Source organism: Streptomyces sparsogenes subsp. cuspidosporus (assembly GCF_039532705.1).
GTDB classification, from domain to species: Bacteria; Actinomycetota; Actinomycetes; order Streptomycetales; family Streptomycetaceae; genus Streptomyces; species Streptomyces sparsogenes.
Genome location: NZ_BAAASD010000053.1, coordinates 1 through 54,183, shown reverse-complemented (window position 1 = coordinate 54,183; position 54,183 = coordinate 1). Strand labels below are relative to the sequence as shown.

General features: G+C 72.5%; 48 protein-coding genes and 2 pseudogenes. 29 read left to right on the top strand and 21 right to left on the bottom strand.

The genetic code is table 11. From position 1 onward, the window contains the following. Positions 1-704: 704 nt before the first annotated feature. The 3 genes from ABFY07_RS37650 to ABFY07_RS37640 all read right to left on the bottom strand — a co-directional run bounded on the left by ABFY07_RS37650 (position 705) and on the right by ABFY07_RS37640 (position 4,039). Positions 705-830, bottom strand: coding sequence for a hypothetical protein (locus ABFY07_RS37650; RefSeq protein ID WP_346178794.1), 126 nt, complete (start codon positions 828-830; stop codon positions 705-707). 306 nt (positions 831-1,136) lie between these two features. Further along, positions 1,137-2,609, bottom strand: a complete 1,473-nt coding sequence (locus tag ABFY07_RS37645) for an LmeA family phospholipid-binding protein (protein ID WP_346178793.1) — start codon at positions 2,607-2,609, stop codon at positions 1,137-1,139. Positions 2,610-2,710: 101 nt separating this feature from the next. Further along, a complete protein-coding gene (locus ABFY07_RS37640; protein WP_346178795.1) occupies positions 2,711-4,039 on the bottom strand; it encodes an aminotransferase-like domain-containing protein in 1,329 nt (442 codons plus the stop codon). Positions 4,040-4,363: 324 nt separating this feature from the next. Between ABFY07_RS37640 and ABFY07_RS37635 the strand changes: the two genes are divergently transcribed. The 3 genes from ABFY07_RS37635 (at position 4,364) to ABFY07_RS37625 (ending at position 6,572) form a co-directional block, all read left to right on the top strand. After that, on the top strand, positions 4,364-5,182 hold the full coding sequence (locus ABFY07_RS37635) for an alpha/beta fold hydrolase (RefSeq protein WP_346178792.1): 819 nt from the start codon (positions 4,364-4,366) through the stop codon (positions 5,180-5,182). Positions 5,183-5,187: 5 nt separating this feature from the next. Continuing rightward, the gene (locus ABFY07_RS37630) at positions 5,188-6,102 is read left to right on the top strand and encodes an SDR family oxidoreductase (protein WP_346178791.1); all 915 of its coding nucleotides are present in this window, start codon (positions 5,188-5,190) and stop codon (positions 6,100-6,102) included. 104 nt (positions 6,103-6,206) lie between these two features. Next, positions 6,207-6,572, top strand: a complete 366-nt coding sequence (locus tag ABFY07_RS37625; protein ID WP_346178790.1) for a hypothetical protein — start codon at positions 6,207-6,209, stop codon at positions 6,570-6,572. Between the two features lie 25 nt (positions 6,573-6,597). Here the strand turns inward: ABFY07_RS37625 and ABFY07_RS37620 are convergent, their stop codons facing one another. Next, positions 6,598-7,662 (bottom strand): helix-turn-helix transcriptional regulator, encoded by a 1,065-nt coding sequence (locus ABFY07_RS37620; RefSeq protein WP_346178789.1) that lies wholly within the window; start codon positions 7,660-7,662, stop codon positions 6,598-6,600. A 173-nt stretch (positions 7,663-7,835) separates the two neighbouring features. Here ABFY07_RS37620 and ABFY07_RS37615 point away from each other — a divergent pair, with 173 nt between their 5' ends. Next, positions 7,836-8,432, top strand: coding sequence for a short chain dehydrogenase (locus ABFY07_RS37615; RefSeq protein WP_346178788.1), 597 nt, complete (start codon positions 7,836-7,838; stop codon positions 8,430-8,432). A 23-nt stretch (positions 8,433-8,455) separates the two neighbouring features. Here ABFY07_RS37615 and ABFY07_RS37610 read toward each other — a convergent pair whose 3' ends face one another. Beyond that, positions 8,456-9,202, bottom strand: coding sequence for a TetR family transcriptional regulator (locus tag ABFY07_RS37610; protein WP_346178787.1), 747 nt, complete (start codon positions 9,200-9,202; stop codon positions 8,456-8,458). Between the two features lie 353 nt (positions 9,203-9,555). On the opposite strand from ABFY07_RS37610, the gene ABFY07_RS37605 reads away from it, so the two are divergent. Together ABFY07_RS37605 and mca are read left to right on the top strand one after the other, a co-directional pair. Then, positions 9,556-10,416, top strand: coding sequence for an alpha/beta hydrolase (locus ABFY07_RS37605; protein WP_346178786.1), 861 nt, complete (start codon positions 9,556-9,558; stop codon positions 10,414-10,416). After that, complete coding sequence (gene mca, locus ABFY07_RS37600) at positions 10,413-11,366, top strand: mycothiol conjugate amidase Mca (protein WP_346178785.1); 954 nt, start codon at positions 10,413-10,415, stop codon at positions 11,364-11,366. The genes ABFY07_RS37605 and mca overlap by 4 nt, the downstream gene beginning before the upstream one ends. A 56-nt stretch (positions 11,367-11,422) precedes the next feature. On the opposite strand, the gene ABFY07_RS37595 is transcribed toward mca, so the two are convergent. Together ABFY07_RS37595 and ABFY07_RS37590 are read right to left on the bottom strand one after the other, a co-directional pair. Beyond that, positions 11,423-12,649, bottom strand: a complete 1,227-nt coding sequence (locus tag ABFY07_RS37595) for an HNH endonuclease signature motif containing protein (protein ID WP_346178784.1) — start codon at positions 12,647-12,649, stop codon at positions 11,423-11,425. A gap of 523 nt (positions 12,650-13,172) precedes the next feature. Continuing rightward, positions 13,173-14,219, bottom strand: coding sequence for a helix-turn-helix transcriptional regulator (locus ABFY07_RS37590; protein ID WP_346178783.1), 1,047 nt, complete (start codon positions 14,217-14,219; stop codon positions 13,173-13,175). Between the two features lie 169 nt (positions 14,220-14,388). Here ABFY07_RS37590 and ABFY07_RS37585 point away from each other — a divergent pair, with 169 nt between their 5' ends. The 3 genes from ABFY07_RS37585 (at position 14,389) to ABFY07_RS37575 (ending at position 17,064) form a co-directional block, all read left to right on the top strand. After that, positions 14,389-14,811, top strand: a complete 423-nt coding sequence (locus tag ABFY07_RS37585; protein WP_346178782.1) for a VOC family protein — start codon at positions 14,389-14,391, stop codon at positions 14,809-14,811. 107 nt (positions 14,812-14,918) lie between these two features. Further along, entirely contained in the window at positions 14,919-15,950 is a 1,032-nt protein-coding gene (locus ABFY07_RS37580; protein ID WP_346178781.1) for an aldo/keto reductase, read from the top strand. Positions 15,951-15,957: 7 nt separating this feature from the next. Beyond that, positions 15,958-17,064: a winged helix DNA-binding domain-containing protein gene (locus tag ABFY07_RS37575; RefSeq protein ID WP_346178780.1), complete on the top strand. Its 1,107-nt coding sequence runs from the start codon at positions 15,958-15,960 to the stop codon at positions 17,062-17,064. 134 nt (positions 17,065-17,198) lie between these two features. Here the strand turns inward: ABFY07_RS37575 and ABFY07_RS37570 are convergent, their stop codons facing one another. Next, positions 17,199-17,801 carry a cysteine hydrolase family protein gene (locus ABFY07_RS37570; RefSeq protein WP_346178779.1) on the bottom strand — a complete coding sequence of 201 codons (603 nt, stop codon included), beginning with the start codon at positions 17,799-17,801 and terminating at the stop codon, positions 17,199-17,201. Positions 17,802-18,000: 199 nt separating this feature from the next. After that, entirely contained in the window at positions 18,001-19,518 is a 1,518-nt protein-coding gene (locus tag ABFY07_RS37565; protein WP_346178778.1) for an MFS transporter, read from the bottom strand. Positions 19,519-19,646: 128 nt separating this feature from the next. Here ABFY07_RS37565 and ABFY07_RS37560 point away from each other — a divergent pair, with 128 nt between their 5' ends. Next, entirely contained in the window at positions 19,647-20,582 is a 936-nt protein-coding gene (locus ABFY07_RS37560) for a LysR family transcriptional regulator (RefSeq protein WP_346178777.1), read from the top strand. Positions 20,583-20,615: 33 nt separating this feature from the next. Here ABFY07_RS37560 and ABFY07_RS37555 read toward each other — a convergent pair whose 3' ends face one another. Then, entirely contained in the window at positions 20,616-21,128 is a 513-nt protein-coding gene (locus ABFY07_RS37555; RefSeq protein ID WP_346178776.1) for an ATP-binding protein, read from the bottom strand. Positions 21,129-21,254: 126 nt separating this feature from the next. Here ABFY07_RS37555 and ABFY07_RS37550 point away from each other — a divergent pair, with 126 nt between their 5' ends. Next, positions 21,255-22,106, top strand: a complete 852-nt coding sequence (locus ABFY07_RS37550) for a helix-turn-helix domain-containing protein (protein WP_346178775.1) — start codon at positions 21,255-21,257, stop codon at positions 22,104-22,106. Between the two features lie 11 nt (positions 22,107-22,117). Further along, a complete protein-coding gene (locus ABFY07_RS37545) occupies positions 22,118-22,309 on the top strand; it encodes a DUF397 domain-containing protein (RefSeq protein ID WP_065961129.1) in 192 nt (63 codons plus the stop codon). A gap of 85 nt (positions 22,310-22,394) precedes the next feature. Here the strand turns inward: ABFY07_RS37545 and ABFY07_RS37540 are convergent, their stop codons facing one another. Beyond that, positions 22,395-24,203, bottom strand: a complete 1,809-nt coding sequence (locus tag ABFY07_RS37540) for a bifunctional metallophosphatase/5'-nucleotidase (RefSeq protein ID WP_065961128.1) — start codon at positions 24,201-24,203, stop codon at positions 22,395-22,397. A gap of 527 nt (positions 24,204-24,730) precedes the next feature. Between ABFY07_RS37540 and mshD the strand changes: the two genes are divergently transcribed. From mshD to ABFY07_RS37510, 7 genes and pseudogenes are all read left to right on the top strand, one after another. Then, positions 24,731-25,666, top strand: coding sequence for a mycothiol synthase (gene mshD / locus ABFY07_RS37535; protein ID WP_346178774.1), 936 nt, complete (start codon positions 24,731-24,733; stop codon positions 25,664-25,666). 382 nt (positions 25,667-26,048) lie between these two features. Continuing rightward, positions 26,049-28,307, top strand: coding sequence for an RNA degradosome polyphosphate kinase (locus ABFY07_RS37530; protein WP_346178773.1), 2,259 nt, complete (start codon positions 26,049-26,051; stop codon positions 28,305-28,307). A gap of 85 nt (positions 28,308-28,392) precedes the next feature. Continuing rightward, positions 28,393-28,749, top strand: a pseudogene (locus ABFY07_RS43305) (CHAD domain-containing protein); the annotation flags it as partial. Between the two features lie 186 nt (positions 28,750-28,935). Further along, positions 28,936-30,105, top strand: a complete 1,170-nt coding sequence (locus ABFY07_RS37525; RefSeq protein WP_428837075.1) for a CHAD domain-containing protein — start codon at positions 28,936-28,938, stop codon at positions 30,103-30,105. A gap of 81 nt (positions 30,106-30,186) precedes the next feature. Next, on the top strand, positions 30,187-30,738 hold the full coding sequence (locus ABFY07_RS37520; protein WP_346178771.1) for an NUDIX hydrolase: 552 nt from the start codon (positions 30,187-30,189) through the stop codon (positions 30,736-30,738). A 136-nt stretch (positions 30,739-30,874) separates the two neighbouring features. Next, entirely contained in the window at positions 30,875-31,306 is a 432-nt protein-coding gene (locus tag ABFY07_RS37515) for an Hsp20/alpha crystallin family protein (protein WP_346178770.1), read from the top strand. A 47-nt stretch (positions 31,307-31,353) separates the two neighbouring features. Then, positions 31,354-31,830, top strand: a complete 477-nt coding sequence (locus ABFY07_RS37510) for a DUF2267 domain-containing protein (protein WP_346178769.1) — start codon at positions 31,354-31,356, stop codon at positions 31,828-31,830. Positions 31,831-32,064: 234 nt separating this feature from the next. On the opposite strand, the gene ABFY07_RS37505 is transcribed toward ABFY07_RS37510, so the two are convergent. Continuing rightward, positions 32,065-33,102 (bottom strand): aldo/keto reductase, encoded by a 1,038-nt coding sequence (locus tag ABFY07_RS37505; protein ID WP_346178768.1) that lies wholly within the window; start codon positions 33,100-33,102, stop codon positions 32,065-32,067. 161 nt (positions 33,103-33,263) lie between these two features. Between ABFY07_RS37505 and ABFY07_RS37500 the strand changes: the two genes are divergently transcribed. Next, positions 33,264-34,112: a helix-turn-helix transcriptional regulator gene (locus tag ABFY07_RS37500; protein WP_346178767.1), complete on the top strand. Its 849-nt coding sequence runs from the start codon at positions 33,264-33,266 to the stop codon at positions 34,110-34,112. A 315-nt stretch (positions 34,113-34,427) separates the two neighbouring features. Here ABFY07_RS37500 and ABFY07_RS37495 read toward each other — a convergent pair whose 3' ends face one another. Beyond that, positions 34,428-35,708 carry an ROK family transcriptional regulator gene (locus ABFY07_RS37495; RefSeq protein ID WP_346178766.1) on the bottom strand — a complete coding sequence of 427 codons (1,281 nt, stop codon included), beginning with the start codon at positions 35,706-35,708 and terminating at the stop codon, positions 34,428-34,430. 300 nt (positions 35,709-36,008) lie between these two features. Here ABFY07_RS37495 and ABFY07_RS37490 point away from each other — a divergent pair. Then, positions 36,009-37,343, top strand: a pseudogene (locus tag ABFY07_RS37490) (APC family permease); the annotation flags it as partial. Positions 37,344-37,647: 304 nt separating this feature from the next. Here the strand turns inward: ABFY07_RS37490 and ABFY07_RS37485 are convergent. Then, entirely contained in the window at positions 37,648-38,490 is an 843-nt protein-coding gene (locus tag ABFY07_RS37485) for a class I SAM-dependent methyltransferase (RefSeq protein WP_346178764.1), read from the bottom strand. 328 nt (positions 38,491-38,818) lie between these two features. Between ABFY07_RS37485 and mshA the strand changes: the two genes are divergently transcribed. The 5 genes from mshA (at position 38,819) to ABFY07_RS37460 (ending at position 44,460) form a co-directional block, all read left to right on the top strand. After that, complete coding sequence (mshA, locus tag ABFY07_RS37480) at positions 38,819-40,180, top strand: D-inositol-3-phosphate glycosyltransferase (protein WP_346178763.1); 1,362 nt, start codon at positions 38,819-38,821, stop codon at positions 40,178-40,180. Continuing rightward, positions 40,173-40,694, top strand: a complete 522-nt coding sequence (locus ABFY07_RS37475; RefSeq protein ID WP_065961111.1) for a type III secretion system chaperone family protein — start codon at positions 40,173-40,175, stop codon at positions 40,692-40,694. Before mshA ends, ABFY07_RS37475 begins: the two co-directional genes overlap by 8 nt. 208 nt (positions 40,695-40,902) lie before the next feature. Further along, a complete protein-coding gene (locus ABFY07_RS37470; protein WP_346178762.1) occupies positions 40,903-41,133 on the top strand; it encodes a hypothetical protein in 231 nt (76 codons plus the stop codon). Next, positions 41,126-42,076, top strand: coding sequence for an RNA polymerase sigma factor (locus tag ABFY07_RS37465; RefSeq protein WP_346178761.1), 951 nt, complete (start codon positions 41,126-41,128; stop codon positions 42,074-42,076). The genes ABFY07_RS37470 and ABFY07_RS37465 overlap by 8 nt, the downstream gene beginning before the upstream one ends. After that, entirely contained in the window at positions 42,073-44,460 is a 2,388-nt protein-coding gene (locus ABFY07_RS37460; RefSeq protein ID WP_346178760.1) for a M48 family metalloprotease, read from the top strand. The genes ABFY07_RS37465 and ABFY07_RS37460 overlap by 4 nt, the downstream gene beginning before the upstream one ends. An 11-nt stretch (positions 44,461-44,471) precedes the next feature. Here ABFY07_RS37460 and ABFY07_RS37455 read toward each other — a convergent pair whose 3' ends face one another. Beyond that, entirely contained in the window at positions 44,472-45,869 is a 1,398-nt protein-coding gene (locus ABFY07_RS37455; protein WP_346178759.1) for an MDR family MFS transporter, read from the bottom strand. A 156-nt stretch (positions 45,870-46,025) separates the two neighbouring features. Between ABFY07_RS37455 and ABFY07_RS37450 the strand changes: the two genes are divergently transcribed. After that, positions 46,026-46,787: a phosphoglyceromutase gene (locus ABFY07_RS37450; RefSeq protein ID WP_346178758.1), complete on the top strand. Its 762-nt coding sequence runs from the start codon at positions 46,026-46,028 to the stop codon at positions 46,785-46,787. Positions 46,788-46,944: 157 nt separating this feature from the next. Here ABFY07_RS37450 and ABFY07_RS37445 read toward each other — a convergent pair whose 3' ends face one another. The 5 genes from ABFY07_RS37445 to phoU form a co-directional block, all read right to left on the bottom strand. Next, on the bottom strand, positions 46,945-47,508 hold the full coding sequence (locus tag ABFY07_RS37445; protein WP_346178757.1) for a hypothetical protein: 564 nt from the start codon (positions 47,506-47,508) through the stop codon (positions 46,945-46,947). A gap of 141 nt (positions 47,509-47,649) precedes the next feature. Next, positions 47,650-48,300, bottom strand: coding sequence for a class I SAM-dependent methyltransferase (locus tag ABFY07_RS37440; protein ID WP_346178756.1), 651 nt, complete (start codon positions 48,298-48,300; stop codon positions 47,650-47,652). Positions 48,301-48,478: 178 nt separating this feature from the next. Continuing rightward, positions 48,479-49,042, bottom strand: a complete 564-nt coding sequence (locus tag ABFY07_RS37435; RefSeq protein WP_346178755.1) for an alpha/beta fold hydrolase — start codon at positions 49,040-49,042, stop codon at positions 48,479-48,481. 598 nt (positions 49,043-49,640) lie between these two features. Further along, positions 49,641-49,799, bottom strand: coding sequence for a hypothetical protein (locus ABFY07_RS37430; protein ID WP_170066554.1), 159 nt, complete (start codon positions 49,797-49,799; stop codon positions 49,641-49,643). 320 nt (positions 49,800-50,119) lie between these two features. Next, a complete protein-coding gene (gene phoU / locus ABFY07_RS37425) occupies positions 50,120-50,797 on the bottom strand; it encodes a phosphate signaling complex protein PhoU (RefSeq protein ID WP_346178754.1) in 678 nt (225 codons plus the stop codon). A 224-nt stretch (positions 50,798-51,021) separates the two neighbouring features. On the opposite strand from phoU, the gene phoR reads away from it, so the two are divergent. Together phoR and phoP are read left to right on the top strand one after the other, a co-directional pair. Then, on the top strand, positions 51,022-52,323 hold the full coding sequence (gene phoR, locus ABFY07_RS37420) for a two-component system sensor histidine kinase PhoR (RefSeq protein ID WP_065961094.1): 1,302 nt from the start codon (positions 51,022-51,024) through the stop codon (positions 52,321-52,323). Next, positions 52,320-53,000 carry a two-component system response regulator PhoP gene (gene phoP / locus ABFY07_RS37415; RefSeq protein WP_065961092.1) on the top strand — a complete coding sequence of 227 codons (681 nt, stop codon included), beginning with the start codon at positions 52,320-52,322 and terminating at the stop codon, positions 52,998-53,000. The genes phoR and phoP overlap by 4 nt, the downstream gene beginning before the upstream one ends. A 270-nt stretch (positions 53,001-53,270) precedes the next feature. Here phoP and ABFY07_RS37410 read toward each other — a convergent pair whose 3' ends face one another. After that, on the bottom strand, positions 53,271-53,963 hold the full coding sequence (locus tag ABFY07_RS37410) for a DUF461 domain-containing protein (RefSeq protein ID WP_346178753.1): 693 nt from the start codon (positions 53,961-53,963) through the stop codon (positions 53,271-53,273). Positions 53,964-54,183: the final 220 nt, after the last annotated feature.

The following is a 54,183-nucleotide window of genomic DNA, read 5'->3' as shown; positions in this document are numbered from 1 at the left end:
GGGTGGGGGCGGGTGCTTAGGCGGTGCTGGGCGTTCGGGTGGTGCTGGGCGCCTGGGTGGGGTTGGTTGTTCAGGCGGGGTTGGGCGTCCGGGTGGGGGCGGGTGCTTAGGCGGTGCTGGGCGTTCGGGTGGTGCTGGGCGCCTGGGTGGGGTTGGTTGTTCAGGCGGGGTTGGGCGTCCGGGTGGGGGCGGGTGCTTAGGCGGTGCTGGGTGTCCGGGCGGTGCTGGGTGTCCGGGCGGCGCTGGGCGTCTGGGTGGGGTTGGTCGTTCAGGTGGTGCTGGGTGTCCGGGCGGGGTTGGTCGTTCAGGTGGTGCTGGGCGCCTGGGTGGGGTTGGGAGTCCGGTGGCTGGTGGCGGCCGTACGGGCGGGGTCGCCCGGGGCGCCGGTGGCGGCCGCGACCGGCGCCGGGCCCGGCTCCCACCATCCGCAGCCGCATCGTCGGCCGTTCGTCGGGGCCGGGCGCGGTGGGGGCTGCGGAGGTCGCGGGGGCGGTGGGGGGCGTGGGTACTGGGGGCACTGTCGAGGTCATTGAGTTCTCCGCTCCTGGCGTCGGCCGGCCGCCGGGCCGCCCGTGCCGGGCCCGGACCTGACCGAGGCGGGCCCGGACCTGACCGAGGCAGGTCCGGACATGGCCGAGGCAGGTCCGGACATGGCCGAGGCGGGCCCGCGGCACAGTGCCGCGGGCCCGCCTCCGTGGTGTGGGTCAGCCACCGATCGGGCGACGGCGGGCGTGCTTCTTGTGCTTCTTCGGCGCCGGCTTCGGGTGCTGGTTCTTCCGCTCCTCGGGCTTGCGGGCGGGCTTGACCGGAACGACCTTGCGGATGCTCATGGAATTTCCTTTCGGCTTTTCCCTTTCGGTGTCTCGCCATTCGGCTTGACATGGAAGACATTAGGGGCGCTTTCCGTGAGTGGGATCGGAGGAGCCTGTGTGTTTGCCCAGGCTCGGATGAACGAATTCTCAGGCGGCTCTGGGAACCGCGGGCACCCCGGCTGCGTCCAGGCGCGTACCGGCACGTCAAAGGGGCCGGTGGCGCGTGCCGCCGGCCCCTCTCTATTGCTTGGCTTGCCTTCTCCGAAAGAAATCGGCGAGGAATTCGGCAAGAGGGGCCGAATTCGATGGAGTATCCGTACGGTCTCAGTCGTCCGCGCTGCGGGCGGTGCCCACGGCCAGCCCGGAGCCGGTCAGATCGGCCCGGATTCCGTCGCGCTCGACGGTGATGTTCCGCAGCCGCAGGCCCTTGACCTGCTTCGGCAGTTGGAAGGAGAACGCGACCCGCTCCGACAGGTCCTGGGCGCGCAGCCGCACCAGGGCCCGGGCCAGCACCGGGTCCACACCGACCCTCTCCAGCGTCTCGGGGCGGTCCGCGACCAGGTCCACGAGGTTGGCCCGCATCAGCTTCTCCTTGAAGCCCGGCCGCCCGGTGATCCGGCCCAGCCGCTTGTCGTCCCGCATCGCCGGCCCGGTGTCCTCCGGCGCGACGCCGAGCTGCCGCGCCACCGAAGGCACCGCGAGCAGCGCCCGCGCCTTGCTCTTGTCGTGGCTGATCTTCTCGGCGGCCTGGGGGTGCAGCCGCAGCCGGGCGGGCCGCCCGGGCCGATACGTGGCGATGCCGGGGACGTCGAGCCGCATGCCGCTGACGCTGGTGGAGACCCCGCGGTCGCCGTCCCGCCGGATGTGCGCCACGGCGTGTATGCGCACCACCCGTCCGGCCACCGGCAGCTCGCCGTCCGCGCGCACCGATTGGCGGTCCAGGGCCCGGAACTTCACCTGGGCGGGGGTGCCCAGTTCGCGGTCCAGATCGTCGAAGGCCAGCAGGACGTCCCCGTTCACCCGGGCCGCCCTGGCCCCGTCGACCGGCAGTGGCAGATCGCCGTCCAGGCGGATGTCCGTGGCCTCGGCCCGTACCTCGGCGAGCGTCACCCGGCCGGCCGGCGCGTCGGGGACGGTCACGTCCACCCCGTCCAGCCGCTTGCCCAGCAGTTGGGTGAGGAACGGGAACCCGTGGATGTGCACGTCGGGGGTCGCTGCCAGCCCGAGCTTGTCCCGCAGCGTCTGCTCCGCCCGCTTCTCGGCGTACATCGCGGCGCAGCGGTCCGCGACCACCAGCAGGGTGGCGCCCGCCAGAAGGCCGGCGACCAGCTTCGTGGTGAGCGGTACGCGGCCGAGCCGACCCCGCCCGCCGCGCCGCCCGGCCCGCTCCGGTTCCGGCTGCCGGCCCGACTCCTGCTCTGGCTGCTGCTCCGGCTCCTGCTGCGATTCCCGCTCTGGGGCCGGTTCCCGTTCCGGGGCCGGTTCCCGTTCTGGGGCCGGTTCCCGTTCCGGGGCCGGGTCCTGCTTTGAGTCCTGTTCTGGCTCCGAGTGCCGCTCCGGCTCCCCCTCCCGGTCCGGGTCCTGCTTCGACACCTGTTCCGGCTCCGAGTGCCGCTCCGGCTCCGACCCCTGCTCAGGCGTCTGCTCCGGCTCCTGCTCAGACCCGGACTCCGCATCCTGAGGGACCTCTCGCTCCGGGTCTTGCTCCGACTTCTGGTCCACCTCTCGTTCCGGGTCGCGGGCGCTGTGGGGGGAGTGGCCGAACAGGGGGGAGAACATGCGTGTGGGCGATCGCATCAGCCCATCTCAACACGCCCGCCCGGCTCATATGCAAGTCCGACCGGGGTCACGTGGCGAACGGCACGGCGCGCGGTGAGCGGTGTGCGCCGGGTCCGCCGTCAGTCCCACCCCGCGTCCTCCGGCGTGCCGCGCGCCAACTCCGCGAGCACGTCCAGGGCGTGGGCCAGGGCGTCGGTGGGCGGGGCGGAGAGGGCGAGCCGTACGGCGTTGGGCGCGTGGCCCGGGCCGATGGCGAACGCGCCGGCCGGTGTGACGGAGATGCCCCTGCGCGCGGCGGCGGCGACGAAGGTCTCGGCCCGCCAGGGTTCCGGCAGCTCCCACCAGCAGTGGTAGGCGGCCGGGTCCGCGCGCACCCGGAACCCCGCCAGCCGTTCGGCCGTGATCCGCTGCCGAACGGCCGCGTCCTGGCGCTTGGCCCGCTCGATCTCGTCGGCGGTGCCGTCGGACATCCACTGCGTCGCCGCCTCGAGGGCGAAGCGGGAGGCCAGCCATGCCCCCGAGCGGAGAGCGGTGGCGACCTTGGCCGTGAGCTCAGCGGGCGTGGCCAGGAAACCCAGCGTGAGGCCCGGGGCCAGCCGCTTCGACAGGCTGTCGATCACCATGGCGCGCCCGGGCGCGAGGGCGGCCAGGGGCGGCTGGTCGGGGCGCAGGAAGCCGTAGATGCCGTCCTCGATCGCGTACATGTCCCTCTGGTCCAGCAGCGCCGCGAGTTCGGCGCGCCGTGCGTCGGGGAGGGTGATGCCCAGCGGGTTGTGGAGCGTCGGCTGCAGATAGACGGCCCGCAGCGGGGGCGCGGCGGTGAGGGCGGCCGGGAGCAGCCCGTCGTCGTCCATCGCCAGCGGGACCAGCGTGACGCCGAGACGTGTCGCGATCCCTTTGACCAGCGGGTACGTGAGCGTCTCGACGCCGAGGCGCTCCCCCGGTGGTACGAGGGCGGCGATGGCGGCAGCGATCGCCTGTCTGCCGCTTCCGGCGAAGAGCAGGTGGCGCGGATCCGGCTCCCACCCGCTGCGGGCCAGCAGCGACGCGGCGGCCCGGCGGGCGGTCGGAGTGCCGGCCGCCGTCATCGGCCGCAGTGATGCGCCGAGTTGGTCGGGGCGCAGCAGGCGCTCCAGACCCTGTGCGAGGAGGGCCGGCTGCTCGGGCAGGACGGCGAAGTTCAGCTCCAGGTCGACCCGGGCGTCGCCGGGTTCGGCCAGCGCGGGCTCGGCGGCGGGCGGAGCGGCGCGTACGAAGGTGCCCCGGCCCACTTCGCCGACCGCCAGGCCGCGCCGGATCAGCTCCTGGTAGACCCGCGCGGCGGTGGAGGTGGCGATGCCGCGCCGGCGCGCGAAGCGGCGCTGCGGCGGAAGCTGCTCTCCCGGGCGGATGCGGCCGGCGGCGATGTCGGCCGCCAGGCCGTCGGCGATCACGCGGTAGTCATCCATCGCCCGGCCGTGCTCCCGCTCGTTCTCCACCCCGCGCCCCGTCCCGCGTTCCACCCCGCGTCCCGTCCTGCGTTCCGTCCCGCGTCCCGTCCCGCGTTCCACCCCGCGTTCCACCCCGCGTCCCGTCCTGCGTTCCGTCCCGCGTCCCGTCCCGCCCGTACTCTCCACCGAGCTCCCCATCGAGTCACTTCACATCCGTTCCCTATATTGCACCGAGAGCATTGTTTTTATTGCACTGAGGGATTGCAGCCCCATAGCCTCGAGACGTCAAGTCGCCGCCGCGTGACCAGCACGTATGACGGCGCGTCGAGAAAGGCCGAGCACATGAGCACGTGGTCTTCCGAAGGGATCACCCTCGGGTACGGGGACGAAGGCAGCGGTGATCCACTGGTCCTGGTCCACGGGCACCCGTTCGACCGGACGATGTGGCGTCCGCAGGTCGAGCACTTCAGCCGGGCCGGCTGGCGGGTGATCACCCCCGACCTCCGGGGCTACGGGGAGAGCACGGTCGTCCCCGGCAAGACGAAGCTGGAGGCGTTCGCCCGCGACATCGCCGGACTCCTCGACCACCTCGGCGTCGACCGCTTCATCCTCGGCGGCCTGTCCATGGGCGGGCAGATCGTCATGGAGTTCCACCGGCTCTTCCCGGGCCGCATCCGCGGTTTGCTGCTCGCCGACACCTTCGCCGCTGCGGAAACCGAGGAGGGCAGGACCTGGCGTTACGAGATGGCGGAGCGCCTGCTGCGGGAGGGGATGGCGGGCTACGCCGAGGAGGTGCTGCCCAAGATGGTGGCCCCGCACAACATCCAGGCGCTGCCCGCCGTCGCCGAGCACGTCCTGGCCATGATGTCCGGCACCTCCCCGGAGGGCGCGGCGGCCGCGCTGCGCGGCCGGGCCGAGCGGCCGGACTACACCGACATGCTCCGGGAGATCGCGGTGCCGACGCTGGTGGTGGTCGGCAGCGACGACGAGTTCACCCCAGTCGAGGACGCCCGCCTCATCCACGACCGCGTCCCCGACGCCACCCTGGCGATCATCGATGAGGCGGCGCACATGCCGAACCTGGAGCGTCCGGCCGAGTTCAACGCGGCCCTCGGCCGCTTCCTCGACTCCCTGGCCACCCCCGCCGCGGCCGGGCGGTGACCGGGATGACCACACCACCGGCCACACGACCGGGGACACCACTGGGGACACCACCGGCCCCACGACCGGCCACAGGAACCACGGGACCGGCCCCACGACCGGCCACAGGAACCACGGGACCGGCCACACGACCGGCCACAGGAACCACGGGACCGGCCCCACGACCGGCCACGGTATGGGTCACGGGCGCCAGCAGCGGCTTTGGCGCCGCGATCGTACGGCGCTTCGCGGCGGACGGCGCCCGTGTCATCGCCTCGGCCCGCCGGGCCGACCGGCTCGCCACCCTCGCGGTGGACCTGGGCGCCCACGTCCTCCCCCTCACCCTCGACGTACGCGACCAGGAAGCGGTCCGGCGCGCGGTCCGCGCCCTGCCAAAGGACTTCGCGGGCATCGACGTCCTGGTCAACAACGCCGGCCTCGCCAAGGGCCTCGGACCGGCCCACGAGGCCGACCCCGACGACTGGGAGCAGATGCTCGACACCAACTGCAAAGGGCTGCTCCACTGCACCCGAGCGGCCCTTCCGGGCATGGTCGCCCGCGGCCGGGGCCACGTGGTCAACCTCGGCTCGGTCGCCGGGAGCTACCCCTACCCGGGCGGCAACGTCTACGGCGCCACCAAGGCATTCGTCCACCAGTTCAGCCTCAACCTGCGCAGCGACCTGCACGGCACCGGGGTGCGCGTCACCTGCGTGGAGCCGGGGATGTGCGGGGGGACCGAGTTTTCCACCGTGCGGTTCCAGGGTGACCGGGAGAAGGCCGACGCCGTCTACGCCGGCATGCGACCCCTGAGCGCCGACGACATAGCCGAGTCGGTGCACTGGGCGACCTCGCAGCCGGCGCACGTCAACGTCAACACCATCGAACTGATGCCGGTCGCCCAGAGCTTCGCGGCGTTCCAGGTGCACCGCCACTCCGCCTGAGAGCTGCCCTCCCCGTGAGCCTCGTCCGTGACCCCCGACTGAGAGCTCCGCCCGTGAGCCCCACCCGAGAGCTCCGCCCGAGAAAGCGGCGTAGCGTGTGCCGCATGACCCGCTCGCGGAACACCCGGCGACTCGTCGTCGGCACCGACACCTACCTGTGGTCGGTGCGGCACGCCCACGACCGCGACGCGGACCGGGGGACCACCGCGGACTGCCGGGAGATCCTGTCTCTGAGGAAGGAAGGCGCCCGGGGCCGCCTCGGGATCGTCTTCCGCCAGGACCCGGACCCCCGCAGTCCCTCCAGCACGGTCGGCGACCACGAGCGCGGCTGGCTCAACCTCCACCAGCCGGGCGTGGTCCGCGCCTTCCTCGACGCGGCCCTCGCCCACGGCTGGGACCCCGACTCGGCCACGGGCCAGGAGACCGACGGCTGGACCCTCTTCCCCGACACCCAGGCCCGCCGCGCCTGACCGGCCGCCTCCCACTCGGACGGCCTTACGCAGCCTCAGGCGGACTCAAAGGCTCAGGCGGCCGGCCGCCGGCCCAGCGCCGGGCCCAGCTCGGTGGCGAGGAGGTGGAGGTGGAGGTGGTGGTGGCCGGGGCGGCGGCGGTGGCCGTGGCCGTAGTGGTGGCGGGGGTCGTGGTCGTGGCCGTAGTGGTGGCCGGGGCGGTGGCCGTGGCCGTGGTGGTGGCCGTGGCCGTGGTGGTGGCCGGGGCGGTCAGGTCGGCGAGGAGCCGCAGGGCCTCCTCGGACGGTGAGCCCGGCTCGGCGTTCATCACGGCCACCCGCTGCCCCTCGTCCGCCGGGAGCGTCAGCAACTCGCACATCAGCGTCATGGTGCCCACCAGCGGATGGCGGTAGGTGCGGGCGGCGGTGCCGCAGTCACCCACCGCGTGCGCGGCCCACAGCCTCGCGAACTCCTCGCTGCCGATGATTAGTTCGCCGATCAGGCCGGTCAGCGTGGGGTCGCCCGGGTATCGCCCGGTGAGCAGCCTGAGGTCGGCGACAGTGGACCGGGCCTTGCGGGGCCAGTCGGCGTACAGCTCCCGGGTGTGGGGATCGAGGAACATCAGGCGGGCGATGCTGGGGCGCCCGGCCGGGCGGTTCGGCGCGTCGAAGTCGAGGTGTCCGGCCAGCAGGGCGTGGGCCATCCGGTTCCACGCGAGGACATCGCAGAAGCGCCCCATGACCAGCGCTGGCACATCCCCGAACGACTCGATCATGACCCGCACCCCCGGCCGCACCCGCTCCGGCCTGGCGGCCCGGCGGCGGACCGGCGGCTTGGGCCGGGCCAGCGAGTAGAGATGGGCCCGCTCCGCCTCGTCCAGCCGCAGCACGCGTGCGACGGCGTCCAGCACGGCGTCCGACGCGTTGGGGCTCTGCCCCTGTTCGAGCCGGGTGTAGTAGCCGGCGCTCACCCCGGCGAGCTGCGCCAATTCCTCGCGCCGCAGCCCGGGCACGCGCCGCCGTCCCCCGTACGAGGGAAGCCCCGCGTCCTGGGGCCTCAGCCGCGCCCGCCGCGACCGCAGGAACTCTCCCAACTCCTCACGTGTCTCCACGCCCCCAGTCTCACCGACGCGCGCCCGCTGAGCCTGCACCTGTCAGGTGTAGCCACCGCGCGTACACCTCCGGCAGGGGGCTGGGTACGGTCCGCCGCCCGTCGCAGGCTGAGCGGCACAGGACCGGTGAAGCGGTGAAGCGGCACAGGATCAGTGAAACGGACGGACAGCCAGTGAAGATTCTTGTGATCGGCGCGACGGGGACCATCGGCGGTGCGGTGGCCGACGCGCTGGCGGAGCGCCACGACGTGGTGCGGGCGTCGCGCCGTGGCCCGGTGCGGGTGGACACGGCCGACACCGCGTCGATCGACGCCCTGTTCGCGGACCTCGGGGACGACCTGGACGCGGTGGTGTGCTGCGCCGCGAGCGGCGGCCTGACCCCGCTGGACAGCCCGTCGGACGAAACGTTCTGGAGCGGGCTCGACGGGAAGCTGATCGGGCAGGTGAACCTCGTACGGCGGGCGCTCACCCACGTACGGGACGGCGGATCAGTGACCCTCACCAGCGGACGGTTCACCGAGCCCGTCCCCGGCAGTTCGCTCGGCTACTTGGTCAACGCGGCCCTGGAGGCGTTCGTGTACGCGGCCGCCGCGGAAATGCCGCGCGGTCTGCGCCTGAACGCGGTCAGCCCCGGCTGGGTCCGCGAGACCCTCGTCGCCCTGGGCATGGACCCGTCGCCCGGTAGCCCGGTGGCGGAGGTCGCCCACGCGTACGTGGACGCGGTGGAGGGCGACGCCCGGGGACGGACGCTGACCGTGGGCCCGGTCTGAACGACCGGGCCACCGGATCGCGTTCACCGCACCGCGTAGTCGCCCAGGGACGCCTCCAGCAGGCCGAAGACCTGATGGGCCGAGCGGGTGACGGCGGTGGCGATCTCCTCGTTGGCCCGGCCCGCCCGTGTCAGATCCAGGACCTGCTGGAAGAGCGTGCGGTGGACGGCCGTGAGCAGGGCGGCCACGGCCCGGGGGGTGAGGTCGCCGGGGTCGGCCGCCGGGTCGGCCGCCGGCTCGTCCGTCCGCTCCGCCGCCGGCTCGTCTGTCCGCTCCACCGCCGGCTGGTCCGTCCGCTCCGCCGCCGGCTCGTCCGCCGGGCCGGCCGTGCTGTCGGCAACGAACGCGTCGGCGAGTACGTCGGCAAGGGCGTCCTCGCGCTGGTCGTGCAGTTCGCGCAGCCGGGCGGTCAGGGCGGGGCTGTCGGCGATCATCCGGGCGAACTCCGACCCGGTGAAGCCGATCGCGGGATCGTGCCGCTCGACCGCGGCCAGGTACTCGCGGCGCAGGGCGGCCAGCGCGGACTCGCCTTCCCGCCGGCCCGCGACGGTGTGGGCCAGGGCGGCGGTGAAGGGCTCGTGGTAGTCGAGGGCCAGGTCTTCCTTGCGCGGGAAGTAGTTGGTGACGGTCATCTTCGCCACCTGGGCGGCCGCCGCGATCTCGGCGATGGTCACCGCCTCGAAGCCGCGCTCCAGGAACAGCCGCGTCGCGGTGTCGGAGATCGCCTGGCGGGTCTGTTGCTTCTTCAGTTCACGAAGTCCTGCCGTCATGACCCCATCCTCGCATAGACCGGCCATAAAAAAGTGCTTGACCTAAATCTAGGTCAGACCTAAGTTTGTCTCCGGCAAACACGCAGGCAGCACAAACACGCAGACAGCACGAACACGCAGACAGACCAGAGACGCAGACAGACCAGACAGACCAGAGACGCAGACACGCAGTCGCCGACCGCGACCGCGACCGATCGAGAGGAGCCCGCTTGAACCTGCGCATCACGCCCCCGGCCCCGTCGCGCAAGAACCGTGACCGCTACGACTGGCCGATCCGTTATGTCCGCCCCCTCCCCAGGCCCGTGGCGCCCAGGCCGCCGCGCGGCAGGAAGGGCCGCTGAAGAGATCCGTCCATGAAGATTCCCGCCACACCCGAGGAGATCGCGGCCGTCATGGCGCGACTGCGACTGCGACTGCGGCTGCCGGACGAGGGCGCGCCGGATCTCCCCGGCGACGCCGGCCCCATGCCCGCGCTCCCGAGCGCGGGCATGGGATCCGGCCAGTGGGTGAACGCCTCCGGACGCCCGGCGACCGAAGCAGGGGTCCTGGTGTACGCCCACGGCGGCGGCTTCGCGCACACCGAGCCGCGGGCGGAGCGGCTCCTGGCCTCTCACCTGTCCCGGGCGACCGGCCGCCCGGTCTTCGCTGTCGACTACCGCCTCGCCCCCGCCCACCCCTACCCGGCCGCACTGCGGGACGTGCTGGCCGTCCATGAGAGCCTGCTCGCCCACGGCGTGCCCGACATCGTCCTGTTCGGCGAGTCGGCGGGCGGCACCCTCGTCCTGTCGGCCCTGCTGGCGCTCAAGACGGCCGGAAAACCGCTGCCCAGGGCGGTCGCGGTGTCCCCGCTGACCGACCTGACCCTCTCCGGCCCGTCGCTGGACGCCAATGACGGGCTGGACCTCATCAACCGGGCGGTGCTGGAGCGGGTCGCCCGCCAATACCTCGCCGGCGCGCCGCCTGACCGGGCGCCCCAGTCGCCCCTGCACGGCGATCCGTCCGGACTGCCGCCGCTGCTTCTCGCGGCCGGGTCGCGCGAAGTGCTGCTCGACGACGCCAAGCGCTTCGCCGAAGCGGCGCCCGACTGCGTCCTCGACATCTACGAAGGTATGCCGCACGCCTTCCACCTGGCCGTGCTCACCGGCCCGCCCCTTCCCACCACGACCACCTTCCTCCGCCGCCTGGCGGACTTCACCCACCGGAGGCCCATATGACCCTGCGCCTGATGAGCGTGCACGCCCACCCCGACGACGAGTCGAGCAAGGGCGCGGCCACCCTGGCCAAGTACGCGGCCGAGGGCGTGGAGGTGCTGGTGGTCACCTGCACCGGCGGGGAGCGCGGCGACGTGCTCAACCCCGCCATGGACCGGCCCGGCGTACGGGAGAACCTCGCGGAGATCCGGCGCGCCGAGATGGCCGAGGCCCGCCGGATCCTCGGCGTCCAGCAGCGTTTCCTGGGCTTCGTCGACTCCGGCCTGTTGGCCCCCGGCGAGCCGCCGCCCGACGGCTGCTTCGCGCTGTGGCCCCTGGAGGAGGCGGCCGGGCGGCTGGTGGCGCTCATCCGCGAGTTCCGCCCCCATGTCGTCGTCACCTACGACGAGACCGGCGGCTACCCCCACCCGGACCACATCAGGACCCACGAGGTGACTGTGGCCGCCTTCGACGCGGCCGGCCAGGCCGACCGCCACCCCGAGGCGGGCCCGCCCTGGCGGCCCCTCAAGCTCTACTACCAGGGCGGACTGTCGCGCGCGTGGTTCCAGACCCTCCACGACGCCATGACCGCGCGCGGGCTCGACTCGGCCATGGGGGCCGTGCTGGACGAACTGCCCGCCGAGCCCGCCGGGCTGGAGATCACCACGCGCGTCCCGTGCGCCGAGTACTTCGCGACCAGGGACCGCGCCCTGCTCGCCCACGCCACGCAGATCGACCCCCACGCCGGGTTCATGCTCCACGACCGCGACATCGAACGGCAGGTCTGGTCCACCGAGGACTACCACCTGGCCCGCTCCCACCTCCCGGTCACCCTTCCGGAAGACGACCTGTTCGCCGGCCTGCGCACCGGGCCGCAGACGCCGCAGGCCTCCGGGGCCGGCGCCGGTGCCGGTGCCGAGTCCGGGTCCGGGATGGCGGGCTCCACGGGGGCGGGCTCTACGGGAGCGTCCTGACCGCCGGACTCGGGGACTCCCGGCTGAGCTGATCACGGATCCTGCCGAATGGGCGGCTATTCGAGGTAGTTGTGGGGCGGGTTGGTGTAGGTGTGGCCGGTGGGTGCGGTCCAGGTGGTGACCCCCGTGTCGGGGTCCCGGGTCACTTGCCATCCGGGGTGGTGGGTCTTCATCAGGTGATGCCGTCGGCACAACGGGCCCAGGTTCTCCGGCACGGTCTGTCCACCGGCCGCCGGGTTGTCATGGTCGAACGGCTGGATGTGGTCGAGGTCGCAACGGTGGGCGGGCATCTGGCAGGTGGGGAAGGTGCACCGGCCGTCCCGGGCGAGCACATGCCGCTCCGTCTCCGCCGTCGGCTTGTACGTCGTCGGATCCGTCTTGACCAGCATCCCGGTCTTCGGCTCGATGATCAGGCGACGCCAGATCGTCCCCTCCGCGAACGCGATCTCCCTCGCCTGCCCCGCCGTGATCGGCCCGTACCCCTTCAACTGGGCGGGCCCCTCACTTTCTCCGATCAGCACATCCAGCGGCACGGTGACCTGCACGACAGCCGCCGACCGCCCACCCGAGGCCTGCTCAGTGCGGGTGCTGCCGGTGCTGGTGCTCGTGCCGGTGCCGGTGGTACCGACGGTGGCGGTGCGGTTGACGACCAGATCGAACAGGGCATCCACCCGCTTCTGCTCCAGGGTCCGCCCCTCATCCGGCAGCGTGGCCGCATGCGCGTCCACCGCCTGGTTCATGCGGGCGGCCTGCTCGGCAGGCAGAATCGCACCCCACATCGCCATGCCGTCGTCCTGCGGATAGTGGACCAACTGCCGCCCCCGCTTCCGCTTCCGATGCCGCTCCTCCGCCCCCTGCGGATCCGCCCGCACGATCTCCCGGGCCAACGCACGCCGGGTCTGCCCAGTCGCCAACCCCGGCATCTTCTGCGCCACAGCGGCTTCGACCTGGGCGGCCAGCAACGGATCCAACACAGCACAGGCCTCGGTGACAGCCACCGCCTGCATATACGAGATCTCCCCGCGCTCCAGCATGCCCAGCGTGGTCGGATAATGCCTGTCCAGCTCCCGGGCCACCTGAAGCCGCTTGGCCGCCGTCGTCCCCGACAGCTTCAGCGCACAGGCCACTTCCTCACACGCGAAGTTCCACTCACCCTCAATGCTCTCGTTCCACTTCCCCTCCGGCAACGCAGCCTGCGCATCGGCATCCAGAGCAGCGAGAAGGTGGACCTGCTGCGCCTGGATCCACGCCGCATGCCGCTCCAGCGCCTTCAGCGCGTCCACCCGGCCCGCGTGGGACAGCCTCTCCGGTTCCAACGTCTGTAGTACGAAAGCCGTCTGCGGCCCCGGCGCCGTCTGGGCCAGGTAGGCAGCCCACTCGTCCGGCGACCCCGGAACCGCAACCGAAGCCGAACCCACAGACGCAGCAGGACGCGGAGCTGCACCCGGCCCCGGAGCTGCACCTGCGCCCGGAACCGCGCCTGCGCCCGGAACTGCACCCGGGCCCGGAACTGCACTTGGCCCCGGATCCGCACCTGCGCCCGGAGCCGGACGAGCGGCCTCCGTGGCAGTGGTCGTAGCCGTGCCCCCCATGGCGATCACCCCCCAGTGATGCGCTCAGCACCCGCCTCCCCCGGCGGGCCCAACACCTCCATTCTCCCTCACTCTCCGTAATCCAACCAGGTCGCCGCCCCATCTCCATCCCATCGAGTGACAGTTCGGAACCCGGAACTCCACCCAACTCCGTACTGCTGCGACACAACCCAGACCCATAGCTGCGAGCATTGGCGGCCTGACGCGGCGTGCCTCAGCGCGAGGTATCGCTGTCCGGGTCCGGTGCCCCTCGGGTCGGGCCTGCGGCGTTGGCGTAGCGCGCGGCGAGTTCGGCGAACGCATCGGCCAGTTGTGGTGGACCGATGACCTGGATGTCGGTGTCGAAGCGGCCGATAGTGGCGGCAAGACCCGTCCACGACCAGGAACCGAGGGACAGGCGGCAGCGGTCGGGGCCGAGTTCCTCAACGACGCCGTCCTGCGCGAAGGGGGCCACAGCCCGCGCGGGGAGGTTGAGGATGACCTCGCCGCGGCAGGGCCAGTCGGCCGTAGAGCCGTCAGTTCCGCGGAACCGGCCGGTGACGAACGCGGCTACGCCGTCGCCGGGGAGATCGCGGGGAGTGAAGCGCGGGCCGGTCGGGGTGCGGGGGCGTATGCGGTCGGCGCGGAAGACGCGCCAGTCGGCACGGTCGAGGTCCCAGGCGATCAGGTACCAGTGGCCGCGCCAGGTGACGAGGTGGTGGGGCTGTGTCCGGCGGGGGTGCTCAGCAGGGCCGGTGGGGCCGGCGGGGTCGGCGGGGCGGGCGGGGCCGGTGGGATCGTGTCGGTAGTCGAAGCGCAGCTCCTCACGGGAGTGGATGACGCGGCTCACCTCCATGAGGAGCTGCGTGCCGACCGGGGAGGCGTTGCCGACCCCGGGCGATGTGACGGCGGTGATCTGCAACATGTCGACGCGCTGACGCAAACGGGACGGCATGACCTGGCGAATGGTGGACAGGGCCCGTGCGGCGTCCTCGCCGATCGCTGGGCTGGTGGCGGCTGACTGCAGGGCGAGGGCCAGGGCGACGGCTTGGTCGTCGTCGAACCGCAACGGGGGCAACGGCGAGCCGGTCCCCATGCGGTAGCCGCCGGAGGGCCCCTTGAAAGCGCGGATCGGGTAGCCCAGTTCCCGTAGGCGGTCGATGTCGCGGCGCACCGTGCGCGGGGTGACGTCGAGCCGCTCGGCGAGGTCGTCACCCGACCAGTTGCGAGGCGTCTGAAGCAGCGAGAGCAGCGCGAGCAGCCGCGAGGACGTCTTCTGCATGTTCGGCATTCTGTCCCCAGTACAGGACACAACCTGTCCGCTGCCCGTGGAATGGTGGGTTTCAAGATCCGCCAGAGAGGCCATAGCCCCTGGTCACGAGGTTGCCGTCGCAAGATTCCAGCGCTGTGGCGGCGCCCCACCCCGCCGAACTGCGAGCAAGGAGAAGGCGATGTCCGTCACCACCACCACCCACCTGAACTTCCAGGGCGACGCGCGGGCGGCGTTGGACTACTACCAGTCCGTCTTCGGCGGGCGCATCGCCGCCATCACGTACAAGGACATGGGCACCGTGCAGAACGAGAACGAGGCGGACTGGGTGGTGTGGGGCGAGGTGGCGGGCGACAACGGCTTCCACGTCATGGCGTACGACGTGCCCTCCCAGCTGCCCTGGGACCGGGGCAGCAACCCGTTCTTCGTCTCCGTGCGCGGCGATGACACGGACGAGATCGGCGCCCTGTGGCAGAAGCTGGCAGAGGGCTCGACGGTGGTGCGGCCCCTGGAACCGTCGCAGTGGGCACCGCTGTACGGCATGCTCACCGACCGCTTCGGCGTGACCTGGGTCCTGGACGTGGCGGTCCCGTACAACGGCTGAGCCTCGTACGTCGGCTGAGCCTCGTACGTCGGCTGATCCCGGTACATCGGCTGAGCCCCGTACGTCGGCTGATCCACCTCCGAACCGGAAAAAGGGCACAGGAAACCATGCGAATGCGACAGCTCGGGCGTACCGGGATCGAGGTCAGCGCCTACTGCCTGGGCACCATGATGTTCGGCAGGAACGGCAATCAGGACCACGACGAGTGCGCGCGCATGATTCACCGCGCGTTGGACGCGGGCATCAACTTCGTGGACACCGCCGATGTGTACGGCTACAGCGAGACCGAGGAGATCGTGGGCAAGGCCCTCAGGGGGCGGCGCGACGAGGTGGTGCTGGCCACCAAGTTCAATGGGCCGATGGGCGAGGGCCCCAACCGCAGCGGCAGCTCACGCCGCTGGATCATGACGGCGGTCGAGGGTTCGCTGCGGCGGCTGCGGACGGACCACCTCGACCTGTACCAGATCCACCACCCCGATCCGCACACGGACATCGAGGAGACGCTCTCCGCTCTCAGCGACCTGGTGCGTGCCGGGAAGGTCCGCGCGATCGGCTCCTCCAACCTGCCGGCCTCACAGATTGTCGAGGCCCAGTGGGTGTCCCAGCAGCGTGCCCTCCACCGGCTGCGCACCGAGCAGCCCACCTACTCCGTGCTCAACCGCGGCATCGAGCGCGAGATCCTGCCGACCTGCCGCCGTTACGGCATGGGCGTTCTCGTGTGGAGCCCCCTGGCCATGGGCCTGCTCACCGGCCGCTACCGCAAGGGCGCCGTGCCGCGGAACAACGCCCGGATGCGGTGGGTTCCCCAGCACCTCACCGACGAACGCAAGCTGGACGCCGTCGAACGGCTCCTGCCCGTCGCCGAGGAGACCGGCATGTCCCTCACCCACCTGGCCATGGCCTTCGCCACCAGCCACCCGGACATCACGTCCGCGATCGTCGGACCGCGCACCATGGAGCAACTGGACGATCTGCTGGCCGGCGCCACCCGCACGCTCGACGACGCGGTCCTGGACCGGATCGACGCGATCGTCCCGCCCGGCACCGACCTCGGCCCGCTGGACGTCTCCTATGTCCCGCCCTCCCTCACCCGATCCGTACTCCGCCGCCGCCCGATCGGCGAGCGTGCCGCGGCCTGAAAGACTCATGACCATCCTCAGCATGCGCGCTCTGAACCGCGCGACCCTGGCCCGTCAGCACCTGCTCGCGCGCACCACCGCTCCGGTCGAGGCGGCGGTGGCCCACCTGTGCGGCCTGCAGGCCCAGGAACCGCATGAACCCTTCACCGGCCTGTGGTCGAGGTTGCACGCCTTCGCGCCCGACCGACTCGATCAGGCACTGACGGATCGGCACGTCGTACGGACTCACCTGATGCGCCGCACTGTTCACCTGGTCACCGGCGACGACGCCCTCGCCTGGCGGGCCCGCCACGACACGATGCTGCGCCAGCGGGTGCTGGCCACCTACCGACGCGAACTCGCCGGCATCGACCCCGACGAAGTCGCGGCAGCCGGCCGAGCGGTGATGGCCGACCAGCAACCCCGCACCATGAGCGCCCTCGTCCAGGCACTCCAGGACCGCTGGCCCGGCCCGCCACGCCGCGCCCTGGGCGAACTCCTCGTCGCCGCGCTCATCCCGATGGCTCAGCTTCCCCCGCGCGGTCTGTGGCAGACGAAGGCCGGCGTGCGGAATCTGCCCCTGGCCACCTGGCTCGGACAAGACCCCGCGCCGCTGCCCGACGACGCGAGCGACCCGGTCGGACAGCAACTGGTGCGCCGCTACCTCGCCGCCTACGGGCCCGCCGCCACCGCGGACATCCGCGCCTGGAGCGGTCTGGCCGGTCTGCCCGCCGCGGTCAAGGCCATCCGGGACGAGCTGATCACCTTCCGTGACGAACGCGGCCGGGAACTCATCGACCTGCCCGACGCGCCACGCCCGTCCCCGGACACGCCCGCTCCCGTCCGGTTCCTCCCGGCCTTCGACAACGCGATCCTCGGCTACCGCGACCGCAGCCGCATCATCGACGACGCCCACCTCGGCCTGTCCGTCTCAGGTCAGCGTGCCGTGCTCGTGGACGGACGCGTCGCCGCCACGTGGACCGTGCGCGACCGGCAGATCAGCGTCACGCCCCTGCGGCCCCTTTCTCCTCAGGAACGGGAAGCTGTCGCAGAGGAGGCCCACAACCTGGCCACCTTCCTGGATCAGGGCATCGCCCGGGTGGAGATGACAGCCGTCCCCGACACCGTCGGCTGAGTGAAACCGCGGAACCGCGGACCCGCTCGCCGTGGGCGGACGGCTGGGGAGTACGGCCTCCATCAGCGCCGGGCGCGGCGGCCTCCGCGGCGGCCTCCGCGTCGGCGAAGGGTAACCGCGCCTGGCGGCCCCCTTCAGCCGGTCCGGAACAGGGTGCGCAGCTCGGCGGTGTCGATGAGGTGGGCCCGGGACGGGAAGACCTGGTGGAGCAGGACGTCGTGGACTTCGGCGTTGGGATCGGCCACGCCGTCGGAAAGGACGTAGAGCCGGTAGTCGCGGTCGGCCGCGTCGATGACGGTGGACAGGACGACGCCGCTGGTCGTGATGCCGGAGACGACCAGAGTGGTGATGCCGCGCTCGCGCAGCCGCTCGTCGAGGTCGGTGGTGGAGAGGGCGCCGTAACGGGTCTTGCGCACCACGATGTCGCCGTCCCGGGGGGCCAGGCGGTCGTGGAGGGCGGCGGCAGGGTCCTCGTGGTGCATGACACGGTGCTGGGCGACCGGGGCGAAGGACTTGTTGGTGTCCGGGATCGCGTCCCAGTCGGCCTCGGTGAAGCCGACGCGGACGTGGGCGATGGTGCCGCCGCCGGCGCGTACGTCGGCGATGGCCCCTTCCACGCGGCCGAGCAGGGCTTCGCGGTCGCCTTCGGGCAGACCGGCCAGGATGGCGGGCTGGAAGTCCATGACGAGAAGGGCGGTGTGCGCGGGGCCGAGGGCGGGGGCGGGGGTGGTGCTCACGCGAGTGTTCTCCTTGCTGTTTGTGGGGGCTGTTTGTGGGGGCTTTTCGCGGGTTTCAGGGGTTGGGGTTGTGGCTGCGCTTCTGTGCGGTGTCAGGTGTGGCTGCGGTTTTGCGGTGTCAGGTCCGGCTGCACTTTTGTGGAGTGTCAGGTGTGCCGGTGGTTTTGCGGGTGTCAGGTGTGCCGGCGCTTTGTGGCTGTCAGGTGCGGCTGCGGGCCGGTTCCGGCTCGCGCTGGGGCGTGTGGTCCTGCCGGGGGAGCAGCAGCGGGGTCGCCAGCAGCAGTACGCCGGCCAGGCCGATGGCCGTGCGCGGGCCGAGCAGACCGCCCAGCACGCCCCAGACGGCCGTCAGGAGCGCGGTCGAGGCCTTGGTCGTCACCGCCCACGCGGAGAGCGTACGGGTGACCCGGTCGGTCGGGGTTCGTTCGAGGCGGTAGGTGGCGTAGACGGGGTTGAAGACCCCGCAGCAGAAGATGAGCCCGAGCTCGACCCCCATCACCAGCAGCAGCCCCCCGGTGCCGGGCCCCGTGAAGGCGAGGCCGACGGACCAGAGCGCGCGCAGCGTCCCGACCACCACCAGGACCTGATGCTGCCCGTACCAGGTGACGAGCGGCCGGGCCAGCCGCGAACCGAGCAGCCCGCCGATCGAGGGCGCGGCGAAGGCGAGGCCGTACTGCCACGGTTCGAACCCGAGCCGGCCGAGCATCAGGACGGCCATCAGCGGCTGGGCGGCCATCACCAGGGCGTTGAACAGGGTCGTGTTGAAGAACAGCGGGCGCAGCGCCGCGTCGGCGAGTATGTACCGCCAGCCGTCGAGCAGGTCCCCGGCCCGCAGGCGCGCGGCCTCCCGCCGCTCGGGCGCGGCCTCCCGCCGCTCCGGCGCCGCCTCCCGGTGCTCGGGCGCGGCGTCCCGGTGCTCGGGCGTCGCCTTCCGCCGCTCCGACGTCGCCTCCCGCCGCTCTGGCGTCGCCTTCCGCCGCTCCGACGTCGCCTCCCGCCGCTCGGGCGCGGCCTCCCGCCGCTCCGACGTCGCCTCCCGCCGCTCGGGCGCGGCCTCCCGCCGCTCCGGCGCCGCCTCCCGGTGCTCGGGCGCGGCGCCCCGGTGCTCGGGCGTCGCCTCCCGCCGCTCGGGCGGCGGCTCTTGCCCGCCCGTCGCGCGGATGCCGAGCGCGGAGAGCAGATAGCTGACCGCGTCGGCCACCACCGTCGCCACCGGACCGAGGAGCCCGATCGCCGCGCCGCCCAGCGGCGGGCCGATGATCGTGGTCGTCCAGGTCGTGGACTCGAGCCGGGCGTTGGCGACGAGCAGGTCCTCGGCCGGCAGCAGTGTCTTCAGGTACGCGCCCGAGGCGGCGCGGAAGGTGATGTCGGCCGCCGCGACGACCACCGACACCAGCAGGAGCTGGAGGAAGGTGAGCGTGCCGAGCGCGTACGCGGCGGGGATCGTCAGCAGCGCCGCGAACCGCACCAGGTCCATCGCGATCAGCACCGGCCGCTTGCGGCGGAACTCCACCCACGGGCCGAGCGGCACCGCCACGGCCGCGCCCACCGCGGCCCCCACGGAGGAGAGCGCGGCGACCTCGGCCGGTCCGGCGTGCAGCACCTGGATGGCGATCAGCGGGAACGCGCCGAAGGCCAGCCACGTGCCGAGCGCGCTGGTCCCGTACGCTCCCCAGAGCCAGCCGAACCGCCGCCCCAACCGATGCCCGCTTCCCATGCGCCCCTCGCCTTCACCCGCACAACCGATCCGCGATCGGAAGCATCAAAGCGAGCGCCATAGCGCGGGATCAAACAACCACGAGGCCGTCCCGCCACAACCAGTGGTTGTATCCGTAGGGTGTCCGCATGGACCTCGACACCGTCCGGACCTTCGTCGCCGCCGCCGAGGCGGGGCAGTTCCAGGAGGCCGCCGCCGAGCTGGCGGTCACCCAGCAGGCCGTCTCCAAGCGGATCGCCGCGCTGGAGCGCGACCTCGGCGTGCGGCTGTTCACCCGCACGCCGCGCGGTGCCGAGCTCACCATCGACGGGCAGGCGTTCCTGCCCCACGCCCGGGAGCTGCTGCGCGCCGCCGAGCGTGCCGTCGCGTCCGTACGGACCGGCCGCCGGCCCCTGCGCGTCGACGTGATCGCCTCGCGCGGCGCGGCGACGGGTCTGATGCGCGGCTTCCACCGCTCACACCCCGAGATCGACCTCGACGTGGTGATGCTCTTCGACATTGAGACGGCCATCTCCGCCCTCCGCTCCGGCGCGATCGACGCGTCCTTCCGCGCCGTCGCCGCACCCGGCAGGCCCCTTCCCGAGGACATCGACTCCGTCCGGGTGCTCGACGAGCCGCTCCAGCTCCTCACCGGCCCCGGCCACGCGCTCGCCTCCGCCCGCTCGGTGACCGTTGCCCAGCTCGTCGGACACCGGATCTGGATGCCCGGCATCGTCCCCGGTACGGAATGGGCCGCGTACTACGACGACCTCGTCGCCGAGTTCGGCCTCACCATCGAGGCGACCGGCCCCAACTTCGGCTCCGACGTGCTCATCGACACCGTCGCCGACACCCCGGCCCTGGCCACCTTCATGAGCGAGCAGACCCGCCTCGTCTGGCCCGCCGGCCACGGCCTGCGCCGCATCCCCGTCACCGACCCGACGCCCGTCTACCCGCACTCCCTCCTCTGGCACCGCGACAACCCCCACCCCGCCCTGCCCACCCTCCGCGCCCACCTCGCCACCACCGTCACCGGCCACGACGCGCCCGGGACCTGGAGGCCGGACTGGGTGCTTCCGCGCTGAACGGTCGTAGTACTCGGTGCGTGCCACAGCGAATCAGGCTGCGATGTCGAACGAGCTGCGCAGCGGGGTGAGCTCGAACCACAGGAGCTTTCCGCTGATGCCGAAGAGATCGTCGGCGAGCGGGTAGCCACCCCAGTTGTCCGCGCAGAGCCGGACGATGAGCAGGCCACGGCCGTGGGTGTCGTCGGCCTTGGCGGCGGCTTCGGCGAGGGCGGTGAGGCGGTCGAGACGGCCGGGCGGGGTGTCGAAGGGCGCGGGGATGGTCGGGTTGGTGTCCCAGATGCTGACCCGGAGGCGGCTCTCACAGAGATGGCGCAGGCGCAGTTGGGCGGGGCCGTCGGAGTGGCGGATGGCGTTGGTCACCAGCTCGCTGGTGAGCAGTTCGGCGGTCTCGGCCAGCTCGGCCATGCCGTGGCCGGAGAGGACCGCGCGAAGGGTGACCCGCGCGATACGGGCGGCACGGGGGTCGTTGGGGAGCCGGAGGGTGTACGTCCACGGCTGGTCGGACGGCGCCGAGTCGGTCTCCTGTGGGGATACGGTGGCCATGCGAGTCTCCCTCGGTCGGGTGGAGTTGAGTGGCTTGGCTCACACGGTAGGGCAAGTGATGTTAGATCTAACAGCGATCTGGCGTTATAGCTCACGATTCAACTCGTGTGGGTGATGGGGAGACGGATGGCTACGAGCAACAACCCGACGATCAAGTCCCGCCGCCTGGGTGCCGAACTGCGCAAGTTGCGTGAGCGTGCGGGCTTGTCCTCTACAGCAGCAGCCGCCCTCCTGGGCGTTCAGCAGGCTCGCGTGAGCATGATCGAAGCGGGTCGTTATTCGGTGAGCGGCGATCGGGTTCGGGCGATGGCCAGGAGTTACGGCTGTGTCGATCACGAACTGGCCGATGCTCTGGCCGACATGACAGGTGGACGCTCTCGGGGTTGGTGGGACGAGTACCGGGAGCACCTCCCGGCGAGCTTCGCGGACATGGCCGAGCTGGAACATCGGGCGCGCGGACTGCGCGTCGCGCTGGTCATCCACATTCCAGGCCTCCTCCAGACGGTGGACTACGCCCGTGCGGTGATCGGGGAGGTGGCTCCACCGTTGCGGGCCTACGAAGTGGAGCATCGGTTGTCGCATCGGATGAAGAGGCAGGCGATTCTCTATGGGGACAACCCGGTGCCGTACACGGCACTCATTCATGAAGCCGCTCTCAGGATGGAGTTCGGAGGGCAGGCTACTGTCCGTGCACAGCTCGAACACCTCATCGCGATGAGCGAGATGGACACCGTCACCGTTCGGGTGATTCCGTTCGCCGGCGGGACCTTCCCCGGTACTGGGCAGTCGTTCGACTACGTGCTCGGCCCCGTGCCGCAACTCGACACAGTCCAGCTCGACTCCGCTCAGGGAACCCAGTTCATGGACGCCGAACCGGAGTTGGCCAAGTACCGGGCCGTTCTGAAACGGATGGAGGCGACCGCGCTCGATCCGGCGGCGTCCCGGGACTTCATTCATGGCATTGTCCGCAGCATGTGAAAGGTAAAAGCATGTCCACGTACTTGTGGCGTAAGTCCTCCTACAGCGGCGACGCGGGTAACTGCGTGAACGTCGCCGCTTCCGACGGCGTCATCGTCCTGCGCGAGAGCGACGACCCCGAGACCATCCTGAGCACAACCCCCGCCGCTCTGCGCGACTTCATACGTGGCGCCAAGGCGGGCCGTCTCGACCACGTCAGATAGCGGCGGCACACGCGACGCGGCCCGGCGCCACCGGAGGTCGATGGGGGGCCGGGCCGGGTCCGTGGGGCTCAGCGCGCTCGGGGCGTTACCGCACGATCTTGATGCGGTCCGCCGCCGGGGGTGCCAGGGGCGCGGAGGCGGAGGAGTGCGCGGTGAGGTAGGCCGTGAAGGCCTCCAGGTCGGAGGCGCCGACCAGCTTGTTCTTGCCCTCCTTGAAGGCGGGGAAGCCGTCGCCGCCACCGGCGAGGAACTCGTTCATCGCGACGCGGTAGGTCTTGGCCGGGTCGATGGCCTCCCCGTTCAGCTTCACCGAGTCGGCGACGACGCGGTCGGCGCCGGTCTTGGTGAGGTCGAGGGTGTAGGTGAGGCCCCGGGAGACCTGGAGGATCTTGGGGGAGGCCTGGTTGGAGCCGCTGACCTGCTGCTTCAGGGCGGTGATGAGCTGATCGCCGGTGAGGTCGATGACGTTCATCATGTTAGTGAAGGGCTGCACCGTGAACGCCTCGCCGTACGTGACGACCCCGTCCCCCTCGCTGCCCGACGCCGCGTAGGCGAGGTCGGAGCGGATGCCGCCGGGGTTCATGAGGGCGAGCTGGGCGCCGCCCTTGTCGGCGGGGGAGAGCGCTTCGAGCTGGGCATCGGCGATGACGTCGCCGAGCGGGGACTCGTACGCCGTGGAGCCGCGCCCCGGGATCTCGGCGGAGACGTAGCCGACGGGCTTGTTCGCGATCGGCGCGGCCAGCTTGTTCCAGCGGCCGATGAGGGAGGTCATGTCGGCGGCCTTGGGCTGCTGCCGGTCGACGACATGGTTGGCCGACTTCACCTTCGTACGGACGATGTCGCCGGTGCGGCGGTCGTAGGTGAGGGTGGTGTCGGTGTAGAGGCGGCCGAAGGAGGCGGCGGAGGTGACGGTGCGCGGGGTGCCGGAGGGGTCCGGGATGGTGCACGCGTACGCCTGGTGGGTGTGACCGGTGACCAGGGCGTCGACCTTCGGGGTGACGTTCTTGGCGATGTCGACGATCGGGCCGGAGATGCCGGAGCCCGGGCCGCCGCTGTCGCAGTCGTAGTTGTACGAGGAGGAGGCCGGGAGCCCGCCCTCGTGGATGAGCGCGACGATCGACTTGACGCCCTTGCGGTTGAGCTCCTTGGCGTACTTGTTGATCGTCTCGACCTCGTCGTGGAACTTGAGGCCCTTGACGCCCTCGGCGGTGACGATGTTGGGGGTGCCTTCGAGCGTGACGCCGATGAAGCCGATCTTGACGCCGTTGTGCTTCCAGACGGTGTACGGCTTCAGGATGGGCTTGCCGGTCTTCTCGTCGGTGACGTTCGCGGCGAGGTAGGGGAAGTCGGCGCCGGGGAAGGTCTTGCCGTCCTCGTAGCAGCCGTCCTTGGGGTGGCAGCCGCCGTTCTGGATGCGGGTCAGCTCGGCGCGGCCCTCGTCGAACTCGTGGTTGCCGACGGCCGTGACGTCCAGGTCGAGCTTGTTGAGCGCCTCGATGGTCGGCTCGTCGTGGAAGAGGCCGGACAGCAGCGGGCTCGCGCCGATCATGTCGCCGCCGGCGGCGGTGACGGAGTACGGGTGGCCCTTGCGTGCGGTGCGCAGCGCGCTCGCGAGGTATTCGACGCCGCCCGCCGGGACGGCCTTGGTGGTGCCGTCCGGCTGGGTCTCGGTGACGGTGCCGGAGGAGCCCTGCGGGGGCTCCAGGTTGCCGTGGAGGTCGTTGAACGACAGCAATTGCACATCGACCGTGCGGGCTGGGTGCGGCTTCGCGGGGGCGCTTGGGTCCGCGCCCGCCGGGCCGGCGGCGGACATGATCCCGGCCGCGGCCGCCAGCACGGCCGCCGCGGCGGTCAACCGGCGGGCTGCGCGGGGCCGTTGAGCTATCCCTGGCATGGGGTCCCCTCTGTACGGGTCTGTGCAACGGTTCTGTGCGATGGTCGAGCGACGGCGGCAGCATACGGTCAACGCGCGTAGCGGGGCAGGGGGCTCGGGGTTACGAGCTGATTGCGCGTGGACAACCGGCGGGGTGGGGGCGCAGCCGGGTGGGGTGGGGGCGCAGCCGGGACCGGGTGGGGTGGGGCGCAGCCGGGTGGGGTGGGGCGCAGCCGGGTGGGGAGGGGGCGCAACCGGGTGGGGAGGGGGTAACCGCCGGGGGTAAGCGGCGGGGGCGGCCGACGGGGGTTAGCGGCGGGGCAGTCGGCGGGGGCGGCCGGTGGGGACTGTCGGCGGGGGCGGCCGGTGGGGACTGCCGGTGGGGGCAGTCGGTGGGGGCAGTCGGCGGGGCGTAGCCGGCGGGCCTACCCGGGGCAGGGGCTCACCCGTTCGGCCGTACGGCGGGGCGCCGCCCCCGGGAGGGTGCGCGAGGTCGGGGCGTGCGTGTGGGGCCTGTCCGGTCAGGGCCGGGCCGTAGGCTCGGGACCATGAATGACGTGCTGAACGAGGCGGCCGGCGCCCGCCGGATCGATGTCCTCGACGAGGTGACGCCCGCCGTGGCGCAGGACGTGCTGCGGCTCGTCGCGGAGTCCGCGCGCACGGACGGGCAGCAGGCCGTGTCCGAGCAGGGGCGGCTCCAGCTGCGGGGGCGGCGGGAGGGCGTGCGCCACCTGCTGCTGCGCGAGGAGCCGGGCGGGGAACTCGTGGGGTACGCGCAGCTGGAGGACACCGACCCGGTGGAGGCCCCGGCCGCCGAACTGGTCGTACACCCGGCGCACCGCGGGCAGGGCCACGGGCGGGCGCTCGGCGTGACGCTGCTGCGCGAGTCGGGCAAGCGGCTGCGGGTGTGGGCGCACGGCGGGCACTCCTCGGCGCGCCATCTCGCGCAGGTGCTGGGGCTGACCCTGTTCCGGGAGCTGCGGCAGATGCGTCGGCCGCTGGACCCGCTGGACACCCTGGACATCCCCGAGCCCGTGCTGCCGGAGGGCGTGACCGTACGGACCTTCCGGCCGGGCGAGGACGAGGACGCCTGGGTGGCGGCGAACGCGGCGGCCTTCGCCCACCACCCCGAGCAGGGCTCGCTGAACCGGCGCGACCTGGAGGACCGGATGGGGGAGCCGTGGTTCGACCCCGAGGGCTTCTTCCTGGCCGAGCGGGGCGGGGAGATCGTCGGCTTCCACTGGACGAAGGTGCACGCGCAGGAGCGGCTGGGCGAGGTGTACGTGGTGGGGGTGCGGCCCGATGCCCAGGGCGGCGGACTCGGACGGTCGCTCACCGCGATCGGGCTGCGGCACCTGGCGGGCCGCGGGCTGCCGACCGCGATGCTGTACGTGGACGCCGACAATTTCCCCGCCGTCGCCGTATACGGGCGGCTGGGCTTTACGACGTACGAGACGGATCTCATGTATCGCACGGAGACGTGACGGGGACCTGAACGGAGACGTGACGGAGATCTGAACGGAGATGTGACGGGGACCTGACGGCGGGCCGGGGAGCTGCACGGCCGGGCCGGGGGAGCTGCGCGGTCGGCCCGGGGCGCTGCGCGGGGAACTGCGGGGGCGGCCCGGAGAACTGCGCAGTCGGCCCGGCGGAGGCCCGCCGACGGTAACGCGGTCGGCCGTGACGCCTGCGAGATGGATCCCGATTTCCTACGCGCCATGTCTCCGTTACCGGCGATTCAAACTCGGTTGCGAGCATCGCTGAATGCAGCCCGCCGTGCCGACCCCCTCGAACCGGAGGCTCCGTGCCGCTCCAGCACAGTCTCCGGGGACGCCGTTCCCGCCCTCGGCGCGGAACAATGAGGACATGAACCACTCCAGCGGTCAGGCATCCGTCCACGCGCAGCCCCACCCGCAGCCGCAGCCCCAGCCCTCGGTCGGTTCCATCGCGGCGCACCGGCCGCACGCCGTCGCCGCGCCGCCGGTCCGCAACCTGGACCCGGACCTGGACGGCGACCTGGACGCGTACGAAGTGGACGGCGTGGACGTGGACGGGGAGGAGCTTCCCCAGGGGCGGTTCCTGGACCGTGAGCGGAGCTGGCTGGCGTTCAACGAGCGGGTGCTGGAGCTCGCCGAGGACCCGAACACGCCGCTGCTGGAGCGGGCGAACTTCCTCGCGATCTTCGCCAGCAACCTGGACGAGTTCTTCATGGTGCGGGTGGCGGGCCTCAAGCGGCGCATCGCCACCGGCGTCGCCACCCGCTCCGCCTCCGGGCTGCAGCCCCGCGAGGTCCTGGACCTGATCTGGACCCGGTCGCGCGAGCTCATGGCCCGGCACGCGGCCTGCTACCAGCAGGACGTCGCCCCCGCGCTCGCCGACGAGGGCATACACCTGATCCGCTGGCCCGACCTCACCGAGGACGAGCAGTCCCGCCTCTTCACGCTCTTCCGCCAGCAGATCTTCCCGGTCCTCACCCCCCTCGCGGTGGACCCGGCGCACCCCTTCCCCTACATCTCCGGGCTCTCCCTCAACCTCGCGGTCGTGGTGCGCAACCCGGTCAGCGGCCATGACCACTTCGCACGTGTGAAGGTCCCACCGCTGCTCTCGCGGTTCCTGGAGGCATCCCCGCAGCGGTACGTGCCGCTGGAGGACGTCATCGCGGCGCACCTGGAGGAGCTGTTCCCCGGCATGGAGGTGCTGGCGCACCACATGTTCCGGGTGACCCGCAACGAGGACCTGGAGGTCGAGGAGGACGACGCGGAGAACTTGCTCCAGGCGCTGGAGAAGGAGCTGCTGCGGCGCCGCTTCGGGCCGCCGGTGCGCCTGGAGGTCGAGGAGTCCATCGACCCGTACGTGCTCGACCTGCTGGTGCGCGAACTGAAGGTCTCCGAGGCCGAGGTCTATCCGCTGCCGGGCCCGCTGGACCTGACCGGGCTGTTCGGCATAGCCGCGCTGGACCGGCCGGAGCTGAAGTACCCGAAGTTCGTGGCCGGCACCCACCGGGACCTCGCCGAGGTCGAGTCCGCCTCCGCGCCCGACATCTTCGCCGCGCTGCGCGAGCGGGACGTGCTGCTGCACCACCCGTACGACTCCTTCTCCACCTCCGTGCAGGCCTTCCTGGAGCAGGCGGCCGCCGACCCCGACGTGCTCGCGATCAAGCAGACGCTCTACCGCACCTCCGGCAAGTCGCCGATCGTCGACGCGCTCATCGACGCCGCCGAGTCCGGCAAGCAGGTGCTGGTCCTCGTCGAGATCAAGGCCCGCTTCGACGAGCAGGCCAACATCAAGTGGGCGCGCAAGCTGGAGGAGGCCGGCTGCCACGTGGTCTACGGCCTGGTCGGCCTCAAGACCCACTGCAAGCTGTCGCTGGTGGTCCGCCAGGAGGGCGACACGCTGCGCCGCTACTGCCACGTCGGTACCGGCAACTACCACCCGAAGACGGCGCGGCTGTACGAGGACCTGGGGCTGCTGACCGCCGACCCGAAGGTCGGCACCGACCTGTCCGACCTGTTCAACCGGCTGAGCGGCTACTCCCGGCGGGAGAACTACCAGCGGCTGCTGGTCGCCCCCAGGTCGCTGCGCGACGGGCTGATCACCCGGATCAACCGGGAGGTCACCCACCACCGGGCGGGGCGGCCCGCGTATGTGCGGATCAAGGTCAACTCGATGGTCGACGAGGCCATCGTGGACGCGCTCTACCGGGCCTCACGGGCCGGCGTGCCGGTGGACGTGTGGGTGCGGGGCATCTGCGCGCTGCGGCCGGGGGTCCCCGGGCTCTCGGAGAACATCCGGGTCCGCTCGGTCCTGGGCCGGTTCCTGGAGCATTCGCGCGTCTTCGCGTTCGGGAACGGCGGGGAGGCCGAGGTGTGGCTCGGCAGCGCCGACATGATGCACCGCAATCTGGACCGCCGGATCGAGGCGCTGGTCCGGGTCACCGACCCCGCCCACCGCGCCTCCCTCAACCGGCTGCTGGAGACCGGCATGTCCGACTCCACCGCCTCCTGGCACCTGGGCCCGGACGGCGAGTGGACGCGGCACGCGACGGACGCCGAAGGACAGCCGCTGCGGAACGTACAGGAAATGCTCATAGACGCCCGGAGGCGACGGCGTGGTACAGCGACATGATCTGTCGTCGCCGGTCGGGGTTACGGGGGCCGGCCGGTCGCACGGTGCTCTACCCGCCGCTGCCCTCGGCCCTGGGGGGTACGACATGACGGACGGTGTGATGGGGGCCGACATGGCGACGGCCGGGCCGGCGCTCGCGACGGCGACGGCGGGCGACGCGCTGTCCTGGTACTTGAACGCCCAGGCCGGGGACTTCCTGCGGAGCCTGCGGCAGCAGCGGGACAGCGGGGTGGACGCCGAGGAGGCGGCCGAGGCCGCCCGGCTGATGCGCCGCTGCGCGCGGCGCATCAGCGGCGTGCTGTGGGTCTACCGCCCGCTCACCGACACCGCCTGGGCCGACCACCTCCGCTCCGAGCTGGCGTGGCTGTCCGGCACGCTCGCGCTGGAGCACGCGTACGCGGCGCGCCTGACCCGGCTGCGCGGCGCCCTGCACCGGCTCTCGGGCGCCGGCGCCCCGGCGGACACGGCGGACGCGGCGGACGCGGCGGGGGGTGCGCCGGGGGGTGCGCCGGGGACGCCTGGCATGGCGGGGCGCGGGACGGTGGGGGACGCGCCGGTCCAGCGCCCCTCCCGCGTGGCACGCCGCAGCGTCTCGCTGACGGCCGACGCCCCGCAGGACCCGCCCGGTATGCCTCCCGGTACGCCTAGCCCTGGCCCGTCTGGTACGCCTGGCCCGCGCGGCAGCGATGCGGCGAGCGGCACGGCGGAGGCGGGGCAGGCGGGGCAGAGGGGGCAGGCGGGCCAGAGGGGGCAGGTGGGGCAGGCGGCGGACGCCGCGGTCCGGCCGGCGGGCGGGCCGGGGGCCCTGGGGCCCGAGCGGCAGGGGCAGCCCGTACAGCAGGAACAGCCCGAGCGGCGGGAACAGCGCGAGCAGCGGGAACAGTACGTACAGCAGGAACAGCCCGTACAGCAGGAACAGCCCGAGCGGCGGGAACAGTACGTACAGCAGGAACAGCCCGAGCGGCGGGAACAGCACGTACAGCAGGAACAGCAGGAACAGCACGAGCGGCTCGACCCCGGCGCGGCCACGCCGCGTGGCGACCGGACGCACCAGCGGCCGGGCGGCGGCGCGGGTGCGCGGCAGGGCGGCGGCGCGGACGAGGCCCGGGGCGGGGTTCTGACCGTCGGGGCCGCACGGGCCGGGGCGCTCCTGGAGCGCCAGCTCACCCTCGCGCGGACCCGCGCGCACACCGCGGCCCTGCAGGCGCTTGGCTCCTCGCGCTTCCACGCGGTCGCTGACGCGGTCGCGCTCCTGGCCTCCGAGGTCCCTCTCGACGAGGCCGCCGCGGCCCGCCCCGCCGAGTTGGCGCTGCCGCCGCTCGCGGAGCTGGCGCAGCGGCGGCTGGCCGAGGCGGTCGAGGCGCTGCCGCTGGGGCGGGCCGGGCATCCGTACAACGCGGAGGCGCTGATCCACGGTCTCGCCGCCACCCCGGCCGCCGACGCCCCGCCCGCCAGCGAGCGGCAGGACGCGCCCTGGCACCAGGTGCGGCGGCTGCTGCGCCTGCGGCGTTACGCCCTGGAGGTGCTCGACGCGGGGGACCGGCCGGACGGCAGTGGACCGGCGGAGGCCGCCCCCTCACTGTCGGTGCGGCTGCTGGCCGCCGGGCAGGCCCTCGAGCGGCACCGGGACGCGGCCGAGGCGGCGGCCGCCGCGGCCGCCGCGGCCCGGACCCCGCGGATCGCCCCTGCCACCGCCTACGCCCTCGGCGTGCTGCACGCCGACCAACGACATGAGGTCGAGGCCGCCCGCTTCGCCTTCGGCCGGATCTGGCAGCGGACGCTGTCCTCGGCGTCCTAGGCGTCTCAGGGGCTCTCGGTGCCTTAGGCGTTCTCGGCGCATCGGCGTGCTGGTGCCGGGCCGTGACAGGGAGGTCCGCGCATGGCTGGGAAACCGGTGATCCGCGCGGCCGGCTGCGTCCTCTGGCGGCGCTCCGCCCGCGACGGCCGACCGGAGATCGCGCTCGTCCACCGACCGCGATACGACGACTGGTCGCACCCGAAAGGCAAGCTCAAGCGGGGCGAAAACGCGCTGCGCTGCGCGGTGCGCGAGGTGGGGGAGGAGACCGGGGTGCGCTGTGTCCCCGGGCCCGAGCTGCCCACCGTCCGCTATCCGGTCAAGGGCCGGCCCAAGGAGGTCCGTTACTGGGCGGCTGAGGCGGTCCCCGGCTACCCCGATGAGCCCGGTGAGCCCGATGAGCCCGATGAGCCCGACGATGGATTCACCCCCAACATTCCTAATATTCCTGATGCCCCCAGCATCCCCAACATCCTCAATATCCCCAACGTCCCCAACATCCCCAACGTCCCCAACATCCCCAACGATGAGGTCGACCAGCTCGTCTGGCTGCCCCCGGAAGAGGCCCGCGAGCGGCTGACCCATGCCCACGACCGGGCGCTCGTCGACGCATTCCTGGACGCGATTACGACCTGACCCTCGGCAGTCACAACCTGACTCTCTCGGCCTGGGGGACAACCTGAGTCCCTTGTTGTCAATTTTCTTCGAGAGAGCTATATAAGAAGACGTAGGGCATCGCACTCAGTGCACCAGACGGAAGGAGTGACCTGTGATGCTCATGCGTACCGATCCGTTCCGGGAGTTCGACCGGCTCGCCCAGCAGATGTTCGGCAGCGCCACCGCGACCCGGCCCGCGGCCCTCCAGATGGACGCCTACCGCCAGGGCGACGAGTTCGTGGTGATGTTCGACCTCCCCGGCGTCGACCCCGAGAGCATCGACATCGATGTCGAGCGGAACGTCCTCACCGTCCGCGCCGAGCGCCGCTCCATGACCCCCGAGGGCGCCGAGACGATCGCCGCCGAGCGCCCGACGGGCACCTACAGCCGACAGCTCTTCCTCGGCGACTCCCTCGACACCGAGCGCGTGGACGCCTCGTACGACGCGGGCGTGCTCACGCTGCGCATCCCGGTCGCGGAGGAGGCCAAGCCCCGCAAGATCCAGATCACGGGCGGCGGCTCCGGGCCCAAGCAGATCAGCGGCTGACCCACGCATGGTGGCCCCGGGCCGGCCGAACGGCCCGGGGCCCCGCCGTGGTCAGCAAGACCGGCAGGATCACCAGGCTCAGCAGCATCACCAGGCTCAGCAGGAAAGGAATGCACGCGATGCGGTGGAGCGAACTCGTGGAGCAGGTGCGCGAGCGCGGCCAGTACGCCACCGGCGAGGAAGCCGAACGGATCACCCGGACCGTTCTGACGGCCCTCGGCGGCCATCTGACCGGGCCCGAGCGGGCGGAGCTGGCCCACCGGCTGCCGCGTGAGGCGGCCGCCGCCCTGGCCGGGCCCATCCCGCCGACGCTCGCGCCGGCCGCCTCCGAGTTCGTCGACGCCGTCGCGGCGCGCCTGGGCGGGGCCACCTCCGCCACCGCGCGCTGGGACGTGAGTTCGGTCCTGGGCGCGGTGGCGGAGATGGCCGGGGACGAGCTGCTCGACCGGCTGCTCAGCCGACTGCCCTCCGGCTACGGCCTGCTCTTCGGCCGCGCAGAGCTGCTCCCGGCCGGCCACGTCTGAGTCACGCTCTGACCCGACTTCCGCCCCCTCTGACCCGACTTCCGCCCCCTCTGACCCGACTTCCGCCCCCTCTGGCCCGGCTTCCGAACCACCCTCTGACCCGACGCCTCTGACCCGACCGAACCACCCTCTGAACCGACGTCTGAACCACCCTCTGACCCAACTCCTGGAAGTACTTTCTGGAACTGCCTTCTGAACCGCCCTCCCCCTCGGGGCCCGAGGCTGCTGGGGGTCTCAGGCCCCGGCCCGCCGCCGGCGCTGCGCCTTGTCGACCAGCGCCGGCGGCTCGTAGTAGCTGTCCGCCCGGTTCAGGTCCGTGCCCGGTGGCACGATCTCGTCGATGCGGTCCAGGACGTCCTCGCTCAGCTCCACGTCCGCCCCCGCGAGCAGGTCATCGAGCTGCTCCATCGTGCGCGGCCCGATGATCACCGAGGTGACGGCCGGGTGGGACCGTACGAACGCGACCGCCAGGTGAGGCAGCGAGAGCCCGGCGTCGGAGGCCAGCTCGGCGAGCCGGCCGACAGCCTCCAGCTTGCGCGCGTTCTCCGGAAGCGAGGGGTCGAACTTGTGCCGCTCGAGGGCCGAGCGGCCGCCGGTCAGGTCGATGTCGGAGCGCTTGGTGTAGCGGCCGGAGAGCCAGCCCGCGGACAGGGGTCCCCAGGTCAGCACCCCCATCCCGTACTGCCGCGCGGTCGGCAGCACCGCCGCCTCGACCGAGCGCGCCAGGATCGAGTACGGCGGCTGCTCGCTGCGGAAGCGGACGTGGCCGCGCCGCTCGGAGGTCCAGTGGGCCTCCACGATCTGCTCCGCCGGGAAGGTGGAGCAGCCGACGGCCCGCACCTTGCCCGCCCGGACCAGGTCGGACAGGACCGACAGGGTCTCGTCGATGTCCGTCGCCGGGTCGGGCCGGTGGATCTGGTACAGGTCGATGTAGTCCGTGCCGAGGCGGCGCAGGCTGTTCTCGATCTCGCGGGTGATCCAGCGCCGGGAGTTGCCGCCGTGGTTGGCGTCCGGGCCCATGGAGTTGAAGACCTTGGTCGCCAGGACGACGTCCTCGCGGCGCCCCTTGAGCGCCTTGCCGACGATCTCCTCGGACTCGCCGGCGGAGTAGATGTCGGCGGTGTCGACGAAGTTGATGCCCGTGTCCAGGGCGCGGTGGATGATCCGCACCGACTCGTCGTGGTCCCGGTTGCCCCAGGCGCCGAACATCATCGTGCCCAGGGCGTATTCGCTGACCGAGATGCCGGTGCCGCCGAGGATCCTGCGCTTCATGGGGGTTCCGCCTTACGTGCGTCATGTGGTTTCGGTGGGGTGCGGTCCCAGCTTTCGGCCGGCGGGGCCGGGCACCAGGCCCGGCTCGACCTGGGTCTGGCAGAACCACCTGGACGGACGGGCTTCCGGGGGGCTGTCGCGGATACGCGGATAATGGAGCGATGGGTGATGCGGAGCCGGAGATCAAGGCGTTCCTGAGGGCACGGCGGGCGGCGCTCAACCCCGCCGAGCTGGGGCTGCCCGACGGGCTCGTACGGCGCCGGGTGCGGGGGCTGCGCCGCGAGGAGGTCGCGCAGCTGGCCGGGATCAGCGTCGACTACTACACCCGCATCGAGCAGGGCCGCGCCCCCGCCATCTCGGACTCGGTGGTGGACGCCCTCGCGCGGGCGCTCCGGCTGACGCCGTCCGAGCACACGTACCTGCGCAACATCACGCTGCCCCGGCGGGAGCGGCCCGTGGACCCCGGGCCCCGGCCGCGCGTGCGGCCCGAGGTGCGGCTGCTGCTGGAGGCCATGGACGAGACGGTGCCCGCCTTCGTCTTCGGGCCGGGTGCGGACGTGCTGGCCTGGAATCTGCTGGGCGGCCGGGTGTGCTTCGACCTTGCCGCGCTCCCGGAGCGGGAGCGTAACTCGGCCCTGCTGGTCTTCCTCCACCCGGAAGCCAAGGCCCTCCACCCGGAGTGGGACAAGGTCGCCGACGAGACGGTGGCGGGCCTGCGGGCGGAGGCCGGGCGCCACCCCGGCAACGTCCGGGTGTGCCAGGTCGTCCGGGAGCTGCTGGAGCGGAGCGATGATTTCCGGCGGCGGTGGGAGGCGCAGGCCGTGCGGGAGCGGACCGGCGGTACGAAACGGATTCGGCATCCGGTGGCGGGGGAGCTGGTGCTGACGTACGAGGCGTTCGTGCTGCCCTCCGACCCCGGCCAGGTGCTGTGCACCTACACGGCGGAGAAGGGCTCCTCGACGGCCGGGGCCCTGCGGGCGCTGGCGCGCGACACGGTGCCGGTGGGATAGCGGGCGCTGCCCGCCCTCCGGGCGCCCCCTCGCTCCGGGCGTCCCCCTCGCGTCGCCGGCGCCGCCGACGGGCAGCAGCTCACGGCGTCGCCACGCTGCCCGTGCTCCGGGTATTCCCCTCGGGTCGTCCCCCCTCGGGTCGTCCCCCCTCGGGTCATCCCCCCCCTCGGGTCGTCCCCCCCTCGGGTCGTCCCCCCCCTCGGGTCGTCCCCCCCTCGGGTCATCCCCCCCCTCGGGTCCTCCCCCCTCGGGTCCCCCCCTCGGGTCGTCCCCCTCGGGTCGCCCGCTGCCCGTGCTCCGGGCGTCCCCCTCGCGCTACCCGCCGCCCTCCCGGGTGCGGGTGAACACCTGCTCCCTGGCCGCCTCCAGGCCCGTGGCCACCGCGCCCAGCAGCACCGCGTTCTCACCGAGGGCGCTCGCCGCCACCCTCGGCCGCAGCGGCCCGATCCGCTGCAGGGTCAGCTCCACGGTCCGCAGCAGCAGGTCGGCGCTGTGGCCGACCCCGCCGCCCAGCACCACCAGGTCCGGGTCGAGCACGGCCGCGACGGCGGCGATCACATGGGCCAGCCGCTCGGCCTCCTGCCGTACGGCCTCCAGCGCGGGCGCGACGCCGTCGCGGGCCGCGTCGAAGACGGCCTTGGCGGTCAGCGGCTCGGACCTGGTCCCGGACATGCCGAGCTCCCGGGCGGCCCGTACGACCGCCTCGGCCGCGACGGCGCCCTCCAGACCCTGTTGTCCCTCAAGGCCCTGTCCCTTAAGGCCCTGTCCCTTAAGGCCCTGTCCCTTAAGGCCCTGTCCCTTAAGGCCCCTGGGGCCGTACGGATCGGGCCCGCCCACCCGGGGCAGCAGCGGCAGGAAGCCGATCTCCCCGGCCGCCCCGTGGGCGCCGGTGAACAGACGTCCGTCCGCGACCACGCCCATGCCCAGGCCCGTGCCGACCAGCACGTACACGAAGAGCCTGCTGCCCCGGCCGGCGCCGAAGGTGTACTCGCCGAGCGCCGCCAGGTTGGCGTCGTTGTGCACCGACAGGGGAGTGCCCAGCTCCTCGCGCATCCGGTCGAGGAGCCCCGCGCGCCCCCATCCGGGCAGATTGCCGGCGTACCGGACCCGCCGCCGCTCCGGGTCGTACACGCCGGGGGCGCCGACGACGGTGTGCGCCACCAGGGCCGGGTCCACCCCGGCGTCGGCGACGACCCGGCGGGCCGCGGCGATGGCGAGGTCCGCCATGGCGGCGGCGCTGCGGCCGCGGTTGCGCACCTCGGCGCGCGCGACGACGGTGCCGTCCAGGTCGGCGGCGGCCACCCGCAGCCAGGCCCGGCCGATGTCCAGGCCGAGGACGTAGCCGGCGGTCGGGTCCGGCTCGTACAGCACGGCGACCCGGCCCCGCTCCGGCGGCGCCTGCCGACCCGCCTCGCGCACCAGCCCGGCCTCTTCGAGGGCGGCCAGGGCGCTGGAGACCGTGGGCTTGGACAGGCCCGTGGCGCGGGCGAGCTGGGCCCGGGAGGCGGGTCCTTCGGCGCGCAGCCGGGCCAGCAGTAGGCGTTCGTTGTTACTGCGCAGCCGCTGCCGGTTCCAGGGTTCGGACTCTTGACTCATCAAGTAAGGCTCCTTAACTTAATCACACTCGCACGGCGAGCCAGGGAGGTCCAGATGGCCGGAGGGCCGGCGACCGGCAAGACCCCGCCGACCGGCAAGACCCCGCCGGACGGCGGGAGCGGCGAGGACAGCGCAGACGGCGGGGACGGGGGAAACCGCGGGAGCGGCGGGGGCGGCGGGGGCAGCGAAAACCGCAAGAACAGCAAGAACAGCAAGAACAGCAAGGGTGGCGAAACCAGGGGCGGCGACGGCACCGGCTTCGTCCGCCGCATCGGGTTGTTCCAGGCCACGGCCATCAACATGAGCCAGATGTGCGGCATCGGGCCGTTCGTTACCATCCCGCTGATGGTCGCCGCCTTCGGCGGCCCGCAGGCCGTCATCGGCTTTCTCGCGGGCGCGCTGCTGGCGCTGGCGGACGGGCTGATCTGGGCGGAGCTCGGCGCCTCGCTGCCGGGCGCTGGGGGCAGTTACGTCTATCTGCGCCAGGCCTTCCAGTACCGCACCGGCAAGCTGATGCCCTTCCTGTTCGTCTGGACAGCGATGCTGTTCATCCCGCTGATCATGTCCACCGGCGTGGTCGGCCTCGTGCAGTACCTCGGGTATCTGTGGCACGGCATGACGCAGACGCAGGGCGATCTGGTCGGGCTCGGCGTCATCGCCCTCGTCGTGGCGCTGCTGTGGCGCGGCGTGGAGCACATCGCCAGGATCACCGCAGTGATGTGGGGCGTGATGATCGCCGCCGTGGTGCTGGTGATCAGCGCGGCGTTCGGCGACTTCGACGCGGACAAGGCGTTCACCTACCCCGCGCACGCCTTCGACCTGGGGTCCGGCCAGTTCTGGACCGGCTTCGCGGCGGGGCTGACCATCGGCATCTACGACTACCTGGGCTACAACACCGCCGCGTACATGGGCGCCGAGATCAAGGACCCCGGCCGCACCCTGCCGCGCGCGATCGTCACCTCGATCGTCGGCATCATGGGCATCTACCTGCTGCTGCAGATCGGGACCCTCGGCGTCATCGACTGGCACCAGATGCTCGACCCCCATTCCGTGGCGTCCCAGTCCGTCGCCTCCGCCGTCCTGGAGGAGACCTGGGGGAAGGGCGCGGCCGACGTCGTCACCGTCCTCATCCTGGTCACGGCCTTCGCGTCCGTCTTCGCGGGGCTGCTCGGCGGCTCCCGCGTCCCGTACGACGCCGCCCGCGAGCGGGTCTTCTTCCGCCCGTACGGCAGGCTCCACCCGCGCCACCGCTTCCCCGTGCTCGGTCTGGCCACGATGGGCGTGGTCACCGCCGTCGGCTTCCTCATTGGCCGCCACACCGACCTGGCCACGCTCATCCAGCTGCTCACCACCGTGATGGTCATCGTGCAGGCGTTGGCGCAGGTGCTGGCCGTGACGGTGCTGCGCCGCCGGCAGCCGGGGCTGCGGCGGCCGTACCGGATGTGGCTGTATCCGGTGCCGAGCGTCGTAGCGCTCGTCGGCTGGCTGGTGATCTATGGCTACGCGGACCGGAACGCGCCCGGCCGGCACCCCATCGAGTGGTCGCTGACCTGGGTCGGGGCGGGGTGTGTGGCGTTCCTGCTGTGGGCCCGGTTCGAGAAGGTGTGGCCGTTCGGGCCGAAGGAGATCAGCGAGGGGATCAGCGGGGAGGTCGGCGGGGAGGTCGGCGAGGGGATCAGCGGGGAGGTCGGCGGGGAGGTCGGCGGGGAGGTCGGCGAGGGGATCAGCGGGGAGGTCGGCGGGGAGGTCGGCGAGGGGATCAGCGGGGAGGTCGGCGGGGAGGTCGGCGGGGAGGTCGGCGAGGGGATCAGCGGGGAGGTCGGCGGGGAGGTCGACGTAGAGACCAGCGAGGAGGTCGGCGGGGAGGTCGGCGAGGAGACCAGCGAGGAGGCCGGCGCAGAGACCAGCGAAGAGACCAGCGAAGAGACCAGCGAGGGGATCAGCGAGGAGTCTCTGCGCGGGGCCGACCCGGCCGCGGGCGGGGCGCCAGTGCCTCCCAGCGCACGGTGACCTCGCCCTGGCGCCAGCGCCGGGGGCCGTCCACGAGCGGCCAGCCGGCGGCGCGCAGCGCCTGGGCGCTGCGTATCCAGCGCTGGCGCGCGCTGAGCGCCGCGTAGGGGGCTGCGGCCGCCCAGGCGCGGTCGAAGTCGCGCAGGAAGGTGTGCACCGGCTCGCCCGGCACATTGCGGTGGATGAGCGCCTTCGGCAGCCGTTCGGCCAGGTCGGAGGGGCGGTCCAGGGAGCCGAGCCGCGCCGCGAAGGTCACAGTGCGCGGGCCGCGCGGGGTGAGGGCGACCCATACGTGCCGCCGCCCGATCTCGTCGCAGGTACCCTCCACCAGCAGCCCGCCCGGCGCCAGCCGCGCGCACAGCCGCCGCCACACGTCGGCGACCTCGCCCTCCTCGTACTGGCGCAGCACATTGGCCGCCCGGATCAGCGCGGGCCGCGCGCCGTCCGGCAGCGGCACCTCGAAGCCGCCGTGCGCGAAGTCCAGGCCCTCCCGCCGGTACGGGCGGGCGGCGGCGACGCGGCCGGGGTCGATCTCGACCCCGACGACCCGGGCGTCCGGCCGCACGGTACGCAGCCTGCCCAGCAGCTCCACGGCGGTCCACGGCGCGGCCCCGTACCCCAGGTCGACGGCGATGGGGGCCTCGGCGCGGCGCAGCGCGGGGCCGTGGGCGGCGGCGATCCACCGATCCATGCGGCGCAGCCGGTTGGGATTGGTGGTCCCCCGGGTCGCCGAGCCGATGGGCCGACCCGGCGGAGGTACACGGGCAGACATGCGCCGAGCGTAACCCCGGGCGGAAGAACGTCACGCTTTGGCAAAGCGGAAATGGGAACTAGAGGTTCCGGTGTTGAGGGGTTGGCGGCGCGCGTCCGGATTCCGCTACCCGAATCCGGATTCCGCCACCAGAGCTACCCGAGGTACCCGAGCCACCCGAGCTACCCGAGTCCGGCCCCGTCGGACCCGAGCCCGACCCACGTCGGACCCCAGTCCGACCCACGTCGGACCCGAGCCCGACCCACGTCGGACCCGAGCCCGACCCATGTTCGACCCCACGTTCGACCCGAGCCCGACCCGAGTCCGTCCCGGCAAGGAGGATCGCGCGGTGAGCCAGCACATATCCCGGCTCGGCGGCCTGCGAGGCCGTTCCCATGGGGCCTTCGGCGGCCCGCACCACCAGCGCCTGCGACGAGCCGGCCGCCGGCCGCGCAGGATAGCGATGCTCAGCGTCCACACCTCGCCGCTGCACCAGCCCGGCACCGGCGACGCGGGGGGCATGAACGTCTACATCGTGGAGCTCGCCAGGCGGCTGGCCGCCCTCGACATCGAGGTGGAGATCTTCACCCGCGCGACCACCGGTGCCCTCCCGCCCACCGTCGAGCTCACGCCCGGGGTGCTCGTACGGCATGTGGACGCCGGCCCGTACGAGGGGCTGGCCAAGGAGGACCTCCCGGCCCAGCTCTGTGCCTTCACTCACGGGGTCATGGGGGCCTGGGCGGGCCACCGCCCCGGCTACTACGACCTCGTCCACTCCCACTACTGGCTCTCCGGCCACGTCGGCTGGCTGGCCGCCCAGCGCTGGGGCGTGCCGCTCGTCCACGCCATGCACACCATGGCCAAGGTCAAGAACGCCGCGCTCGCGGCGGGCGACACCCCTGAGCCCGCCGCCCGCGTGATCGGCGAGGAGCAGATCGTCGGGGCCGCCGACCGGCTCATCGCCAACACCGCCGAGGAGGCGGAGGAGCTGGTGCGCCACTACGGCGCGGACCCCGAGCTGGTCGCCGTGGTCCACCCCGGGGTGAACCTCGACCGCTTCCGCCCCGCCGACGGCCGCGCCGCCGCCCGCGCCCGCCTGGGCCTGCCGCCCGACGCGCTGATCCCCCTCTTCGCGGGGCGCATCCAGCCGCTGAAGGCGCCCGACATCCTGCTGCGCGCCGTCGCCCATCTGCTGGACGAGGACCCGGGCCTGCGTGAGCGGATCGTCGTCCCGGTGGTCGGCGGGCCCAGCGGCAGCGGCCTGGCGAAGCCGGAGGAGCTGCACAAGCTCGCGGCGCGGCTCGGGGTGAGCGATGTCGTCCGCTTCCGCCCGCCCTGCGCCCAGGACGAGCTCGCGGACTGGTACCGGGCGGCGTCCGTGCTGGTCATGCCCTCCTACAGCGAGTCCTTCGGGCTGGTCGCGGTGGAGGCGCAGGCCTGCGGTACCCCGGTGGTCGCCGCCGAGGTGGGCGGGCTGCCGGTGGCCGTACGGGACGGGCACAGCGGCATCCTGGTGCCCGGCCACAACCCCGCCGACTACGCCCGCGCGCTGCGCCGCCTCGCCGACGACCCCGCGCTGCTGAAACGTTTGGGCATCGGCGCCGCCCACCACGCCGAGCGCTTCGGCTGGGACAAGGCGGCCACGGCGACGGCGGACGTCTACGCGGAGGCGATGCGCGGCTACCGTCGCCTACGATCGGTTCATGGGTGACGCCGAGGCCAGGAACGAGGCCACCGCCGCAGAAGCCGCCAGGGCCGTGATCGAGCAGACGCTGCGCGACGCCGAGCTGGAGTGGGAGAACCCGTCCGACGGCACATACGTCGTCACGCTGCCCGGCACCCGCAAGCTCTCCACCACCTGCTCGCTGCGGCTCGGCCGGCACTCGCTGTCCGTCAACGCCTTCGTCGTCCGCCGCCCGGACGAGAACCACGAGGCCGTGCACCGCTGGCTGCTGGAGCGCAACACCCGCCTGTACGGGATGAGTTACGCGATCGACCAGCTCGGCGACATCTACCTGGTGGGGCGGCTGCCGCTGGCGGCGGTCACGCCGGAGGAGCTGGACCGGGTGCTCGGCACGGTGCTGGAGAACGCCGACGGCAGCTTCAACACGCTGCTGGAGATGGGATTCGCCAGCGCGATCCGCAAGGAGTACGCGTGGCGCACGGCGCGCGGGGAGTCCACGCGGAACCTGGAGGCGTTCGCCCATCTGACCCGGGACGCGTGAGGCCCGGGGCGCGTGAGGCCCGGGAGGCGTGAGCGCCACGCCGGCTGGGGGAGGGGTGGCCGCGCAACCCCAGAGCCGTAACCGCCGAGCCGTGACCCAAGTCCCGGAGATTCCCCGCGATGGGCGGTGAAGAATCTCGTCCCCCGCAGCCTCTTCCTGATGAACCGGTCGTCGACCGGGAAACATCAAGGGAGACAAGACGGTGTTCATGGACAATCCGTGGCTGATGGTGACAACGGTCGTGACAATGGGGGTGCTACGGCTGATGGGGGAGGTCATCCGCTGGCTGGCGGCGCGCTCGGGGGAGCGCCTCCGCGCGCGCATGGTGGTCGAGTTGGTGACCAGGTCGGGCCCGGGCACCGTGCTCACCGACCACCGCGCGGACGGCGCGGCGCTGACCGTCCGCTCCGGTTCGAGGGGAGGGGCCGGGCATGAGTGACACAGCGGGGGAGGTCGCGAGCGGCGGGGACTCCCAGACGCGTGACGATCCCGGTGGCGTCTTAGAGGACTTCGAGCAGTCCGAGCAGCCCGAGCACTTCGAGCAGCCAGAGCACTTCGAGGACTTCGAGGAGTTCTACGCCCGCACCTACCCCTGGCTCGCCGCCCGCGCGGTGATGCTCAGCGGCAATCGGCAGAACGCCGAGGACGCCGTCCAGGAGGCGTTCATCGAGGCGATGCGCCGCTGGCCCACGGTACGGGCCTGCGCCTCGCCGGAGGGCTGGGTCGCGACCACCATGCGCCGCAAGCTCTCGCGCGACGGCCGCCGCTGGTGGTACCGCTGGAAGCCGACCGAGCTGACCGTACCGGCCGCCGCCTCCGCCGGCGTGGAGGAGACCTCGGAGGCGCTGGCCGCGCTGCGCGCGCTCGGGATGCTGCCGCCGCGCCAGCGCCAGGTGGTCGTGATGCACTCCCTGGAGGGCATGAGTTACGCGGAGATCGGCGCCGAGCTCGGCATCAGCGCGGGGAGCGTCGGCAGCAACCTGCACAAGGCCCGCGCCCGGCTCAGCCTGTTGCTCGACGTCTCCCCGGAGCTCGGCCGACCCGGCGAGTCCCTGGTCCCCGGCGTACGGACCGACCCGCTGTCCAGCGCGCTGCGCGGCGCCGCCGCATGGCTGCTGGACGGCCTGCGCGCGTCGCCGCCCGTGCCGCCGCTGCCGCCCGAGGAGCGCGGCGACGGCCGAGGGCGTGGGGCCGATCGGGGCGGCGGCCGGGGTGGGCAGGCCGATCGGGGTTTGCAGGACGAGCGCGGCGACGGCCGAGGGCGTGAGGCCGATCCGGCTGGCGGCCCAGGCCGTCAGGCCGATCCGGGTGGTGGCCCAGGCTGTGAGGCCGATCCGGGTGGCGGCCCAGGCCGTGAGGCCGATCCGGGTGGCGGCCGGTGATCGCCGCCATCGCCGCCGCCCGTGCCGTACTGGCCCTGGTGCTGCTGGCCGTCTTCTACGCCCTGGTCGCGCTCCTGGTGCTGCTGTGGCTGGCCTTCCTGGTGCTGGGGTTATGGAGCGCGGGGGTGCCGGAGAGCACGGCGCCGCCGACCAGCGTCATCGTGGCCTGCGCCGCGTTCGCGCCGATCGTGGCGGGCATGGTGTGGGCGGTGGTGCGCACCGCGCGGCCCGCCGCGCCGCCCGAGGACACGGTGTGGGTGAGCAGGCGCAGGGCCCCCGCGTTATGGGCGGCGGTCGAGGAGCTGGCCGTCGGCGTGGGCACCGCCCCGCCGGACGCCATCCGGCTGACCACCGAGGTCAACGCCTCGGTCACCGAGGACGCCACCTTCCTCGGCCTGATGCCGGGCCGCCGCACCCTCTATCTGGGCCTGCCCCTGGTGGTGGGCCTGCCGCCCGCCGAGCTGCGTGCCGTGCTCGCGCACGAACTGGGCCACTTCTCCCGGCGCCACAGCCGCTTCGGCGCCCTCGCCCACCGCGGCACGGTGGGGCTGGCCGCCGCCCTCGAGGCGATCATCAGCGCGGCGGCGGCCAACAACCTGGTACGGACGTACGCGGGCGGGCCGCTGCTCCTGCTCCGCGGCTACACGCTCCTCTTCCGCCGGCTCACCCGCCCGGTCCGGCGGCGCCAGGAGATCGAGGCCGACCGTGAAGCCGCGCGGGTGGCCGGGGCGCGGACCGTCGCCGACGCCCTGCGCTCGGCGGCCGCGCTGGAGGTGGCCTGGCTGGAGTTCGTCGGGGGCTTCCTCACCCCCGTACGCCGGGCTGAGGGGCGCGTACCGGACGACCCGTTCCGCGTCTTCGCCCACATGGTGGAGGCGCCCGAGTTGCGGGAGCCGCTCGCCGCCCTGAGGGCGCGGGCCACCGAGCGGCCCGCCGACCGCGACGACCCGCACCCTGACCTGGCCACCCGCCTGAGCTGCCTGGCCCGCCTCCCCGACCGGCCACCCCGGGCCGGCGCGGACCGCTTCGCCGAACCCCTCGACGTGCCGTCGGGCTACGCGGTCGCGCTGGGCCGCACACTGCACCCGGGCGGGCGTACGGCGGCGAGCGTGCCATGGCGGGAGTGGCTGCGTCTGCTGGCCGAGCACCGGGCGACCCGGCTGCTGAGGCCGCTGGCGGAGGCGGTCCGTACGGTCGAGGAGGCGGCGGGCCGGCCAGGGGACGGGCCGGGGCCACTGCCGGGGAATCCGCTGGGGGAGCTGCCGGGGAAACCGCTGGGGGAGCCGCCGGGGTCACTGACGGGGTCACTGGCGGGGTCACTGCTGGGGGAGCCGCCGGGGCCACTGCCGGGGCCGCCGGGGTCACTGGCGGGGTCACCGCTGGGGAAACCGCCGGGGGAACAGCCAGGGCCAGTGCCGGGGCCACCGCTGGGGAAACCGCCGGGGGAACAGCCAGGGCCAGTGCCGGGGCCACCGCTGGGGGAAATGTCGGTACAGCGGGTGCTGCGCCTGCTGGACAGCGGACGGCGGATGCCGCTCGCCCGCGCCCTGGGCAGCCGTGTGCCGCCGACGGAGGGCGCGGCGCCGGGCGGGCGCGATCCGCTGGGCTTGCTCGCGGAGGCCCTGTACGTACTGATCGGCGCCCACCTGGTCGCGCGGGGGAGCGCACACTGGACGATGCACTGGACCGGCCCGGGCACCCTCGTACCGCCCGAGGGCATCGCGCCCGAGACGATCCGGGACTGGGCCGACGCGGCCGTACGCCTGCCCGGTCAGACCCAGCGCCTCCGCCTGCACCTGGCCGCCCTGGGGCTGGACGAGCGGGCGCCCCTGCCGGGGTTCGCGGGCGCGGCGGGGGCTGGGGTGCGGGAACGGGCGCCGGAATGGGCGCCCGAACGGGCGGAGCAGACCGGAGCGTGGCCGTCCCGGCCGCAGATCCGCATCACCCCCGGCGTGGACGCGCCCGCCCGGCGGCGCATCTCCGGCATCCAGGTGCTGGCGCTCACCGTACTGCTGGGATTGACGGCCGTGACCTGGCTGCTGTGGGCCAACCGCGAGGAGCGGCCCTATCCCGGGACCGGCTGGCAGCGGGTAAACCCGACCAGCACATACGACCCGGCGGGCGGCACCTCCGCCGGCCTGTCGGGCGGCGGCACCTCCGCCGGTCTGCCGGACGGCGGCACCTCCGCCGGTCTGCCGGACGCCGGCACCTCCGCCGGTCTGCCGGACGGCGGCCTGCCGGATGGCGGCGTGGCGGGCGGGGTCTCGCCCTGGCCGGACCCGATCCCGTCCTACCGGCTGCCCACCGCCCCGGAGTGGACGCCGGGCCCGTCGCTGGGGCCGAGCTTCCACACCCGTTCCCTGGTGCCCAGGCTCACGCCATGAGGGTGGCGCCGTCAGCCCGCCGCGACGGGGCGGTCGGTCTCGCCGGACCCCGGGGCGCCGCCGGACGGGGAAGTGCCGCCGGACGCGGGAGCGCCGCCGGCCTCCGAAGCGCTGCCGGACCCCAGACGATCCCCCGCCACACCATCTCCCTCCCCAACCCCATCCCCATCACCAACCCCATCCCCATCCCCATCACCATCCCGCTCCTCTGCCGCGACGGCGCGCACGAGCGCCCCGTACCCGACCGCGGTCAAGGTCCCCACCACCGCGCACGACGCCCAGAGCACATCCGCCCCGAAGTGGTCGATGACCGCACCGCCGGCCAGCGGGGCGACCAGCGCCGCGAGTGACCAGGAGAGCACGTAGACGCCCTGGTAGCGGCCGCGCCCGTGGGTGGGGGAGAGCCGGGCGACGAGGCCCATCTGGATCGGGGTGTTGATGATCTCGCCGATGGTCCAGACGCACACGGTCAGGGCGTACACCGCGACCGATCCGGCGAAGGCGGTGAGCCCGAAGCCGTAGCCGATCAGCAGCGCGGCGCCGACCAGCAGCCGGGTCGGCTCCCGGTGCCGCTCGATGAAGCGGGTGACCGGGATCTGGAGGGCCACGATCAGCACCCCGTTCACGGCGATGGCCAGCCCGAAGTCCGAGCTGGACAGGCCGCTCGCGCCCATGGCCACCGGCAGGCCGACGAACCCCTGCTGGATGAGGGCCGCCACCAGGAACGACAGCGCCACGACGGCCATGAACCCCCGGTCGCGCAACACCGTCCCCAGCCCGACCTCCGGCTCGGCGGCGGCGGCCGCCGCGCCCGCCGGCTCCTCCCGCACGGGGCGGGACTCCGGCAGCTTGACGAAGACGACGACGGCGCACAGCAGCGTCATGATCGCCTCACCCAGGAACAGCGCCAGATAGCCGTGCTCGGCGATCAGCCCCGCCACGGTCGCGGAGAAGGCGAAGCCGAGGTTGACGGCCCAGTAGTTCAGCGAGAAGGCGCGGATCCGGTCCTCGGGGGCGACGAGGTCGGCCATCATGGCCTGCACAGCGGGCCGCGAACCGTTGCTCGCCATGCCGACGAGGAACGCGACCGCGGCGATGGCGACCGGGTGCTGGACGAAGCCGAGCACGGCGACGCTGACCGCCGTCGCGCTCTGCGAAACGAGCAGCGTGGGACGGCGCCCCAGCCGGTCCGTCATCACACCGGCCCCCACCGCCGACACCGCCCCGCCCAGCCCGTACAGCGCGCCGACCAGCCCCGCGTACGAGGCCGAATATCCCCGGTCGACGGTCAGGTACATGGCGAGGAACGGGGCGACGAAGCCCCCCAGCCGGTTCACCAGAGTCGAGGTCCACAGCCACCAGTACGCCCGGGGCAACCCCGAGACGCTCTCCCTCGCTGCCTGCCTCATCCGGGTGAGGGACGGTAGGGCGACGGACATCGGACAACCCCCGTATGTAAGTGGCGCAAGCAGTAGCGGCACCTTACCGACCCCATCCCTCCCGCGCCACCGGATTGCCGGATCCGTCACGCGGCCCGCCCACCCGGGTCAAGTAGGCTCGAGGTCATGGCCGACGCACCGTACAAGCTGATCCTCCTCCGCCACGGCGAGAGCGAGTGGAACGCGAAGAACCTGTTCACCGGCTGGGTGGACGTCAACCTCAACGAGAAGGGCGAGAAGGAGGCAGTCCGCGGCGGTGAGCTGCTCAAGGACGCCGGCCTGCTCCCCGACGTGGTCCACACCTCCCTCCAGAAGCGCGCCATCCGCACCGCGCAGCTCGCCCTGGAGGCCGCCGACCGCCACTGGATCCCGGTCCACCGCTCCTGGCGCCTCAACGAGCGCCACTACGGCGCCCTCCAGGGCAAGGACAAGGCCCAGACCCTCGCCGAGTTCGGCGAGGAGCAGTTCATGCTGTGGCGCCGCTCGTACGACACCCCGCCGCCGCCGATCGAGGACGACTCCGAGTGGTCCCAGACCGACGACCCGCGCTACGCCACCATCCCCCCGGAGCTGCGCCCGCGCACCGAGTGCCTCAAGGACGTCGTCGTCCGCATGCTCCCCTACTGGTACGACGGCATCGTCCCCGACCTCCTCGCCGGCCGCACGGTCCTGATCGCCGCCCACGGAAACTCCCTGCGCGCCCTGGTCAAGCACCTCGACGGCATCTCCGACGCCGACATCGCGGGCCTCAACATCCCCACCGGCATCCCCCTCTCCTACGAACTCGACGCCGACTTCCGCCCCCTCACCCCGGGCGGCACCTACCTCGACCCGGAGGCCGCGAAGGCCGCCATCGAGGCGGTCAAGAACCAGGGCAAGAAGAAGTAACCTGGACTGATCAAGCCCCCTACCTGCGGTTTTCCTGCGAGCGGGGGGCTTGTTTCGGTATCGGGGCCGTGGGCTGACGGGTGCGGGACGGGTCGGACCGGACCGGACCGGACGGTGTCGAGGCCGGCGGCAAGCCTCTTCGGTGGCTGGCGGTCGTCTACTCGATGGGTGCGGCGGCTGCCACCAGCATGCCGCTGGTTGAGACGGTGTCGGGGGCGGTTGTGGTGGGGTCGATGCTGGATTCCCCCGCGACCGTCGTAGCCCAGCACTGCCCCCAGGTAGCGGACCAATCGCGGGCCAGGTCGCTGTTGGGGTCCAGATCCTCGGGCTTGCCCGTGATGCCGTAGGCGTCGAGGAGCCGTCGCTCGACTCCGAACGGTTCGCCCAGGGCCAGCTGCGGATACTCACTGATCCAGCGCCTGCGGATGCGTCCGCGTTCGGCGATCAGCCACGCCTCCCCGTCGTTCTGCTCGCTATGGAAGAAGAGCTGGGCCTTGCCGAAGTTCGCGCTCAACTCACGACACACGTCGGTGAGGTGCGCCGTCTGCTGGGGAAAGGGCAGGCCGAAGTACGGTCCGACAACCAGGGCCCACCCCTGCATGGGTGGGGTGACAACGACTGTGGAGAACGGCTCCTTCTCGTCGTGCGCCACATCGTCGATGAGTTCCACGCCATCGGCCCAGGCAATGTCCCGTACATCGGTCAAGCCGAGGGCGCTCACCACTTCTCCCTGACCCACGGTCTCGACCGCGAGCCACGAGAGCCAACAGGCTCGTATGAGTGGTGCGTTACCGGCTGCCTTCATGAACCGCATGGTAGGGGTGTAGACGCTCGGCCGGTCTCGCCACGGGAACCTGCCCCGTCAGGCCTCGGGCTTGCGGGCCAGGAGGCAGGCGCGCGGTCTGTTCGCCCGTCCGCCGGGCTCCTGCTCCAGTCGCGCGGTGACGACGAGTCCTGCCTGGCCGAGCAGGCCGGCCATGTCGCCCAGGGGCAGAAGGTGCGACTCATAGGACACGGGAAGGCCATAGCCGTGGGTCGGCTGCAGTCGTTCATTGCCGACGTAGTCTCCCCAGAGCAGGAAGCCGCCGGGCGCGAGCGTGCGGTGGAATTCAGCGAACACCGCCGGCAGCCACTGCGGGGGCGTGTGGTGGGTGGAATACCAGGCCAGGATGCCACCGAGTTCGCCGTTCCCCGTCTCCAGGGCCGTCATCGAGCCCTCGGTGAACCGCAGGTCCGGATAGGCGTCGCGGGCCAGTCCGATCATCTTCGGTGACAGATCGACGCCGAAGGCGGACACCCCCAGTCCGGCCAGGTGCGCCGTTATGCGGCCGGGGCCGCACCCCATGTCCGCGACCGGTCCCAGACCGGCCGTCCGCACGAGTTCAGCGAACCCGGCCAGCATCGCGCGGGACAACGGGTCCATCTCGGCGGGAGGCGGGACGCGTTTGACGTACTCGGCGGCGACCGTGTCGTACGACTCCCGCACAGCGGTCAGAAAGGAGGGCTCGGTCATGCGGGCGACCGTAGACCAGGGAACTGACAGGCCGTGGCGGGACCTTGCTGACCTGCTCAAGTCGGCTGGGCTGCACGGGCACAAGTACGCGATCCCGTGCGCATCGGGCGACGAGCCCGGGTAGGGACCGGACGGGCGGCTGGGTGCGGTCGGTTCAGCGGATAGTGAGGCGGGGGCGTCACAGCGTGCCGAGGAACGTCCGTACGGCATCCGCGAACTCGTCCGGCGCGCTGGTGGGGATGAAATGGTCGGCGTCGAACTCCACCAGCCGGGTGCTGGGGCGGCGTTCCGCCATGGCTGTGGCCTGTTCGGGCGCGATGACGCCCTTGGTGCGGCGGAGCAGCAGGGCGGGGCAGGTGGTGGCCGTCCAGTCATTCCAGTGGTCGCCGTGCACCTGTTCCTCGGACTGGTGCATGTCCTGGGGGTGGAAGGGAAGCCTCCAGCTGCCATCGGGGTTCTGCCGCAGGCGGTCGGAGAAGTACGGGGCGGCGGGGCCCATGCCCTCGACGAGCGCGTCACGCGTGGGGGCCTCGTACGGCAGGTTGCGCAGGAACTCGAAGGGGTTGGAGCCGTCCAAGCCGAGTGCGGCGGCACCCTCCGTGTTGATCAGAGCGCTGACGCGGTCGGGGTGACGGGCGGCGAACTGGTAGGCGTTGATGGCTCCCAGGGAGTGGCCGAGGACCACGGCCCGGTCGAGGCCCATGTGGCATCCTCGCTCCGTCCCGGCCGGGTGCGGATGCACGGCAGTTGACTGTTCGGAGGTGGACGGAAATCGGTCCGAAGGGGTCTGAAATCGGCCGTATATGCCTGTGTCGGGAATGGGCTGTGCCTGTACACGGTGACGATTGACCCGAGACGGTGCCGACCGGGCGAGGGGGATGTATGGGCAAGCAGGTCAAGTGTGGCTCGACCAAGACCGCGACGGGCAAGCCCTGCCAGAATCCCGCGATGATTGGCTACTCGCGGTGCCAGATTCATCGAGGGGACTGGAACAAGCCGCAGAAGAGGAAGACCAAGCGTCGCTGACCCTGCTGCGTCGCTGATCCTGTTGTGTCGCTGACCCTGCCGGCCGTACCGAGGGTCCGAGGCTCTGAGGCCCCGAGGCTCTGAGGTCCCGAGGCTCTGAGGCCCCGAGGCTCTGAGGTCCCGAGGCTCTGAGGCCCCGCGGCTCTGAGGCCCCGCGGCTCTGAGGTCCCGAGGTCCCGGGCTCTGAGGTGATGCGCTCCCCCCGGAGGCTGGTCGCGCGTTGGGGGGTACGGGGCGGCGTGTGTGGCGAAGGGCCTTCGACCGGCCGCCGGTCGAAGGCCCTTCCTCGTGCGTGGCGGGCGCGTGGTGAAGGGTCAGCCGCAGTTGCCGCCGCAGGAGCAGGAGCCGCCGGACTGGCAGCCGCAGGAACAGCCGGAGCCGCAGCCGCAGGCGCCGAGGAGGGGGAGCGGGGGGCGGTGTTCGGCTGCCGGCCGGGCGGGGTCGGCGGGGGCGGGAGTGGGGAACTCGGCCATGACGCCTCCTTGGGAGGTCTCGGGAGGTCCTGGAGAGGGGTCGCCTCGTGCTCATGGTGCCGGTCCTCCGGGCCTCGCCCGCAGCGGCGCATGGACGGCGCGCGGATGCACGGCACGGCGGCGCGTGGTGGCCGCGTGCCCGGCGCGCAAGGGCGCGCCCGCGCGCGGCGCGGGGTTCACCCACAGGGCGCGCGCCCGTCGTGCGCCCGCCCGCCGCCCGCCGGTGCGCACTCGCGTCGCCACGCAGGCCCGCCCGGGTAGACCCCTGACCCTGAACCCCCTGAACACGCCGGAGGAGCGTGGTCAGGGGTCTACCGGTGTCACGCCCCCTCGGGGGTCTCCACCTGCGCGATCTCGTCCGCGTGCTCGCCGGTGACCAGGTACACCACGCGCTTGGCGACCGAGACCGCGTGGTCGGCGAAGCGCTCGTAGTAGCGGCCCAGCAGGGTGACGTCGACGGCCGTCTCTATGCCGTGCTTCCAGCGGTCGTCCATCAGGTGCTGGAAGAGGGTGCGGTGCAGGAGGTCCATCGCGTCGTCGTCTTCCTCGAGCTGCAGCGCGAGGTCGACGTCCTTGGTGATGATCACCTCGGCGGCCTTCGCCATCAGCCGCTGCGCGAGCTGGCCCATCTCCAGGATGGTCGCGTTCAGGTCGCGCGGAACGGCCGAGTCGGGGAAGCGGAGCCGGGCGAGCTTGGCGACGTGCTGGGCGAGGTCGCCGGAGCGCTCGAGGTCGGCGCTCATCCGGAGGCTGGTGACCACGATCCGCAGGTCCGTGGCGACCGGCTGCTGCCGGGCCAGCAGGGTGATGGCCCGCGCCTCCAGGTCGCGCTGCAGATCGTCGACCTTCTCGTCGGCGGCGATGACGCTCTCGGCGAGCTTGAGGTCCGCGTCGAGTATCGCCGTGGTCGCCCGCCCGATGGCCGAGCCGACCAGCCGGGCCATGTCGACCAGGCCGTCCCCGATCGAATCGAGCTCCTCGTGGTACGCGTCCCGCATCAGTGACCTTCTCTCGCTGTGTCTCGCTGTTGACTCTCGGTGGACGTGGACTCGTGGTCTCGTGACGAGCCGCCCCCAGGCTTCCACGTTCCGTCCGGAACGCGTCGGGCTCCGGCATCCGGAGTGAACCGCTGCTGACTCCCCGGTGAACTCTGGGAAACGTCTCCCTGAGGGCGCCCGTCTGGGGCTGTGGAGCTGTCTCGTGCCGCGCATAACCTGGACGCATGAACGTGAACGCGGCGATCGCCGCACTGGCGGCGCTCGCCGGGCTGTGCACCGGCGTCATCGCCATGCTGGCGTTCCGCTGGAGTGAACGCGAACAGGCGAAGCCTACGCGCTCCTCACTGCACACCGACGCCGTGCTGCCGCCCGGCGTGGACACCGTGCTGTCCGTGTTGCGGTCCTCGGCCGTCGTCCTCGACGAGGCGGACGCCGTGGTCAAGGCCAGCTCCGCGGCGTACGCCCTCGGGCTGGTCCGGGGCGGGAAGCTGGCCGTCGAGCCGATGATGCAGATGGCCCGCGACACCCGGCGGGACGGGGAGATACGGCAGATCGAGCTGGACCTGCCCCGGCGCGGCACCGGCCGCGGCGAGGCCCTCGCGGTGTCGGCCAGGGTCGCCCCGCTGGGCTCCCGCCTGGTGCTCCTCCTGGTGGAGGACCTCACCGAGGCCCGCCGGATCGAGGCCGTACGGCGCGACTTCGTCGCCAACGTCAGCCATGAGCTCAAGACCCCCGTCGGCGCGCTGTCCCTGCTGTCCGAGGCCGTGATGGACGCGTCCGACGACCCCGAGGCCGTCACCCGCTTCGCCGGCCGGATGCAGATCGAGGCGACCCGGCTGACCAGCCTTGTCCAGGAGCTCATCGACCTGTCCCGGGTGCAGAACGACGACCCGCTGGAGGACGCGGAGCCGGTCCGCGTGGACGAGCTGGTCGCCGAGGCCATCGACCGCTGCCGCCACCAGGCCGGCACCAAGCAGATCACCATGGCCACCGGCGGCACCGCCGACCTGCACGTGTGGGGCAACCGCGGCCAGCTGGCCGCCGCGCTCGGCAACCTCGTGGAGAACGCCGTCAACTACAGCCCGGCCCGCACCCGCGTCGGCATCGCCGCCCGCCGCCTCCCCGCCACCGGCGGCGACCTGATCGAGATCGCCGTCACCGACCAGGGCATCGGCATCTCGGAGAAGGACCGCGAGCGGATCTTCGAGCGCTTCTACCGGGTCGACCCGGCACGCTCGCGACAGACCGGCGGGACCGGGCTCGGACTCGCCATCGTCAAGCACGTGGCCGCCTCGCACGGCGGGGAGGTCACCGTGTGGAGCGCCGAGGGACAGGGCTCCACCTTCACCCTGCGGCTGCCGGAAGCCGGCTCGGTGCGCGATCGTGACCGCGATCGCGCCCGAGACCGCGACCGCTCGTCGCGCGAGCCGTACGAGACCAACGCTGACCTCGATGGAGAGGACCAGGACCGGCCGTACGAGACCAATTCCTGTGAACACCTTTCTGCCCCGGAGGTCCTTCCGTGACCCGAGTTCTGGTCGTCGAGGACGAGGAATCGTTCAGCGACGCGCTGTCGTACATGCTCCGCAAGGAGGGATTCGAGGTCGCCGTCGCGACAACGGGACCCGAGGGGCTCGACGAGTTCGAGCGCAACGGCGCCGACCTGGTGCTGCTCGACCTGATGCTGCCGGGCCTCCCCGGCACGGAGGTGTGCCGGCAGCTGCGCGGCCGCTCCAACGTCCCGGTGATCATGGTGACCGCCAAGGACAGTGAGATCGACAAGGTCGTCGGCCTGGAGATAGGGGCCGACGACTACGTGACCAAGCCCTTCTCCTCGCGTGAGCTGGTCGCCCGCATCCGCGCCGTGCTGCGCCGCCGCGGCGAGCCGGAGGAGGTCACTCCGGCCGCGCTGGAGGCCGGGCCGGTACGGATGGATGTGGACCGGCACGTGGTGACGGTCGGCGGCGGCAAGGTGGACCTCCCGCTGAAGGAGTTCGACCTGCTGGAGATGTTGCTGCGCAACGCGGGCCGGGTGCTCACCCGGATGCAGCTGATCGACCGCGTCTGGGGCGCGGACTACGTCGGCGACACGAAGACGCTGGACGTCCACGTCAAGCGGCTCCGCGCGAAGATCGAGCCTGACCCGGGGGCGCCGCGGTATCTGGTGACGGTTCGGGGGTTGGGTTACAAGTTCGAGCCGTAGGCCGGCCGGTGGTGGCCGGGGTGGCGGGGTGCTGCGTGGGTGGCCGGCCCCGGGCCGTGAGTGGGTGGCCGGACGGAGTCCGGCGCAGTGCCCCGAAGCCCGGGAGGCCCTCTGGGGCCGAGCGGTGCGGTGCCGTGGGGCTTGGGCCCGGCGCAGTGCCCCGAAGCCCGGGAGGCCCTCTGGGGCCGAGCGGTGCGAGGGGTGCCGTGGGGGGGCGTACGCGAGGGGCCCTGGAAGTCGCTTCCAGGGCCCCTCGCGGTCGTTGTCGGCTCAGTGACCGGTCGGCGTCGGCTCGCCCGACGCGATGCCGTTGGCCGGGGCGTTGCTCTCGCCCGCCGCGCCGGACGGCTTGTTGGTCGCGGTGGCGGAGCCGGAGGGCTTGGTGCCGGGCTTGGTGGTCTGCTCGCCGTTCGGGCTGGCCGGTGCCTTGGTGGGGGTGGCGGTCGGGAGCTGGGAGGGACCCCAGTCCGTGAAGTAGTGCTTCGCCGGGACCACGAACGCCGTGATCGGCACGTCGCCCGTCGCGCTGAGGTCGAAGACGACCCGCTGCGCGTCGCCGTCCCTGGCGGCCTCGCGGCCGTTCGCGATAACCGCGGAGGGGTTGCCCTTGCCGCCGAGGAGCACCGAGCCGCCGGCCGGGACGACGACCGGGCCCTTGCCCTTGGCCGGGGAGACCTTCACCGTGGAGCCGGTCCCGGGGAGGGTGATGGCCTTGAGGGTCTGGTCGTCCTTGCCGTTGTTGAAGATCTTGGCCGTGACGATGGCCGGGCCCTTCGCCGTGAGCTCCGGCTGGGTCACGATCGTGGCGTTCTGGATCTTGATATCGCCGACGGACGTCGCGGCGTTGTCCGGCTTGACCTGCAGCGTCTGCGCGTCGTTCCCGGCCGCGCAGGCGGAGAGCGGGGCGACCGAGACCACGAGGGCGGCGGCGGCGAGGGCGCCGCGTCGAAGGCTGCTGCTCACGGCGGCGGCATCTCCTAGGGCTAGGTAAAAGTTGGATCAGCGGGCTTAGGTTACCGAGCCCGCCGCCCGGGGCCGCACCCGACCCACCCGGGTCCGCGCCCGCACCCGCTCGGGGTCGCCCTTGCGCCCGCCCGGGGCCGCCCCTGCGCCCGCCCGGGGCCGTGCCCGCACCCGCTCGGGGCCGCCCCTGCGCCCGCCCGGGGCCGTGCCCGCCCCCGCT

Bases quoted from the DNA above. Each gene is read 5' to 3' on its own strand.
- ABFY07_RS37650 (WP_346178794.1), bottom strand. From the start codon at position 830: ATGAGCATCCGCAAGGTCGTTCCGGTCAAGCCCGCCCGCAAGCCCGAG.
- ABFY07_RS37645 (WP_346178793.1), bottom strand. From the start codon at position 2,609: ATGCGATCGCCCACACGCATGTTCTCCCCCCTGTTCGGCCACTCCCCC.
- ABFY07_RS37640 (WP_346178795.1), bottom strand. From the start codon at position 4,039: ATGGATGACTACCGCGTGATCGCCGACGGCCTGGCGGCCGACATCGCC.
- ABFY07_RS37635 (WP_346178792.1), top strand. From the start codon at position 4,364: ATGAGCACGTGGTCTTCCGAAGGGATCACCCTCGGGTACGGGGACGAA.
- ABFY07_RS37630 (WP_346178791.1), top strand. From the start codon at position 5,188: ATGACCACACCACCGGCCACACGACCGGGGACACCACTGGGGACACCA.
- ABFY07_RS37625 (WP_346178790.1), top strand. From the start codon at position 6,207: ATGACCCGCTCGCGGAACACCCGGCGACTCGTCGTCGGCACCGACACC.
- ABFY07_RS37610 (WP_346178787.1), bottom strand. From the start codon at position 9,202: ATGACGGCAGGACTTCGTGAACTGAAGAAGCAACAGACCCGCCAGGCG.
- ABFY07_RS37605 (WP_346178786.1), top strand. From the start codon at position 9,556: ATGAAGATTCCCGCCACACCCGAGGAGATCGCGGCCGTCATGGCGCGA.
- mca (WP_346178785.1), top strand. From the start codon at position 10,413: ATGACCCTGCGCCTGATGAGCGTGCACGCCCACCCCGACGACGAGTCG.
- ABFY07_RS37590 (WP_346178783.1), bottom strand. From the start codon at position 14,219: ATGCAGAAGACGTCCTCGCGGCTGCTCGCGCTGCTCTCGCTGCTTCAG.
- ABFY07_RS37585 (WP_346178782.1), top strand. From the start codon at position 14,389: ATGTCCGTCACCACCACCACCCACCTGAACTTCCAGGGCGACGCGCGG.
- ABFY07_RS37580 (WP_346178781.1), top strand. From the start codon at position 14,919: ATGCGAATGCGACAGCTCGGGCGTACCGGGATCGAGGTCAGCGCCTAC.
- ABFY07_RS37575 (WP_346178780.1), top strand. From the start codon at position 15,958: ATGACCATCCTCAGCATGCGCGCTCTGAACCGCGCGACCCTGGCCCGT.
- ABFY07_RS37565 (WP_346178778.1), bottom strand. From the start codon at position 19,518: ATGGGAAGCGGGCATCGGTTGGGGCGGCGGTTCGGCTGGCTCTGGGGA.
- ABFY07_RS37560 (WP_346178777.1), top strand. From the start codon at position 19,647: ATGGACCTCGACACCGTCCGGACCTTCGTCGCCGCCGCCGAGGCGGGG.
- ABFY07_RS37555 (WP_346178776.1), bottom strand. From the start codon at position 21,128: ATGGCCACCGTATCCCCACAGGAGACCGACTCGGCGCCGTCCGACCAG.
- ABFY07_RS37550 (WP_346178775.1), top strand. From the start codon at position 21,255: ATGGCTACGAGCAACAACCCGACGATCAAGTCCCGCCGCCTGGGTGCC.
- ABFY07_RS37545 (WP_065961129.1), top strand. From the start codon at position 22,118: ATGTCCACGTACTTGTGGCGTAAGTCCTCCTACAGCGGCGACGCGGGT.
- ABFY07_RS37540 (WP_065961128.1), bottom strand. From the start codon at position 24,203: ATGCCAGGGATAGCTCAACGGCCCCGCGCAGCCCGCCGGTTGACCGCC.
- mshD (WP_346178774.1), top strand. From the start codon at position 24,731: ATGAATGACGTGCTGAACGAGGCGGCCGGCGCCCGCCGGATCGATGTC.
- ABFY07_RS37530 (WP_346178773.1), top strand. From the start codon at position 26,049: ATGAACCACTCCAGCGGTCAGGCATCCGTCCACGCGCAGCCCCACCCG.
- ABFY07_RS37525 (WP_428837075.1), top strand. From the start codon at position 28,936: ATGCCTCCCGGTACGCCTAGCCCTGGCCCGTCTGGTACGCCTGGCCCG.
- ABFY07_RS37520 (WP_346178771.1), top strand. From the start codon at position 30,187: ATGGCTGGGAAACCGGTGATCCGCGCGGCCGGCTGCGTCCTCTGGCGG.
- ABFY07_RS37515 (WP_346178770.1), top strand. From the start codon at position 30,875: ATGCTCATGCGTACCGATCCGTTCCGGGAGTTCGACCGGCTCGCCCAG.
- ABFY07_RS37505 (WP_346178768.1), bottom strand. From the start codon at position 33,102: ATGAAGCGCAGGATCCTCGGCGGCACCGGCATCTCGGTCAGCGAATAC.
- ABFY07_RS37500 (WP_346178767.1), top strand. From the start codon at position 33,264: ATGGGTGATGCGGAGCCGGAGATCAAGGCGTTCCTGAGGGCACGGCGG.
- ABFY07_RS37495 (WP_346178766.1), bottom strand. From the start codon at position 35,708: ATGAGTCAAGAGTCCGAACCCTGGAACCGGCAGCGGCTGCGCAGTAAC.
- ABFY07_RS37485 (WP_346178764.1), bottom strand. From the start codon at position 38,490: ATGTCTGCCCGTGTACCTCCGCCGGGTCGGCCCATCGGCTCGGCGACC.
- ABFY07_RS37475 (WP_065961111.1), top strand. From the start codon at position 40,173: ATGGGTGACGCCGAGGCCAGGAACGAGGCCACCGCCGCAGAAGCCGCC.
- ABFY07_RS37470 (WP_346178762.1), top strand. From the start codon at position 40,903: ATGGACAATCCGTGGCTGATGGTGACAACGGTCGTGACAATGGGGGTG.
- ABFY07_RS37465 (WP_346178761.1), top strand. From the start codon at position 41,126: ATGAGTGACACAGCGGGGGAGGTCGCGAGCGGCGGGGACTCCCAGACG.
- ABFY07_RS37455 (WP_346178759.1), bottom strand. From the start codon at position 45,869: ATGAGGCAGGCAGCGAGGGAGAGCGTCTCGGGGTTGCCCCGGGCGTAC.
- ABFY07_RS37450 (WP_346178758.1), top strand. From the start codon at position 46,026: ATGGCCGACGCACCGTACAAGCTGATCCTCCTCCGCCACGGCGAGAGC.
- ABFY07_RS37440 (WP_346178756.1), bottom strand. From the start codon at position 48,300: ATGACCGAGCCCTCCTTTCTGACCGCTGTGCGGGAGTCGTACGACACG.
- ABFY07_RS37430 (WP_170066554.1), bottom strand. From the start codon at position 49,799: ATGGCCGAGTTCCCCACTCCCGCCCCCGCCGACCCCGCCCGGCCGGCA.
- phoU (WP_346178754.1), bottom strand. From the start codon at position 50,797: ATGCGGGACGCGTACCACGAGGAGCTCGATTCGATCGGGGACGGCCTG.
- phoR (WP_065961094.1), top strand. From the start codon at position 51,022: ATGAACGTGAACGCGGCGATCGCCGCACTGGCGGCGCTCGCCGGGCTG.